52 protein-coding genes (1 of these 52 only partly in view) are annotated in these 56,115 nt (G+C 63.9%); 17 read left to right on the forward strand and 35 right to left on the reverse strand.

The features are described 5' to 3' along the window. Positions 1 to 57 precede the first annotated feature (57 nt). The 3 genes from F6S12_RS03010 to lon all read right to left on the reverse strand — a co-directional run bounded on the left by F6S12_RS03010 (position 58) and on the right by lon (position 3,667). Positions 58 to 693 carry a lysoplasmalogenase gene (locus F6S12_RS03010; RefSeq protein ID WP_011063178.1) on the reverse strand — a complete coding sequence of 212 codons (636 nt, stop codon included), beginning with the start codon at positions 691 to 693 and terminating at the stop codon, positions 58 to 60. Between the two features lies 1 nt (position 694). After that, positions 695 to 1,087: a protease inhibitor I42 family protein gene (locus tag F6S12_RS03015; protein ID WP_011063177.1), complete on the reverse strand. Its 393-nt coding sequence runs from the start codon at positions 1,085 to 1,087 to the stop codon at positions 695 to 697. Between the two features lie 159 nt (positions 1,088 to 1,246). Continuing rightward, positions 1,247 to 3,667 carry an endopeptidase La gene (gene lon, locus F6S12_RS03020; RefSeq protein ID WP_011063176.1) on the reverse strand — a complete coding sequence of 807 codons (2,421 nt, stop codon included), beginning with the start codon at positions 3,665 to 3,667 and terminating at the stop codon, positions 1,247 to 1,249. A gap of 458 nt (positions 3,668 to 4,125) precedes the next feature. On the opposite strand from lon, the gene F6S12_RS03025 reads away from it, so the two are divergent. After that, complete coding sequence (locus tag F6S12_RS03025; protein ID WP_015636861.1) at positions 4,126 to 6,468, forward strand: putative bifunctional diguanylate cyclase/phosphodiesterase; 2,343 nt, start codon at positions 4,126 to 4,128, stop codon at positions 6,466 to 6,468. Positions 6,469 to 6,504: 36 nt separating this feature from the next. Here the strand turns inward: F6S12_RS03025 and F6S12_RS03030 are convergent, their stop codons facing one another. Together F6S12_RS03030 and F6S12_RS03035 are read right to left on the reverse strand one after the other, a co-directional pair. Further along, positions 6,505 to 6,936 (reverse strand): hypothetical protein, encoded by a 432-nt coding sequence (locus F6S12_RS03030; protein WP_011063174.1) that lies wholly within the window; start codon positions 6,934 to 6,936, stop codon positions 6,505 to 6,507. Between the two features lie 202 nt (positions 6,937 to 7,138). Next, the gene (locus tag F6S12_RS03035) at positions 7,139 to 7,756 is read right to left on the reverse strand and encodes a LuxR C-terminal-related transcriptional regulator (RefSeq protein WP_015636859.1); all 618 of its coding nucleotides are present in this window, start codon (positions 7,754 to 7,756) and stop codon (positions 7,139 to 7,141) included. Between the two features lie 145 nt (positions 7,757 to 7,901). On the opposite strand from F6S12_RS03035, the gene F6S12_RS03040 reads away from it, so the two are divergent. Beyond that, positions 7,902 to 9,560, forward strand: a complete 1,659-nt coding sequence (locus tag F6S12_RS03040) for a hybrid sensor histidine kinase/response regulator (RefSeq protein WP_315868704.1) — start codon at positions 7,902 to 7,904, stop codon at positions 9,558 to 9,560. Here the strand turns inward: F6S12_RS03040 and F6S12_RS03045 are convergent. From F6S12_RS03045 to F6S12_RS03070, 6 genes are all read right to left on the reverse strand, one after another. Next, positions 9,538 to 10,185 (reverse strand): carboxypeptidase-like regulatory domain-containing protein, encoded by a 648-nt coding sequence (locus tag F6S12_RS03045; RefSeq protein ID WP_026019976.1) that lies wholly within the window; start codon positions 10,183 to 10,185, stop codon positions 9,538 to 9,540. The two genes, F6S12_RS03040 and F6S12_RS03045, sit on opposite strands and share 23 nt — an antisense overlap. A 105-nt stretch (positions 10,186 to 10,290) precedes the next feature. After that, the gene (locus F6S12_RS03050) at positions 10,291 to 10,584 is read right to left on the reverse strand and encodes a hypothetical protein (RefSeq protein ID WP_015636856.1); all 294 of its coding nucleotides are present in this window, start codon (positions 10,582 to 10,584) and stop codon (positions 10,291 to 10,293) included. A gap of 229 nt (positions 10,585 to 10,813) precedes the next feature. After that, on the reverse strand, positions 10,814 to 11,125 hold the full coding sequence (locus tag F6S12_RS03055; protein ID WP_019093113.1) for a hypothetical protein: 312 nt from the start codon (positions 11,123 to 11,125) through the stop codon (positions 10,814 to 10,816). 348 nt (positions 11,126 to 11,473) lie between these two features. Next, entirely contained in the window at positions 11,474 to 13,894 is a 2,421-nt protein-coding gene (locus F6S12_RS03060) for a glucose/quinate/shikimate family membrane-bound PQQ-dependent dehydrogenase (RefSeq protein ID WP_015636854.1), read from the reverse strand. Positions 13,895 to 14,011: 117 nt separating this feature from the next. Continuing rightward, positions 14,012 to 15,385, reverse strand: coding sequence for a carbohydrate porin (locus tag F6S12_RS03065; RefSeq protein ID WP_011063168.1), 1,374 nt, complete (start codon positions 15,383 to 15,385; stop codon positions 14,012 to 14,014). Positions 15,386 to 15,612: 227 nt separating this feature from the next. Further along, positions 15,613 to 16,815: a benzoate/H(+) symporter BenE family transporter gene (locus F6S12_RS03070; protein WP_053153559.1), complete on the reverse strand. Its 1,203-nt coding sequence runs from the start codon at positions 16,813 to 16,815 to the stop codon at positions 15,613 to 15,615. A 306-nt stretch (positions 16,816 to 17,121) separates the two neighbouring features. On the opposite strand from F6S12_RS03070, the gene F6S12_RS03075 reads away from it, so the two are divergent. Further along, the gene (locus tag F6S12_RS03075; RefSeq protein ID WP_053159944.1) at positions 17,122 to 18,510 is read left to right on the forward strand and encodes a PLP-dependent aminotransferase family protein; all 1,389 of its coding nucleotides are present in this window, start codon (positions 17,122 to 17,124) and stop codon (positions 18,508 to 18,510) included. Between the two features lie 65 nt (positions 18,511 to 18,575). On the opposite strand, the gene F6S12_RS03080 is transcribed toward F6S12_RS03075, so the two are convergent. Further along, positions 18,576 to 20,615, reverse strand: a complete 2,040-nt coding sequence (locus F6S12_RS03080) for a TonB-dependent receptor (RefSeq protein ID WP_072442625.1) — start codon at positions 20,613 to 20,615, stop codon at positions 18,576 to 18,578. A gap of 265 nt (positions 20,616 to 20,880) precedes the next feature. Here F6S12_RS03080 and F6S12_RS03085 point away from each other — a divergent pair, with 265 nt between their 5' ends. Then, a complete protein-coding gene (locus F6S12_RS03085; protein ID WP_019093117.1) occupies positions 20,881 to 21,111 on the forward strand; it encodes a VF530 family DNA-binding protein in 231 nt (76 codons plus the stop codon). An 8-nt stretch (positions 21,112 to 21,119) separates the two neighbouring features. Then, positions 21,120 to 21,788 (forward strand): Pr6Pr family membrane protein, encoded by a 669-nt coding sequence (locus F6S12_RS03090; protein WP_011063163.1) that lies wholly within the window; start codon positions 21,120 to 21,122, stop codon positions 21,786 to 21,788. A 72-nt stretch (positions 21,789 to 21,860) separates the two neighbouring features. Here F6S12_RS03090 and F6S12_RS03095 read toward each other — a convergent pair whose 3' ends face one another. The 3 genes from F6S12_RS03095 to F6S12_RS03105 form a co-directional block, all read right to left on the reverse strand. Further along, positions 21,861 to 22,646 carry a siderophore-interacting protein gene (locus tag F6S12_RS03095; protein WP_011063162.1) on the reverse strand — a complete coding sequence of 262 codons (786 nt, stop codon included), beginning with the start codon at positions 22,644 to 22,646 and terminating at the stop codon, positions 21,861 to 21,863. Next, entirely contained in the window at positions 22,643 to 23,221 is a 579-nt protein-coding gene (locus F6S12_RS03100; protein ID WP_011063161.1) for a PadR family transcriptional regulator, read from the reverse strand. The genes F6S12_RS03095 and F6S12_RS03100 overlap by 4 nt, the downstream gene beginning before the upstream one ends. Before the next feature lie 120 nt (positions 23,222 to 23,341). Further along, positions 23,342 to 26,449, reverse strand: coding sequence for a transglycosylase domain-containing protein (locus F6S12_RS03105; protein WP_315868705.1), 3,108 nt, complete (start codon positions 26,447 to 26,449; stop codon positions 23,342 to 23,344). Between the two features lie 477 nt (positions 26,450 to 26,926). Here F6S12_RS03105 and F6S12_RS03110 point away from each other — a divergent pair, with 477 nt between their 5' ends. Next, entirely contained in the window at positions 26,927 to 28,348 is a 1,422-nt protein-coding gene (locus F6S12_RS03110; RefSeq protein ID WP_015636846.1) for an amino acid permease, read from the forward strand. Positions 28,349 to 28,449: 101 nt separating this feature from the next. On the opposite strand, the gene F6S12_RS03115 is transcribed toward F6S12_RS03110, so the two are convergent. The 7 genes from F6S12_RS03115 to F6S12_RS03145 form a co-directional block, all read right to left on the reverse strand. After that, positions 28,450 to 29,049, reverse strand: coding sequence for a hypothetical protein (locus tag F6S12_RS03115; protein WP_161466610.1), 600 nt, complete (start codon positions 29,047 to 29,049; stop codon positions 28,450 to 28,452). Between the two features lie 8 nt (positions 29,050 to 29,057). Continuing rightward, entirely contained in the window at positions 29,058 to 29,648 is a 591-nt protein-coding gene (locus F6S12_RS03120; RefSeq protein WP_011063158.1) for a papain-like cysteine protease family protein, read from the reverse strand. A 240-nt stretch (positions 29,649 to 29,888) separates the two neighbouring features. Next, positions 29,889 to 30,731 carry an alpha/beta fold hydrolase gene (locus tag F6S12_RS03125; RefSeq protein WP_161466609.1) on the reverse strand — a complete coding sequence of 281 codons (843 nt, stop codon included), beginning with the start codon at positions 30,729 to 30,731 and terminating at the stop codon, positions 29,889 to 29,891. Positions 30,732 to 30,810: 79 nt separating this feature from the next. Then, a complete protein-coding gene (locus F6S12_RS03130; RefSeq protein ID WP_125062130.1) occupies positions 30,811 to 31,107 on the reverse strand; it encodes a cupin domain-containing protein in 297 nt (98 codons plus the stop codon). Positions 31,108 to 31,183: 76 nt separating this feature from the next. Further along, positions 31,184 to 31,468, reverse strand: a complete 285-nt coding sequence (locus F6S12_RS03135; RefSeq protein ID WP_019093120.1) for a putative quinol monooxygenase — start codon at positions 31,466 to 31,468, stop codon at positions 31,184 to 31,186. A 63-nt stretch (positions 31,469 to 31,531) separates the two neighbouring features. Then, entirely contained in the window at positions 31,532 to 33,151 is a 1,620-nt protein-coding gene (locus F6S12_RS03140; protein WP_315868706.1) for an FMN-binding glutamate synthase family protein, read from the reverse strand. A gap of 108 nt (positions 33,152 to 33,259) precedes the next feature. Next, a complete protein-coding gene (locus tag F6S12_RS03145) occupies positions 33,260 to 34,060 on the reverse strand; it encodes a helix-turn-helix transcriptional regulator (protein ID WP_053153547.1) in 801 nt (266 codons plus the stop codon). Positions 34,061 to 34,153: 93 nt separating this feature from the next. On the opposite strand from F6S12_RS03145, the gene F6S12_RS03150 reads away from it, so the two are divergent. From F6S12_RS03150 to F6S12_RS03185, 8 genes are all read left to right on the forward strand, one after another. Continuing rightward, positions 34,154 to 34,975: a carbon-nitrogen hydrolase family protein gene (locus F6S12_RS03150; RefSeq protein WP_015636841.1), complete on the forward strand. Its 822-nt coding sequence runs from the start codon at positions 34,154 to 34,156 to the stop codon at positions 34,973 to 34,975. A gap of 96 nt (positions 34,976 to 35,071) precedes the next feature. Further along, positions 35,072 to 36,397 (forward strand): APC family permease, encoded by a 1,326-nt coding sequence (locus tag F6S12_RS03155; RefSeq protein WP_161466608.1) that lies wholly within the window; start codon positions 35,072 to 35,074, stop codon positions 36,395 to 36,397. 100 nt (positions 36,398 to 36,497) lie between these two features. Then, the gene (locus F6S12_RS03160; protein ID WP_011063150.1) at positions 36,498 to 36,767 is read left to right on the forward strand and encodes a type B 50S ribosomal protein L31; all 270 of its coding nucleotides are present in this window, start codon (positions 36,498 to 36,500) and stop codon (positions 36,765 to 36,767) included. A gap of 196 nt (positions 36,768 to 36,963) precedes the next feature. Next, positions 36,964 to 38,310 (forward strand): HD domain-containing phosphohydrolase, encoded by a 1,347-nt coding sequence (locus F6S12_RS03165; protein ID WP_015636838.1) that lies wholly within the window; start codon positions 36,964 to 36,966, stop codon positions 38,308 to 38,310. 100 nt (positions 38,311 to 38,410) lie between these two features. Next, entirely contained in the window at positions 38,411 to 38,845 is a 435-nt protein-coding gene (locus F6S12_RS03170; protein WP_015636837.1) for an NUDIX hydrolase, read from the forward strand. A 25-nt stretch (positions 38,846 to 38,870) separates the two neighbouring features. Continuing rightward, positions 38,871 to 39,509, forward strand: a complete 639-nt coding sequence (locus tag F6S12_RS03175) for a LysE family translocator (RefSeq protein WP_161466607.1) — start codon at positions 38,871 to 38,873, stop codon at positions 39,507 to 39,509. Positions 39,510 to 39,524: 15 nt separating this feature from the next. Next, positions 39,525 to 39,890 (forward strand): nuclear transport factor 2 family protein, encoded by a 366-nt coding sequence (locus F6S12_RS03180; protein WP_019093123.1) that lies wholly within the window; start codon positions 39,525 to 39,527, stop codon positions 39,888 to 39,890. A 2-nt stretch (positions 39,891 to 39,892) separates the two neighbouring features. Further along, positions 39,893 to 40,402, forward strand: a complete 510-nt coding sequence (locus F6S12_RS03185) for a GNAT family N-acetyltransferase (RefSeq protein ID WP_152686407.1) — start codon at positions 39,893 to 39,895, stop codon at positions 40,400 to 40,402. 45 nt (positions 40,403 to 40,447) lie between these two features. Here the strand turns inward: F6S12_RS03185 and metR are convergent, their stop codons facing one another. Next, positions 40,448 to 41,365 (reverse strand): transcriptional regulator MetR, encoded by a 918-nt coding sequence (metR, locus tag F6S12_RS03190; protein ID WP_011063144.1) that lies wholly within the window; start codon positions 41,363 to 41,365, stop codon positions 40,448 to 40,450. 289 nt (positions 41,366 to 41,654) lie between these two features. On the opposite strand from metR, the gene F6S12_RS03195 reads away from it, so the two are divergent. Continuing rightward, positions 41,655 to 42,689: an alpha/beta fold hydrolase gene (locus F6S12_RS03195; protein WP_015636833.1), complete on the forward strand. Its 1,035-nt coding sequence runs from the start codon at positions 41,655 to 41,657 to the stop codon at positions 42,687 to 42,689. A gap of 71 nt (positions 42,690 to 42,760) precedes the next feature. Here F6S12_RS03195 and F6S12_RS03200 read toward each other — a convergent pair whose 3' ends face one another. The 6 genes from F6S12_RS03200 to F6S12_RS03225 are packed head-to-tail and all read right to left on the reverse strand — an operon-like array spanning position 42,761 to position 50,004. Next, entirely contained in the window at positions 42,761 to 44,158 is a 1,398-nt protein-coding gene (locus tag F6S12_RS03200) for a sigma-54-dependent transcriptional regulator (protein WP_161466606.1), read from the reverse strand. After that, positions 44,148 to 45,920, reverse strand: a complete 1,773-nt coding sequence (locus tag F6S12_RS03205) for a sensor histidine kinase (RefSeq protein ID WP_011063141.1) — start codon at positions 45,918 to 45,920, stop codon at positions 44,148 to 44,150. Before F6S12_RS03205 ends, F6S12_RS03200 begins: the two co-directional genes overlap by 11 nt. Then, positions 45,917 to 47,044, reverse strand: coding sequence for a GNAT family N-acetyltransferase (locus F6S12_RS03210; protein ID WP_236203293.1), 1,128 nt, complete (start codon positions 47,042 to 47,044; stop codon positions 45,917 to 45,919). Before F6S12_RS03210 ends, F6S12_RS03205 begins: the two co-directional genes overlap by 4 nt. 14 nt (positions 47,045 to 47,058) lie before the next feature. Beyond that, complete coding sequence (locus tag F6S12_RS03215) at positions 47,059 to 47,925, reverse strand: alpha/beta hydrolase (protein ID WP_041119697.1); 867 nt, start codon at positions 47,923 to 47,925, stop codon at positions 47,059 to 47,061. Continuing rightward, positions 47,922 to 49,316: an aspartate aminotransferase family protein gene (locus tag F6S12_RS03220; RefSeq protein WP_011063138.1), complete on the reverse strand. Its 1,395-nt coding sequence runs from the start codon at positions 49,314 to 49,316 to the stop codon at positions 47,922 to 47,924. The genes F6S12_RS03215 and F6S12_RS03220 overlap by 4 nt, the downstream gene beginning before the upstream one ends. Next, positions 49,309 to 50,004, reverse strand: a complete 696-nt coding sequence (locus tag F6S12_RS03225) for an HAD-IB family phosphatase (RefSeq protein ID WP_011063137.1) — start codon at positions 50,002 to 50,004, stop codon at positions 49,309 to 49,311. Before F6S12_RS03225 ends, F6S12_RS03220 begins: the two co-directional genes overlap by 8 nt. Positions 50,005 to 50,194: 190 nt before the next feature. On the opposite strand from F6S12_RS03225, the gene F6S12_RS03230 reads away from it, so the two are divergent. Together F6S12_RS03230 and F6S12_RS03235 are read left to right on the forward strand one after the other, a co-directional pair. Beyond that, positions 50,195 to 51,004, forward strand: a complete 810-nt coding sequence (locus F6S12_RS03230; protein ID WP_015636829.1) for a MipA/OmpV family protein — start codon at positions 50,195 to 50,197, stop codon at positions 51,002 to 51,004. 102 nt (positions 51,005 to 51,106) lie between these two features. Beyond that, the gene (locus F6S12_RS03235) at positions 51,107 to 51,973 is read left to right on the forward strand and encodes a fatty acid desaturase family protein (protein ID WP_015636828.1); all 867 of its coding nucleotides are present in this window, start codon (positions 51,107 to 51,109) and stop codon (positions 51,971 to 51,973) included. A gap of 106 nt (positions 51,974 to 52,079) precedes the next feature. Here the strand turns inward: F6S12_RS03235 and F6S12_RS03240 are convergent, their stop codons facing one another. The 6 genes from F6S12_RS03240 to F6S12_RS03265 form a co-directional block, all read right to left on the reverse strand. Continuing rightward, entirely contained in the window at positions 52,080 to 52,481 is a 402-nt protein-coding gene (locus tag F6S12_RS03240; RefSeq protein ID WP_011063134.1) for an EamA family transporter, read from the reverse strand. 31 nt (positions 52,482 to 52,512) lie between these two features. Then, entirely contained in the window at positions 52,513 to 52,887 is a 375-nt protein-coding gene (locus tag F6S12_RS03245; RefSeq protein WP_015636827.1) for a hypothetical protein, read from the reverse strand. Continuing rightward, positions 52,884 to 53,804 (reverse strand): arginase family protein, encoded by a 921-nt coding sequence (locus F6S12_RS03250; protein WP_011063132.1) that lies wholly within the window; start codon positions 53,802 to 53,804, stop codon positions 52,884 to 52,886. Before F6S12_RS03250 ends, F6S12_RS03245 begins: the two co-directional genes overlap by 4 nt. 177 nt (positions 53,805 to 53,981) lie before the next feature. Beyond that, complete coding sequence (locus tag F6S12_RS03255; protein WP_169892259.1) at positions 53,982 to 54,311, reverse strand: GlpM family protein; 330 nt, start codon at positions 54,309 to 54,311, stop codon at positions 53,982 to 53,984. Positions 54,312 to 54,338: 27 nt separating this feature from the next. Further along, positions 54,339 to 55,664 (reverse strand): sigma-54-dependent transcriptional regulator, encoded by a 1,326-nt coding sequence (locus tag F6S12_RS03260; RefSeq protein ID WP_011063130.1) that lies wholly within the window; start codon positions 55,662 to 55,664, stop codon positions 54,339 to 54,341. After that, positions 55,661 to 56,115, reverse strand: the 3' portion of a protein-coding gene (locus F6S12_RS03265; protein WP_065365275.1) for a sensor histidine kinase. Its footprint extends 1,447 nt past the window's final position; the window shows 455 of its 1,902 coding nt (coding positions 1,448-1,902); the start codon falls outside the window, past its right edge — the gene reads right to left on this strand; the stop codon is at positions 55,661 to 55,663. Before F6S12_RS03265 ends, F6S12_RS03260 begins: the two co-directional genes overlap by 4 nt.

Raw genomic sequence — 56,115 nt, forward strand, 5'->3', positions numbered from 1 at the left:
TTCGCCGGCAAGCCGGCTCCTACGGAGAGTAGGGACCGGCCTGCCGGCGCAGGCGGCTCAGCGCGGCTTCTGGCTGAACGCCGAAGCGGCAATGCCCCACTGGCCCAGCCAGTAGAAAATGATGATCAGGTAGGGCGCGGCGTCGAAGGCCAGCACGAAGCGGCTGATGCCGATCAGGCTGTCGGAGAAGGCAAAGCTCAGGGCGCCCAGCGCTGCCAGTACCGCGGACCGCGTGGGCACCGCTGAGCCGAGGCGTGCCAGGGCGCGCCAGAGCATGGCGCTGATGGTCAGGGCGTAGACGATCACCGGCACCAGCAACGGCCCCAGGCCGTGGGAGATCAGGATGCTCAACAGCACCGCGCCAATGGCCAGTGCCACCAGCAAGGGCAGCAGCGCCGGGCGCCGGCAGTCGCTGAGATAAGCCTTGAGGTAGGCCAGGTGCGCCACCAGGAAGGCTCCGAGACCGAACACGAACAGGTCCGTGGGCCAGGCCAGCAGGACATCCCCCAGCACCGAGAACAGCAGGCCGATGATGATCCAGCGCCGGTAGTCCCCGGGCGGTGCATCGTGCAGCCAGCCCAGCAGGGCCAGCACCGGCAGTGGCTTGACCAGCAGGCAGAGCAGGGTGGCATGCACGCTGACGCCGTAGAGGAAGGTCGCGGCGCCCATCAGCGCCAGTATCAGCCAGCCCATGTCAGTTCACCGTGATCGAGCAGTCGAAGGCCTTCACCGGGGCCTCTTCCGGTGCCCAGGGTTGCTGGTAGGTCAGCAGCAGCCGGCCCTGGCCGCTGGCGAAGGCCTGGAAACGCCAGGTCGACTGCCCGCCACTGCCCACCAGACCGGTGTCTTCGGGGTTGCTGTAGACCTCGGGGCTGACCTTGCGCAGGATGCCGCCGGCCGAATCCTGGATCGCCCAGCGATAACCGGTGGTGGGGTTGCTTGGCAGGGTGAGGATCAGGTTCTGCCCATTGTGCAGTTGCAGCGGGCATTCACTCTGGTTTTCAACGGTGACGTTCTGCTTGGGCTGGCTGGCGCAAGCGGTCAGCAGGGCGAGGCTGAGCAGGGCAAGAAGGCGGGGTGTGGGCATGGGTCAGGAAGCTCCGATCATTCATGACGAACGGCGAGCATAACTGAAGATGATGGGCGGTGTGGGGAGGGGAATAAAGGTTGGCGGTTATGGCCTGTTCGCCGGCAAGCCGGCTCCTGCGAGGGGGGCCCTGCAGGAGCCGGCTTGCGGCGAAAGGGGTTAGAACAGCACTTTGGCCACGTCGGCAAAACGCTTGGCAAAATGCACGGTGATGCCTTCCTTGAGGTAGTCCGGCAGTTCTTCGAAATGCCCGCGGTTGGGCTCCGGCAGGATCAGCTCGTGGATCTTCTGGCGCCGCGCGGCGATGACTTTCTCGCGCACCCCGCCAATGGGCAGCACGTGGCCGGTGAGGGTCAGCTCGCCGGTCATGGCCACGCCTTTCTTCGGCGGCTGGTTGCGCGCCAGGGACAGCAGGGCGCTGGCCATGGTCACCCCGGCACTGGGGCCGTCCTTGGGGGTGGCGCCTTCGGGAACGTGCAGGTGGACGAAGGCTTCGTCGAAGAACTTGCTGTCGCCGCCGAATTGCTTGAGGTGCGAGCTGACGTAGCTGTAGGCGATCTCCGCCGATTCCTTCATCACATCCCCCAGTTGCCCGGTGAGCTTGAAGCCGCGGTTGTGGGTGTGAATGCGCGTGGCCTCGATAGGCAGGGTGGCGCCGCCCATGCTGGTCCAGGCCAGGCCGGTGATGACCCCGGTGCCGCTCAGGACCTGCTCGTTACGGAACACCGGCATGCCCAGGGAAGCCTCCAGGTCCTTGGGCGCGATCTTGATCGTGGCGTCCGGCTCGTCCAGCAGCTTGACCACGGCCTTGCGTACCAGCTTGCCCAGTTGTTTCTCCAGCTGGCGCACCCCGGCTTCCCGGGCGTAGCCATCGATCACCGTGCGCAGGGCGCTGTCGCTGATGCTCAGGCTGGTCTTGGCGACACCGGCCTTTTCCAGCTGCTTGGGCCACAGGTGGCGTTTGGCGATGGCCAGTTTTTCTTCGGTGATGTAGCCGGACAGGCGAATCACTTCCATACGGTCCAGCAGCGGGCCGGGAATCGAATCCAGGGTGTTGGCGGTGCACACGAACAGGACCTTGGACAGGTCCATGCGCAGGTCCAGGTAATGATCGAGGAAGTCGACGTTCTGCTCCGGGTCCAGGGTCTCCAGGAGGGCCGAGGCCGGGTCGCCCTGGTAGCTCTGGCCCATCTTGTCGATCTCGTCGAGCATGATCACCGGGTTCATCACCTCCACTTCCTTGAGGGCCTGCACCAGCTTGCCCGGCTGGGCGCCGATGTAGGTGCGGCGGTGGCCCTTGATCTCGGCTTCATCACGCATGCCGCCGACGCTGAAGCGGTAGAACGGCCGCCCCAGGGATTCGGCGATGGATTTGCCGACGCTGGTCTTGCCGACACCGGGTGGGCCTACCAGCAGCACGATGGAGCCGCTGATCTCGCCCTTGTAGGCGCCCACCGCGAGGAATTCGAGGATACGGTTCTTGATGTCGTCGAGCCCGGCGTGGTGCTTGTCCAGCACCTTGCGCGCGTGCTTGAGGTCGAGCTTGTCGTCGCCGAAGACGCCCCAGGGCACGGCGGTGGCCCATTCCAGGTAGTTGCGGGTAACCGCATATTCCGGCGAACCGGTCTCCAGGATCGACAGCTTGTTCATTTCCTCGTCGATGCGTTTCTGCGCCTGGGGCGGCAGCACTTTGCCAGTCAGGCGCTGTTCGAACTGCTCCAGGTCGGCGCTGCGGTCATCCTTGGTCAACCCCAGCTCCTGCTGGATCACCTTGAGCTGCTCCTTGAGGAAGAACTCGCGCTGGTGCTCGCCGATCTTGCGGTTGACCTCGGCGGAAATCTCTTTCTGCAGGCGCGCCACTTCGACTTCCTTGCGCAGCATCGGCAGGACTTTTTCCATGCGCTTGAGCATGGGCACGCAGTCCAGCACTTCCTGCAGTTCGTTGCCGGTGGCGGAGGTCAGGGCGGCGGCGAAGTCGGTCAGGGGCGACGGATCGTTGGGGCTGAAGCGGTTGAGGTAGTTCTTCAGCTCTTCGCTGTACAGCGGGTTGAGCGGCAGCAACTCCTTGATCGCATTGATCAGCGCCATGCCGTAGGCCTTGACCTCGTCGGTGGGCTCGCTGGGCTGATGGGGGTACTCGACCTCCACCAGGTAGGGCGGACGATGGTGCTTGAGCCAGGTGCGGATGCGCACCCGGGTCAGGCCCTGGGCAACGAACTGCAGCTTGCCGTTTTCACGGCTGGCGTGATGGACCTTGACCAGGGTGCCGTACTCCGGCAGCGCGGAGGTATCGAAGTGCCGCGGGTCCTCCTGCGGGGTGTCCATGAAAAACAGGGCAAGGGAGTGATGCTCGGATTTGCTCACCAGTTCCAGGGTTTCGGCCCAGGGCTCTTCATTGACGATGACCGGCAATACTTGCGCAGGAAAGAAGGGACGATTGTGAATCGGGATGATGTAGACCTTGTCCGGCAGATTCTGTCCGGGCAGGGCCAGGCCGGTGCCATGGGCAGCCTGGTGTTCGGTGTTTTCCGGATCGACGTAGTCACGTGGATCTTCGGGAAATTCTTGCTGGTCGCTCATGGAGGCTCCTGCGCGATGGACTATGCAGCTTAGATGGGGCAGGTCGCCGCGGGTTTCAATGGGGGACTGGTTTCAGCGTTTTTCCGAAGCGGTGGGAAATGCCGCTGCATCGCCTCTTGCCCTGGCAGAGAAGCGTTGCATAGCCGCGGTCTAGGCTGTTCTTGCTGCATGCCTGGGGGTTTTTGCGAAGGGATTCAAGCTCACTTGAAGGGGCTGCTTGACATGGGTTGTCAATAAAATGACTGCGATGTCACCTGTTTTATTGCGTGATCTTGTGTAATTTGAGGATTAATCTGATTGCCCGGAATGCCGGAATGAAGCTGGCATTTATTTGACGCGCGCATTCAGCTTCTCAGAGGGATGGGTATGAAGAAGGGATTTTTCAGCTTCCGGCAGGGGTTATCCGCGTCGGCCTTTTCAAGGCCCGCCGGGGACTTGGAGCGACTGAGAGCAGCCTTATGAAGTGGCGCCGAACCTTTCAGGCAAGGATTGTCGGGGTGCTGGCGCTATTGCTGTTGGTATTGATTGCCGCGGTTTATTTCGCGGTCAAGACCGCCACTACCCAAGCGGTGGAGCGCCAGGCGCAATTGCAACTGAAGATCGGCACCCGGGTATTCGAACGGCTGCTGGACTTGCGCGGTCGCAACCTGCAGTACGGTGTCGACTGGCTGGTGGTGGATTCCGAGTTTCGCCGGGCGGTGCTCAGCGGCAAGCCGGTGGATATCCTTGCCGCCCTGGCCCAGCATAGCGGCGGCATCCGTTCCAGCGAGATGTTCGTGCTCAGCCCCGAGGGCCGGGTCATCGCCAGCACCCTGCCGGTGATCGCCCGGGACCAGCACTTTCCCTACGACCAGGCCCTGCGCCGGGCCATGCGGCACAACACCCACATGCTCTTCGTCGCAATCAAGGGCCGGCCCTATCTGCTGGTCCAGGGGGAAGTGCTGGAGTCGCTACCCATCGCCCGGGTAGTGATGGGCTTTCCCATGGATGAGCTGTTTGCCCAGGAACTGCGCTCCATGAGCAACCTGGAAGTGTCGTTTCTGACGGTCGATGGTCAGCATCCCGGCGAGCTGTTCAGCACCCAGCCGGAGTTCTTCTGGTCGCCCATCATCAATGTCCTGGCCGACTCCCTGTGGCAATCCCTGCCGCAGTTGAGCGAGACCCATGGCCAGCGTTTCCTCAACCAGGCCTTGCAACTGGCCAATACCGGGGATGCCGGCGATCCGCGGGTCATGGCCTTGCTGCAAAGCCCCCTGGAGCAGGCGTTGCAGGCCTTTGCCCCGCTGGACCGGGAGTTCATGTGGATCGCCATGGTGGCGCTGGTGGTCTCCCTGGTCTGCGCCCTGCTGATGGCGCGGCGGGTATCGCGGCCCCTGGAAGACCTGGCCCAGGCGGCAAGGCGCATCGGTGCCGGTAACTATCAGGCCCCGGTAACCATCAAGCGCAGCGACGAGTTCGGGGTGCTGGCAGATGCCTTCAACGCCATGCAGAGCGCCATTGCCACCCGCGAACGGCAACTGGCCCACAACGCTCTGCATGATCCGCTGACCGGGCTGCCGAACCGGGCCCTGGCCATCGAACGCCTGACCAAGGCCATTGCCGCCCGGCGCAATGTGGTGCTGCTCTACCTGGGCATCGACAACTATCGGGCGATCAACGAAGGCTTTGGCACAGAAGGCCTGGACCAGATGATGGGCGAGCTCAGCCGGCGCCTGCGAGAAGTATTGTCCCAGGGCGATACGGCGGCCCGGATCACCGCCAGTGAATTCCTCCTGCTGCTGGAGAACACCGAACTGGACGGGGCCATGGCCATGGCTGACCGGCTGCATGACCTGCTCAGCCGGCCGCAACTGATCCAGGGCGATGAGGTGCGCCGGCAGATCTGCATGGGGATGGCGGTGTACCCCGCCGACGGCAAGTCCGCCGAGGAACTGATCAGCCGCGCCGCTATCGCCCGCCATGATGCTTCGCTCAAGCCCGGTTACTTGCAGGTCTACCAGCAGGACCGAGACCTGGCTCACCAGCGGCAGATCAGCCTGATCCGCGACCTGCGCCGGGCGGCCGCCGAAGGTGAGCTGTTCCTGTTGTACCAGCCCAAGCTCGATCTGCGCCGGGACTACCTGCACCAGGCCGAAGCCCTGCTGCGCTGGCAGCACCCGGTGTTCGGCGTGGTCTCGCCGGCGGAATTCATTCCCCTGGCCGAGCGCACCGGCAGCATGCACAGCCTCACCGCCTGGGTCATCGAAGCCTGTATCCGCCAGCTGGCGGAGTGGAACCGCCGGGCCCTGCCCGTACGTCTGTCACTGAACATCTCGGCCAGCGACCTGGAGGACGACGGCCTGGAGGTACGGGTCAGCGATTACCTTGAGGGCTATCAGGTGGCAGCCGAACAGTTGGTGTTCGAGATCACCGAGAGCGCCATCATGCGCGACCCGGAGCAGGCCCTGGCCGTGCTGCAACGCTTGCGCGGCTGCGGCATCAGCCTGTCGGTGGACGATTTCGGTACCGGCTATTCATCCCTGGCGCAGTTGCAGCGCCTGCCGGTGCAGGAACTGAAGATCGACCAGTCGTTCATCCGCAATCTGGATGAAACCAGCGGCGATGCGGTGATCGTGCGTTCCACCATTGAAATGAGCCACAAGCTGGGGCTCAAGGTGGTGGCCGAAGGCGTGGAATATGAGCATTGCCTGAAATTGCTGGAAAGCTGGGGCTGCGACACGGTGCAGGGCTATCTGATCAGCCGACCGTTGCCGACCGAGGCCTTTGAGCGCTGGCTGGTGAACTCCCGGGTGTCGAGCTGAAAGCTGGATGGCCGAGGGGCCATCCAGGGGGCGCGCTCAGGGGGCGGCGGACTCAGCCTTGGTCAACAGGCTTTGCAGCTCCGGTTCTATGCCTTCCTCACTGAGGTTGTCCATGATTTCCAGAATGCAGGGCGCATAGCGGGGCTCGATGGCCGCTTCCGACCAGTCCAGTTCATAGATCGCCATGACCCTCACGTCCAGGTAGGGCGAATCCACCAGCAGGCGTTTCAGCAGCTCGATGGCCGGCGGGCTGCGCAACTCTCCCAGGGACACCGCGCAGCGGTGCTGCCAGTACTCGGGGCGCGACAGCAGGGTTTCGCCGAGGCGTTGCCATTGCGCCGGGGTAAAGGCGTGGAGGACTCCCTTGGCCACCTGCTCGGTGGTGTATTCGTTCCAGTTGGCGGCTTCCGAGTCACCGAACCAGTGGTGTAACCGTTCAAACAACTCATCACGCTTATCCGTACTCATGATGTCTTTCTCCTGCGAGGGCGGTCGCGCCAGCACGCTGTTCCTGGCGTGCCGCCCAATGCCATGGCGTTTATACCGGCGTGCCAGAACCGATGCTGCCTCATTTGCGCAGGGCTTCCCAGCATTAACGGCGCGCGCTGACCAACCGTGTCTTGGCATTCTGGTGCAGGCCGCCCGATAGCGCGGCCCCGATTGTCCCGGTTTACCAGGTGCCGGCGAACTTCACCGCCGCCGCGGCGCGCGACGGCACCTTGAGGGTATGCAGCAGGGAAGACACGTGGATGCGCACGGTGAACGGCGAGATATCCAGCTCTCGGGCGATTTCCTTGTTGGTCTTGCCCTGGGCGATCAGGCGCAGGACTTCCTGTTGCCGGGTGGTCAGCTGGCTCACTTCGGCGCAGGCGTCCAGGGGCAGCAGCAGGCCGGAAGGCGCGTACTTGACCACCACGTCGCCTTCGCGGATGGCCTGAATCGCCTGGCCGATCTCGTCCGGGCTGATGCTCTTACCGATGAAACCGTCGGCCCCGGCGGCCATGACTTCGGCGATCAGGTCCTGGTTGTCGACCATCGACACCACGATGATCGAGGTGCGCGGCAATTGCTGGCGCAGGCCGGCAATCATGCTGACCGAGGTCAGGCCGGGAAAGCGCAGGTCGAGAATCAGCGAGTCCGGCTCCTCGCCGCTCTCGGCCAGGGCCATTACCGCAGCCAGGTCGCCGGCCTCTTCGAGCACGGCATCGGGCAGCAAGCGCTGGATGGTGCGCAGCATGCCTTCGCGAAACAACGGGTGGTCGTCGGCGACGATAATCCGGCATGTCATGTTTGAAACTCCTTGAAACATCCAGTCCTGTGGGCATGCTAACTTGGCGCACGGCGTTGTAACTGCCCGCTGGTCGTGTCCGATGGGCCAGTTTGCCGAACGGCAAAAGACCACGGCAGCGCATATTGCACAAGGAGGTGATTGCATGAAAGTTGAGAAAGACAGTGAACTCGATCAGGCCACCCTGCGGATTATCGTGGCCGGATGCGCCCTGGTCTGGTTTGGCGTGATCGGCTTCCTGCCGGGGCAGGATGTGGATCCCTACGTGCCGGTGATGATCTACATTTCCCTGTTCATGCTGGGTTCGATCGTGCTGCGCATGGCCATTGCCCGTTGGCCCGGGCACTACCCGGCGCGGCGCATCCTGGGCATGGTCTATGACTACACCGGCACCTGTTACGGCCTGGTGGTAGGCGGCGAGGGGGCGCTGCCGATCTATGCGGTGATGGTCTGGGTCAACCTGGGCAATGGCATGCGTTTCGGCTCGCGCTACCTGGCCATCGCCACCGTGCTGGCGCTGTTCGCGCTGTTCATGGTCTACCTGCTGACCCCCTATTGGCAGGCCCAGCCCTACATGGTGCTGATGCTGATGATCACCAGCACGGTGATCCCGGTGTACGCCCACATCCTGCTCAAGCGCACCCGCCTGGCTTCGGAAGAGGCGATTGCCGCCAACCTGGAAAAGTCCCGTTTCCTGGCCCAGGCCAGCCATGACCTGCGCCAGCCGATCCACTCCATCGGCCTGTTCACCGCCTGCCTGCGCGAAGCCAGCCTGGGGGTGGATGAGCGGCGCCTGGTGGACAACATCGATCGTTCGCTGCTCAACGTCTCGCAGTTGTTCCGCTCGATCCTCGACCTCTACACCCTGGACAACGGGCGAGTGCAGCCCAAGTACGAAACCGTCCACCTGGGCGAACTGTTGCGCGACCTGGTACGCCAGAATTCCGAGGCGGCGCGCTGGGCCGGTGTCGAACTGCGGCTGCGGCCCTGCGCCCATTGGGTGCGGGTCGACCCGGGGCTGTTGGCGACCATGGTGCAGAACGTACTGTCCAATTGCTTCAAGTACGCCGCGGAACGGCCGGTGCTGATTGGCGTGCGCCGGCGTGGCCAAGGCCTGGCCATTGTCATCTATGACCAGGGCCGGGGGATTGCCGAGGAGCATCTGCCGAAGATCTTCGATGAGTTCTACCGGGTTCGCCAGGTACGGGACAAGGACGTCGAAGGCGTCGGCCTGGGCCTGTCCATCGTCAAGCGCCTGGGGCAGATGACTGACCTGCAGGTAATGATTCGTTCGCGGGTCGACCACGGCACCACGGTCAGCCTGCACGGCCTGTCACTGGCCGCGCCACAGCGTTTGCACGGTCGTGACGAGGCGTTGCAGAGCGGCTTGCTGACCGGGCTGCGGGTCTGTCTGGTGGAGGATGACCGTAACGTGCTGCTGGCCACTTCGGCGCTGCTGGAGCGCTGGGGCTGCGTGGTCCAGGCCGAATCGAGCGGGGAGAACCTGCTGACCGATTGCGACATTATCGTCGCCGACTATGACCTGGGCACCCGGGCCTCGGGTATCGAATGCATCGACAGCATCCGTCAGCAGCGGGGCTGGGAAGTGCCGGCGCTGATCATCACCGGGCACGACATCGAGAAAATCCACGCCGCCCTGCACGACCGCAACATCGCCATCCTGTCCAAGCCGGTGCGGCCGGTGGAACTGCGCAGCACCTTGCGAGCCCTGCGCGAGGCACCGCTGGTGCCTGCCCACAGGGCTGCGGCGCCAGAGGCAGTTACCAGGTCCGGCACGGGATAAGCAGGGGGTAGTTGGTCATGGTCAGCTTCTTGTTCTCGCCGCTGGCCAGTTCGACGAAGTCATCCAGCATGCCCGAGTACGAAGAGATCGAACTGCGCTCGGTGTAGTAGTGGGTGGTCACCGGCCCGTAGTTGGTGTTGCTCTGGCCGGTGCCCACGTACTCGTTCCAGCGGCTGGTGCCGTACACCATATCGTGGCCCTGGACGAAGTAGCGGCCCGGTTGCAGCCCCGTGAACTGGAAGATGCCGTTGCCGTCGGTGCGGGTCACCCGGTGCACGGCCAGGGCCTCGGGGACCATGCTCACCGGTGCGCCTTCGGGTTGGGACGCGCGCAACTTGTGCCAGGCCTGCAAGTGCGGGGTGGCCGGGTAGAGATAGATCTCGACGTTGCGGCTGTCTTCGATACCGTCATTGCCGACGATACAGAACTTGCCGGTGAGCGTTGCGGTGCCGGGTTGCAGCGCGGCGCGCGCGGCCTGGGTGTCGAAGGGCTCGTCGGGGTACTGCACGGTGGGAATCTTGACTGGCGGGTATTCGTCCAGGGTTCGCCCTTGGCGCGGCGCGCAGGCAATCAGGGTACAGGCGAGCAGGGCCAGGCCTGTCACCATGAAGAGACGGGGTTTCATCAACTCAGGACCTTTTCAGGAGGGAGTGGTGCTCGCCCGACGCTGTCCCGCTGCTACACCGGTGCAGCCCGTCGCGGCGAACCTGGTTGGCCAGGGGCTAGCGGTTTATTGCTTGCTGCACTCGGCCGGCAGCGCTACTGCTCCACCCATGGTGGCGAAGGCGACCATGCCGCCGCTGGGCAGTACGCAATTGTATTCGCCGGCACTGGTGCTGGCGGTGAAGTAGGTCTGGGACGCGTCGCTGCGCACGTTGGAAACCGTGGAAACCGGCTTGCCAAGGGTGATCTGGGCGCGGTTCTTGAGGTCGTCGTTGCTCGGTTTGGCGATGGCGCAACCGCCCAGGGCGAGTGCCAGGAGGCTGAGCAGGGCAACGGGGCGGAGGCTGGACTGGAGTTTCATGATGAATCTTCCTTGGTGTTGTTGTGTTTTCAACGGCGCAGCCGCTCCCGACACCGCAGGCTGGCAACGGTGGAGAGATCAGATGGTTGCCCGGCACTATAGCCCCGGGTTGGGGGAGGGTCGATTAGCACAAATGGGCTAATGTCGCTTTGCAATTACGGGACTGCTGGGCAGGCGAACAGGGCCGCTTGAGAGGGCCGGCGAGGCGCCGCCGGTCCTGGAGCCGGGGTCAGGTCAGCAGTTGTTCCTGCAGGCGTCGGCCCAGTACGTCCAGCAGGTCGCAGCCATCGCGCAGGGGGATGACGCACAGCTGGGCGAAGTCCTGGAGCAGGGCCGGGTTGCTCTGCAGGTTGTCGTGGCTGGCGATGTTCTCCAGCAACTGGGTGGCCGCGCGGATGCGGTGTGCGGCGGCTTCGTGGAGAGCGTCCAGCGGGGCCTGGGTGTCCACCAGCAGGGCGGGGATGTTGTAGTCGTTGCTGGTGAGGGGCATGTATTGCTCCACGGCTTTGTCCAAAGTGCAGGCTACAAACAGGTCAGGCATTTGCTGGTGCTTTGCGCGCCTGACGATATGGGGGGGCTTCCACACCCCTGTCACTGAGTTTTCAATGACCCCCAGACCTTAAGGGCAGAGCCCTTGAGGGGCAAGGTGATGCGATGGGACGTGAGTTGTAGGAATTTTCGGTGACCGTCCTTTGAAGGGCTGCCGGTCGAGCAAGATGGAATGACAAGCCCCTTGTAGGAGCCGGCTTGCCGGCGAAGAGGCCCGCAAGCCATGCAGCGCCCGGGCCCGCGCCTTCGCTGGCAAGCCAGCTCCTACGCAGAGGGCGAACGGCACAAAAAAAGGCGGCTACCAGAAGGTAGCCGCCTTTTTCACGCCTGCCGGTAAAGCTTATTCCGACAGTTTGTAGGCAATGATGTAGTCGCCCATCTTGGTGCCCAGGGAGCCGTGGCCGCCCACGACCACCAGCACGTACTGCTTGCCATCCTTGCCGGTGTAGCTCATCGGCGTGGCCTGGCCACCCGCTGGCAGGCGGGACTTCCACAGCTCCTTGCCGTTCTTCACGTCATAGGCGCGGATGTACTGGTCCAGGGTGCCGCTGAGGAAGCCCACGCCACCACCGGTAACCATGGAGCCGCCCATGCTCGGCACGCCCATCGGCAGGCCGATCGGGATTGGCGAGCTGTCACGGCTGGTGCCGTTCTTGTGCTTCCACACCACCTTGTTGGTGGTCAGGTCGATACCGGCCACGTAGCCCCAGGCCGGAGCCTGGCAAGGTACGCCGAGCGGCGACATGAACGGATGCATGATCACCGCGTAAGGCGCGCCGGTGTTGGGTTGCACGCCCGAGGTCTCGCTTTCGCGCTTGCTCCCGGCGGCCACTTCGGCACGCGGCACCAGCTTGGAAACGAAGGCCATGTAGTTCGGGCTGGTGAACAGCAATTGACGGACCGGGTCCAGCGAGACGCTGCCCCAGTTGAACACGCCGACGTTGCCCGGGTAGATCAGGCTGCCCTGCACCGATGGCGGGGTGTACTGACCTTCATAGCGCAGTTCCTTGAACTGGATGCGGCACAGCATCTGGTCGAACGGCGTGGCACCCCACATGGCTTTCTCGTCCAGTGGCGGCGGCAGCAGGTTCAGGTCCGAACGGGCCTGGGTCGGTGCGGTGTGGTCGCCTTCGACTGCGCCGGTCGGGGCCGGTACTTCACGGATCGGCACGATCGGGGTGCCGTCGCGACGGTCCAGTACGTACAGGCTGCCTTGCTTGGTCGGCTGGATCAGCGCCGGCTTGACGCCGTCCGCGGTCTTCATGTCCAGCAGAGTCGGCTGGCTGCCCACGTCCATGTCCCACAGGTCGTGGTGGGTGAACTGGTAGTTCCAGCGCAGCTTGCCGGTGTCGATGTCCAGGGCCACGGTGCCGGCGCTGAATTTCTCGGCGCCTGCGGTGCGGTTGCCGCCCCACTGGTCAGGCATCTGGTTGCCCAGTGGCAGGTAGACCATGCCCAGTTTCTCGTCGACGCTGGCCAGGGACCACATGTTCGGCGAGTTGCGGGTATAGGTCTTGCCTTCCGGCAGCGGAGTGGTCTCGTCCGGGTTGCCCGAGTCCCAGTTCCACACCAGGTGGCCGTCGTGCACGTCGAAGGCGCGGATCACGCCGGACGGCTCGTTGGTCGACTCGTTGTCGGTCACGTGGCCGCCAATGATCACCAGGTTACGGGTGATGGCCGCCGGGGAGGTGGAGTAGTAGCCGCCCGGGGTGAATGGGCCGATACCGGCCTTCAGGTCCACGGCGCCCTTGGTGCCGAAGTCTTCACAGACCTTGCCGGTGTCGGCGTTGATGGCGATCAGGCGCGCATCGGCGGTAGGCAGGAACAGGCGACGCGGGCAGCTGGTGGCGATGGCCTGGCCCGCGGGGGACAGGGTGGCCGGCTGGCTGATGGCGTCGGCGTTCTTGAAGTTGGCTTCGTCGTAGTACGACACGCCACGGCAGGTCATGTGTGCCCAGCCACGGAAGTCGTCGCCGTTGGGGCCCTGGATCTGCGGATCGAAGCGCCAGATTTCCTTGCCGGTATCCGGGTCCAGGGCCAGCACCTTGCTGTGGGCGGTGCAGGCATAGAGCTTGCCGTTGACCTTCAGCGGGGTGTTCTGGTTGGTGATTTCCACCGGGTCCTTGTCGGTCGGCATGTCGCCGGTGCGGATGCGCCAGGCTTCCTGCAGCTTGCCGATGTTGGCCGGGGTGATCTGCTTCAGCGGCGAGTAGCGATCGCCGAACTCGGTGCGGCCGTAGGCCTGCCATTCACCGTCGGGGATGGCCGGCGCGGTGCTGGTCATGTCCGCGGTGTCGCGGCCCAGGTCACCGGAGATTTCCCCAGGGTTAGTGAACTGGCTGCCAATGGCGGCGCCACCGGCCAGGACCACGGCCACGCTCAGGGCAGCGGTGCCCAGCGGGGCCGGGCCATCGCGCAGCAGCGGGCGACGGAACCAGGGCAGCAGCAGGACCACGCCGAGGGCGAACCACAGCGACAGGCGTGGCACCAGTTGCCACCAGTCCAGGCCGATTTCCCATAGCGACCAGACGGTACTGGCGAACAGTACCAGGGCGTACAGGCCCAGCGCCGCGCGTTTACCGGCCAGCAGCAAGAGGCCGGTCAACGTCAGGCCGATACCGGCCAAAACGTAGTACAGCGAGCCGCCGAGCATGCTCAGCTTGATCCCCCCGGCCAGCAAGGCCAGGCCCATTAGCAGCAGCAAGATCCCGAGCAGGCTTGGCAGCAAGCGGCTCGGACTTGAAGCACCCTCAGTGCTCATAGTGTGGTTCTCCGTGACGTTTAGAGTGTTCCCGCGCATGTTCACTGTAGATGACGATCAGGCGCGGGCTTGGTTCAGCTGAAAACTGTGAATGGCGTCGTTGTGTGCCTGTCGGCCTTAGAACGAACTCTGGATCTTGATCCCGCCGATCAGGGCGTCGTCCACCCGGCTTACGCCGCCGGGGTGGCGGATGTATTGCAGGTTGGGGCGCACGGTCAGCCAGTTGGCCAGGTGCACGCCGTAGTACAGCTCGGCGCTGTATTCGGTGTCCTGGGGCGGCAGGTAGCTCGGGTTGTCGTAGTCGTAGAGCGCCCGGGCCTGGTTGCTGGCCTGGGCGTTCTTGCGGTACGCCGGGTTGACATGGACCCGGGCCAGGGCAAAGCCGATGTCATCCTTGGCCCGGGCATCGAACAGCCCCTTGTAGACCAGGCCCGCCTGGACATAGTTGTCGATGGCGTTGGTCTTCTTGTCGTGGGCGGTGACGTTGGCGAACAGGCTCAGGCCGCGGGAGTGGTCGCTGGCCTGGCTGGTGACCTGCTGTTGCGCGCCCAGCCACAGGCCGTGCTTGCTGGAGCTGCTGCGGTAGGCCTCGCCGGTCAGGGCTGCAGGCTGGCCATTGCCATCCTTGTAGACGTCGCTGGCCTTGGCGCTGCTGTAGTAATAGCCGGCGCGGTACTCACCGGCCAGGCCGTTGAGTTTGGGTGTCCACACCAGTTCCACTGGCAACAGTGTGCCCTGGGTGCCGCTGCCGCTGAGCTTGAAGCCGTTGTCGCGATCGAGGTTCGAGGGGTTCTGCTCATAGGCACCGATCTGCGCGTAGAGCTCGGCGTTCAGGTGGTATTTGACCCGCAGGGCCCACTGGCTGACCGGCCAGTTGTACCAGACGCTGCCGGCCCAGTTACCCACCTGGGAGCCGCAGAACGCCAGGTTCTGGAAGTCGCAGGGAAAGCTGTTGAAGTCTTCGCCCTGGCCGAAGCGGCCGGCCTTGATGTCGAGCTTCTGGTCGAAGAATTTCTGCTGGTACCACATTTGCGTCAGGCGCCAGGTCTGGCCGCGGCCCCAGACTTCCTGGGCCGAGGTGAAGCCGCCGACCCGCGGGTCGTTGATCCGGTCGTTGCTGATGTTGTCGCCGTCGCGCTTGGTCACCGTCAGTTGGAATTCGGCGTCGTCCCAGCCGAGGATCTTCTGCAGGTCCAGGTGGCTGCCGAAGGCAAACTGGTCGCTGTAGCGCGCGGTGCGGTCGTGGTCGTAGCCACCGTGCAGGTTGGCGCCCATCTCGCCGACGTAGTCGATCTTGAAGTCGTAGCCTTTGTTGGCCAGTTCCGTGCGGGTGCCATTCCAGTCGCCGAGCATCCACGGTGAGTCACTGTCGAAGGCCGGTGCGGCCTGGGCGCAGGCGGCAAATCCAAGGGCGCCGAGTAGGCTCAGGCTCTTGGGCAGGGCGACGGAAGTCAGGACAGCGCTGTCTTTTAAACGCTGAAAAGTGGGCATAGGCATTCGGATAAGGTCTTTTTCTAGGAATAGGCAGAAGCAAGGGCATGGCGCGTAGCATCGATGCAGGTTGATCGAGAACGGCAGGCCACTGATTTCAAAGGGAAAGATGAAACGGTTCAGCTTTATTAGGGGGCTAAGGATAAAGCGCCGTCTCCGGGAGAGAAAGCGCTTTTATTGACATGAACAGTTTCGCAATCGGTAACAGTTCCCGGCCCGGGCTCTGCTCAGCGTGGGGCGCTGGCCTGGGCGAGGCTGGGTTTGTGCCGGGTGTGGCTCAGAGCAAAGTGCGCCACCAGGCCGAAGATCAACCCCCAGAACGCGGCGGCCAGGCCCAGGAAGCTCATGCCCGATGCCGTGACCAGGAAGGTGATCAGCGCCGCTTCACGCTGTTTTTCGTCGGCCATGGCGCCGCTCAACCCGGCGCTGATGGCGCCGAACAGGGCCAGGCCGGCCAGTGCCGCAATCAGTTCCTTGGGTAGGGCGGCGAACACCGAGGCCAGGGTCGCGCCGAAAATCCCCATGAGGATGTAGAACAGGCCGCAGGCGATCCCGGCGATGTAGCGCTTGTCCTTGTCTTCATGGGCTTCGCGGCCGGTGCAGATGGCAGCGGTGATGGCCGCCAGGTTGATCCCGTGGGAGCCGAACGGCGCCAGCAGTGCCGAGGTGATGGCTGTCCAGGAAATGATCGAGCGGGCCGGGGTGTTGTAGCCGGCGCTGCGCATCACCGCCATGCCCGGCACGTATTGCCCGGTCAGGGTGACCAGGGCCAGGGGCAGGCCGATGTTGATGATGGCGTGCCAGCTCCACTCGGGAGCGATGAAGATCGGCTGGGCCACCGCCAGGGTGATGGCACCGCCATTGAGTTCGCCCAGGCCTGCGGCCATCGCGCAGCCCACCAGCAGCACCGCGAGGATCGCGTAGCGGGGTGACAGGCGCTTGCCCAGCAGGTAGGCGGCGATCATCGCCAGCACCAGGGCCGGTTGCAGGCTGACCGAAGTGAACAGGCCGGCGCCGAAGCGGAACAGGATGCCCGCCAGCATGGCGGCGGCAATCGCCTTGGGCAGGCGGCTCATGAGCTTGTCGAAGGCCCCGGAAAGCCCGACCAGCGCGATGAGCAATGAGGCCACGATGTAGGCGCCGATGGCCTGGGGCAGCGACACCGTGGGCAGCATCGACACCAGCAGCGCCGCGCCGGGGGTGGACCAGGCGGTGATCACTGGCACTTTCAGGCGCCAGCTCAGCAGCAGGCCGGTGAGGCCGCTGCCGATGGAGATGGCCCAGATCCACGATGACACCTGGTCGCTGGGCAGATGGGCTTCGCGGGCGGCCTGGAACACGATGATCAAGGGGCCGGCGTAGGAAATGATCACGGCGATCAGGCCGGCGATCACGGCGGAGAGGGACAGGTCCTTGCTGAGACTGTGCATGGCATCTCGACTGGGCATGGGTGGGAGGGATTGAGTCGATTGGGTTGGTGTTGGTTGAGTGTATTTCAATGAATTGAATCGATTCAATTGTTTCTCGGGATGGCTCTACCGAAGCTGGCTATGTTTTGTTGGTAAGTTAATGATTTATAAGAATTTATAGATAATATAAAAACTTTTTAGCGGTTTTGAGTCGCCAGTTTGGCTTGAAGATCGAATCAATTTTCCAAATGAGTCGATGTTAAGAGGCGATCCATGGCTGTGATATGCTCCGGTCCACCTCAACGCAGCCGATGGTCATCAGCCTCCATGTGGGTTCCCCAGTTAAGCGAGTTCAATCAACCGGTCTACCTGTCCATCGCCGACGCCCTGGCGCGGGATATCGGCAGCGGTTTGTTGAATGATGGTGACCGCTTGCCGACCCTGCGCGAGCTGGCGGTAACCCTGAATGTCACCCCTGGCACCATCAGCCGCGCCTACAGCGAAGCTCAGCGGCGTGGGTTGGTGCAGGGCGAAGTCGGCCGCGGCACTTACGTGCTGGCGCAGCCGCCGCTGGTGTTGCCCGAAGGTTCCAGCGCTCCGTCCCTGTCCCTGGGGCAGGCCGAAGCCCTGGACCTGTCGATCATCAAGCCCTACAGCGAAACCCTGGAGTACTGGTTGCGTGGCGCCCTGGTGGGCATGGCCCGCAGCAGTGACTTCGGCCGGGCGCTGGACTACGCCCCCGATGGAGGCCACCCGGCTCATCGCGAGGCCGGGGCGCAGTGGTTGCGGCATTCCTTGCCCGAGGCCAACTGGCAGCAGGTGGTCATTACCTCCGGTGCCCAGCACGGGCTGATGGTGGCCATCAGCGCCCTGAGCAACGCCGGCGACCTGGTGCTTTGCGAGTCGCTCTGCTATCCGGGCATCATCTCCGTGGCCCACGGCCTGGAGCGGCGCCTGCGGGGCGTGGCCATGGATGAAGAGGGAATACTCCCCGAGGCCCTGCGCGAGCAGTGCCTGCGGGAAAAACCGGCGCTGCTGGTGTGCGTCGCCAGTTGCCAGAACCCCACCACGGCGATCATGTCGCCAAGGCGTCGGGCGCAAATTGCGGCAATCGCCGAAGAGTTCGACTTCCTGATCATCGACGACGATATCTACGGCTTTCTCGCCACCGATCCGTCGATCAAGCCGCTGTCGAGCTATGCGCCGCAGCGTTCGGTGTACCTCACCAGCCTGTCCAAGGCGATCATGCCGGCGTTGCGCGTGGGTTACCTCTACAGCCCGCCAAAGCTGCTGTCGCGGCTGAGTTCCATGGTCCGTAGCAGCGTGTGGATGCCGTCGCCGCTGACCGCGCAATTGGCCAGCAATGTGATTGTCGAAGGCTTGGACCGCAAGCTGGTACAGACCCAGCGCAATGAAGCGGCAGCGCGCCAGGCGATTGCCCGGGACGTGTTTGCCGGCCTGGAGATCCGGACCCAGCCCCACAGCTATCACCTGTGGCTGACCTTGCCGGAGCCCTGGACGGGCGATGAGTTCGCCACCCTGGCCCGAGCCAATGGCGTGCTGGTGATGAGCGGCAGCCAGTTCCAGGTGGAACGCGGTGCCAGCTCCCGTTGTGTGCGGGTGGTATTGATGTCGCCCACCACCCAGGACGAGTTGCGCTTTGCCCTGACCCAGCTGGCCAGCCTGATCGAGGCTGACCCGCGGCGTTACCGCTAAACCCTTGGCCGGCAAGCCGGCTCCTACGGGGCCGTGTAGGAGCCGGCTTGCCGGCGAACAGGGCCCTAAAAGGTAGTACGCAACCCCACTTCCACACTGCGCCCGGCGGCCGGCGCGATATCCCGCAGGATCGAGCTGGCATAGCGCACGGTCTGGTTGGTCAGGTTCTCGCCCTTGACGAAGGCCAGCCACTGGCTATGTCCGATATCGAAGCGATAACCGGCACTGGCGCCAAAGGTGGTGTAGCCATCGGTGCCGCTTTCGTTGTCCGGCACCCGGCCCTGGCTGGCGGCATGTTGTACATCCAGGCGTGCCTGCCAGCGGTCCAGTTCCCACAGCAGGCCACTGTTCAGGCGCAATGGAGCGATGCGGGGCAGGTCCTGGCCGTTATCCAGGTTCTTGGCCCGGGTGTAGTCGCCGGACAGTTCCAGGGCGAACTTGCCGTAGGCGTTTTCCCCCAGGGTCCAGCGATCCTGGGCCTCGATCCCACTGAAGCGTGCCCGCACTCCGCTGTAGGCGTATTCCGGGATGCCTGTCGCATCTTCTTCGCCTTCATCGTTGAGGGTGCGCCCCGTGCCCAGCAGGCCGATGTAGTTGGAGAAGTGGCTGTAGAACACGCCGACGCTGCCTTTGTGGATGCCGTTGTCGAAGCGTAGGGCCAGGTCGCTGGACACGGCTTTTTCCTTCGATAGCTTGGCGCTGCCCACTTCATAGGTGCCGGTGGCGACGTGGGCGCCGTTGGCATACAGCTCGTAGAAGGTCGGGGCGCGCTCGGTGTAGCCCAGGGTCGCGGCCAGGGACCAGACCGGGGTCAGGGTGTAGACCGCCCCCGAGGACAGGCTGCCGGCGGTGAAGCTGCTGGACTTGTCGGCCTGGGCGAAGCGTGCGTTGCCCTTGCTGTCCGGGTCCACGGTGGTGTGTTCCAGGCGCCCGCCGAGGCTGAGCCGCAGGCGTTCGGTGGCTTGCAGTTCTTCGAGGATGAACAGCGCGCCGCTGTTGGTATCGGTCTGTGGCACGAAGGCTTCTTCGCCCAGGGCGGAGAATTCGTTGCGGTTGACCTGTGCACCGATCACCCCTTCGAGCGGGCCCAGCGGCTGGTGCCGGGCCTCGACACGGGCCTCGTAGCCCTTGTTCTTGAAGGTGGTGCCGGTTTCACCGCCCTCGATCTCGCGGTGTTCGTAGTCGGTGTAGCCGGCGTTGAACTTGAGCGAGCTGAACGGGCCCTGGAGGTTGCGCAGTTCCGAAGCGAAGGCGTAGTGGTCCTGCTTCATGCGGATGCGCACGTCTTCTTCGGCGGGGGAGCCGTAGTTGGAGTCGTAGTTGCTGTAGGACAGGCCGGCATAGCCGTCGTCCCAGGTGTAGGAACCGCCGATGGCACCGCCGTCCTGGCGACCGTCGCTGTTGCCCAGGCGGCCTTTCTTGCCATCCCCGTCTTCACTGGCCGCAGCGTGACGGCTGCGGGCGTAGCCGGGAATCTTCAGGTCATTGAACTGCCGCGAGTTGGCATCCAGGTGCAGGGCAAAGGTGCCATCGCCGGCTTCCAGCTTGCCGGCGCTGCTGCGGGTGGTGTCGGCGCCGCCGTAGCGCAACTCGCCCGCCCCGTGGATGCCCTCGATGGCCTCGGTGGGAATCCGATTGTCGAAGCTGTTGACCACCCCGCCAATGGCGTTACCGCCGTACAGCAGGGCCGCCGGGCCGCGGACGATCTCGATGCGCTCGACGTTAACCGGGTCCAGGGGCACCGCATGGTCGTAGGACAGCGACGAGGCGTCGAGGGCCCCGACGCCGTTCTGCAGAATGCGAATCCGGTCGCCATCCAGGCCGCGAATGATCGGCCGGCTGGCCCCCGGCCCGAAGTAGGATGAAGACACGCCCGGCTGTTTGTTCAGGGTTTCACCGAGGCTGCCTTTTTGTTCCAGGGTCAGTTGGTCGCCTTCCAGCACAGTGCTTGGGGCGGCCAGTTCGGTGCTGCCCAGGGGGTTGGCGGTGATGACCTGCTGGGGCAATTCCACGGCATGGGCCTGGGAGGCGATCAGCAGCGCGGCGGACAGTGGCGACAGGCGCCAGAGCAGGGAGCGAGAAGGGCGGGGAGTTGAGCGGGACATCGGTCATTCCTTGGCGAACAGAGCGCTAGGCGCTTTGAGTCAGTGAGCAGGCGGGACACGGGGGTGCCCAAAATACGGGTGAGTTGTTATTGATTGATACAATATAACATCTCTTTTATTTCGAAAAGCCAGGAACTTTTCGCCGTTCATGCCCGATCGCCTCGGTGGCGGGCTGCGACTACAGTTACTCAAGCGTGCTGGCGCGGGGCCAAGCCCTCGGCTAAGGTGCGCGGCTTTCCTCATTTTCTTCCCGCAAAGGCCTGGCATGACCGACACCCACACCGACCCGCTGCATGGCGTGACCCTGGAACAGATCCTCAAGGCGCTGGTGGAACACTACGAGTGGTCGGGGCTGGCTGAACGCATTGATATCCGCTGCTTCAAGAGCGACCCGAGCATCAAGTCGAGCCTGACCTTCCTGCGCAAGACGCCCTGGGCGAGGGAGAAGGTCGAGAAACTCTATGTGAAGTTGCAACGCACCAAGCGCCCGCTTTAAGGAGCCCTATGGCTGGCTTCTCGCTGCCGGGGCTGTGCACTCGGCGTGGCCTGATTGCCGTGGCGGCGATCCTTGGCTGGTTCGGGCTGACCGTCCAGCTGTACCTGATCCTGCTGTTGCGCTGGGACAGTGGCGCCAGCCTGCTGGGCGGGCTGGTGAACTTCTTCAGTTTCTTCACCGTGCTCAGCAATACCCTGGTGGCCAGCGTGCTGACCTGCGCCCTCAACCTGCGGGTTTCCAAGGGGCAGGCGTTCATGCTCCAGCCCTGGGTCAGCGGCGCCGTGGCGGCGAGCATTCTGCTGGTGGGGCTGGCCTACAGCCTGCTGTTGCGCCACCTCTGGCATCCCCAGGGTTGGCAATGGCTGGCGGACGAGTTGCTGCATGACGTGATGCCGCTGCTGTTCCTGGTCTATTGGTGGTGTTGCGTGCCCAAGGGCGGGCTGCGGATGAGGCACATCGGGTGGTGGACGCTCTACCCGATTGTGTATTTCGCCTACCTGTTGCTGCGCGGGCACTTGCTTGGGCTGTACCCCTATCCCTTCATCTCCGTGGACAGGCTGGGCTACCCCCGGGTGCTGCTCAATGCCCTCGGGATATTGGCGGGGTTCGTCCTGGTATCCCTGCTGTTGCTGGGGCTGGACCGCTGGCTGGGTAAACTCCGGTCCCGGGCCCCGTAGGAGCCGGCTTGCCAGCGAGGGGGCCCTTGGGACCGCCTTCGCTGGCAAGCCAGTTCCTACCCTGATGCGCGATTATTCTTCTTCGCTGCTGTCCAGGCGCCAGTAACCGGCGGCCTTGACGAATTCGTCGTTGAGCTGGTGCTCATCCAGCAGCACTCGACGCACCTGGCGCGACACCTTGCTCTCGGTGGCTACCCAGGCATACAGCTTGCCTTTCGGCACCTGCAACTGGCGCACCGTGCTGATCAGGTCCTGCCCGCCTGCGTCCCGTTCAACCCAGATCACCTGCACCTGGGCGGCGCTGTCCAGAGCCTGGCGTTCGGCGGCGTTCTGCACCTCGATCACCGCCAGCACCTGGCGCCCGGCCGGCAGTTCTTCCAGGCGACGGGCAATGGCCGGCAGCGCGGTTTCATCGCCGATCAGCAGGTAGCTGTCGAAGATATCCGGCACCACCATCGAGCCCCGTGGCCCGCCAATGTGCAGGAACTGGCCCGGTGCGGCCTGTTCGGCCCAGGTGGAGGCGGGGCCGTCGCCGTGGAGCACGAAGTCGATGTCCAGCTCGCCCAACTCCAGGTCGTAGCGGCGCGGGGTGTAGTCGCGCATGGCGGGCATCGGGCCGCTGTCCTTGCCCGGGCCCAGTACCAGGGTTTCCAGGGCGGCTTGCTGTTCGGCGTTCTGCGGGAACAGCAGCTTCACATGGTCGTCGCTGCCCAGGCTGATGAACCCGGCCAGCTCAGGGCCGCCCAGGGTGATGCGGCGCATGCGCGGGGTCAGGTCGACCACGCGCAGCACCTCCAGGCGGCGGCGCTTGATCTCGTGCATGACCCGATGGATGGACAGTTCTGGGCTGGCAGTCATTGGCTTTTCTCCGGGGCGGGGTGGCTCACAGGACCATCGACAATGGCCTTGGCGGTGTTGTTCAGCAGGTCGCGCACCCGAAGGATTTCTTCCGGGCTCCAGCGGCCATGGTGCATTTGCAGGGCGTGGCGCAGGTTGTGCACCGCCTCGTGGATTTCAGCGGGGCGATCATGTCCGCGCAGGGAACGCTTGCTGACTTCGATACGCATGCGCACGCCGTCCAGGGCGATGGCTTGCTCCTGCAGGGACAGACGTCCGGCGTCGGTCACGCTGTAGCGCTTTTTGCCGCCTTCGGCATCGCCCTGGATCATTTCGCTTTCTTCGAGAAAGGTCAGGGTCGGGTAGATCACCCCGGGGCTGGGGCTGTAGGCGCCGTCGAACATGCTTTCGATCTGGCGGATCAGGTCGTAGCCGTGGCAGGGCTGCTCGGCGATCAGCGCCAACAGCAGCAGTTTCAGGTCGCCGGGGGCGAATACCCGGGGCCCGCGGCCACCGCGTTCGCGGCCCGGGCGGCGTTCGAAGATCTCATGGCTGTCCCCGTGCTCGCGATGGGGAGGGTGGTGGTGCTCTCTCATTTTCTCTTTCTCCGTTTCGATTTAGACATAACTTAAGATATATCTTAAGGGCGACGCAAGCACTTCTGCCTGCGGCAAAGCTGCCGTTTGTCGGAGAGAGAGGGGGCTGCCTGTCGTGATTCAGCGTTGTGCCACGCTGCCCAGGCATTGGGTGCCACTGCCCGGTTGCAGGTAGGGCATGAGGATCGGCGCCATGCCCTTGAGCACCTGCACCGGCAAGGCCGAGGTGAATCTGAAGGCCTGGGCCGAGGCCCCCGGCACGTAGGCGGTAAGGGTGCCGAAATGGTGGTCACCGATGTAGAACACGAAGGTTGCGGTGCGGTTGATGGATTTGGAGCTCAACACCCGCCCGCCGGCGCCAATGGCTTCGATGCGGTTGTCGCCGGTACCGGTCTTGCCGCCCATGGCCAATGGCGTGCCATCGGCCAGCTTGAAGCTGCCGGACACCCGTTTCGCGGTGCCGGCATCCACCACCTGCGACAAGGCCCCGCGCAGCGCCGTGGCCACCTCCGAGGGCATCACCCGCTTGCCCTTGTCCGGGTCGTTGAGCAGGCGGGTTTCATAGGGCGTGCCGGCGGCGAAGTGCAGGCTGTCGATGCGCAAGGTTGGCAGGCGCACGCCGTCGTTGAGGATGGTGCCCACCAGTTCCGCCAACGCCGCGGGGCGGTCGCCGGAGCTGCCGATAGCAGTGGCCAGGGACGGTACCAGGTGGTCGAACGGATAGCCGACGCTCTGCCAGCGCTGGTGGATATCGAGGAAGGCCTCGATCTCCAGCATGGTGCGGATACGGCTGTCGCGGGCACTGCGATGGCGGCTCTTGAACAGCCAGCTGTAGACCTCCTGGCGCTCGAACTCGCTGGCCTTGACGATCTGGGTGAAGTTCGCCTCCGGGTTGTTCATCAGGTAGCCCAGCAGCCAGAGGTCCAGGGGGTGGACCTTGGCGATGTAGCCCTGGTCCGGCAGGTCATAGGCGCCGGGGCCGTAGCTGGCGTAGAGCTTGTCCAGGCGCTCGTCGGTGAGCTTCTCGCTGACCTTGGCGCTCTTCATGTGGGCCCGGACGAAGCGGTTGAAGCTCTCCTGGCTGGCGTCCGGCAGCAGGTAGCGGTGCACGGCGGCGAGGCGGATTGCCGTGGGGTGCATGCTGTCGAGGAAGGTTTCCAGGCGCGACTGGGTGTCCTTGTTGCGGTACTTCTTCCAGAAACGCAGCAGGAACGAGGTGCCCTCACGGTCGGCAAAGCGTGCCAGGTACTCCTGGCGCCGCGGGTTCTGGTCGTCCTTGAGCAATTCGGCGCTGCTGCTGTCGCCGCCATAAGTGCTGTAGCGCACCAGGTCGCGCATCAGGCGGATGAACGGCAGGTTGATGGATTCGCGCAGGGCATCGCGCAGGGTCGGGCTGCGGCCGTTGTCTTCGTTGCGAAAGTTGTGGAAGTGATGCACCCCGCCACCGGTGAAGAAGGCCTCGCCGGGGCTGGCGGAGTAGGTGCGGTCCAGGGCGGCGTCGAGCATCTTCGGCAGGCTGCGGTCGCTGTTCTGCATCAGGTAGTCGAGGGCCCAGCGGCTCAGGCGGTCCTGCTCGTTCACCGGGATCTTTTTCAACTGCGCGGGTGTTTGCGTGGCGTACTTGTCGTGCAGCTCGGAAATGATCTGCAGGTAGGTGGTCAGCACCCGCAGCTTGGCGGTGGAGCCCAGTTCCAGCTTGCTGCCTTCGTTGATGTCGAAAGGCTGGTCGGTGCTGTCGGTCTGCACCCGCACCCGCGAGCCGTCGGGGGTCAGTTCGAACAGGGTGAAGCTGTAGCGCACCTGGGTGGTGCTGGTGGGGGTCAGCAGGCGTTCGCCTAGCACACCAATCTGCGCGGCGAAGGCCGGGTCCGCAAGGTGCTTGAGGTATTCGGTGGCCTGGCGCTGCAGGTCGCTCTGCAAGGTGCTGGTGGCCGAGAGGTCGAGGCGGTCCAGGTCATACAGTGGCCGGTTGAGCAGGGCGGCGAGGCGGCTGCGGGCGACGCTGATGCCCTTGTTGGTCTCGATCGGCTGAATGGTCGGCTGCTGCTGCCAGTCCCGGTAGGTCACCTGGCTGGCCAGGGCGGCGCTGCTCAGCGCCGGGTCGATGACGTTGTTCTGTGCCAGCAGGCGGATATGGCTGTCCGTCAGATCCGCCAGTTCTGCGCGCCCCTTGGCCAGGTAATGGGAGGGACGGCGCTGGGCAATCATCAGTGACAGCACCTGGCGCAGGGCCAGCCCTCGTGCGGCGAGGCTTTTCGAGTCCATGGCGGTGCTGCCGAGCACCTGGTTGACCTTGTCGAAGTCAGCGCCATACCAGACCCGCAGCCCCTCGGCCATGCCGTGTACTTCGCCGTGGCCGGGCACTGCGGACAGCGGCACGCTGTTGAGGTAGTCGCGCACGATGCGTTTGCGGGCCTCCAGGGTCTGTGGGCCGTCCTGATAGGCCCGCACGCTGGCGGAAACCATCTGCCGGATCTTCTCGCCCCCGGATACCGTCAGGCCATCCGGCGAATGGCGGTATTTTTCCAACTGGGTGGCCAGGGTGCTACCCCCGGCGCTCTGCCCCGGCAGGTGCAAGAGCCGGGCGATCTGCGACCAGGCGGCCTTGGCAAAGCGCGGCCAGTCCACCGCCGGGTTGGCCTCGGCCGGCTTGGGGGCCAGCAGATCGCGGTTCTCGATGAACAGCAGGCTGTGCACCACCAGCGGCGGAATGCTGGCAAAGCTCTCATACAGCTGTTGCGGGTAATTGAACTGGTACAGGGGCGCGGCGCGGCAGTCGGTAATGGACAGGCCAGCCTGGATCTTTTCGGTGTAGGGCACGAAAAATCCGCTTTTGCTGTAGTCCATCAGTGCCGGGGAGAAACGCGTCTGGGCGTCGATCAGGTAACCGCGCTTGAGCAAGCGTGGCAGGAACTCCCCCAGGGCGCTGTAGCCCAGGCGCCGGTCGAACGGCCCGGCACCGGGATAGAGCACGGCATCACTGGGGCCGGGCTCCAGGGAGTAGCTCAGGTCAGCGGCCAGCCGGCTGAATTCCCGGGCCTGGAGTTTCGAGGTGCGCATCTCCCGGGCAGCCGCAAAGCCAAGGGCAATCAGGGCGATCAGCAGCAACAGCCAGAACAGGCGCCAGGCATAACGGCGGGGTTTGCGGCGTTTCGGTAAAGGCGTTTCGTCCTCGCTGTGGCTTGGCACTGCGTTCTTATGCGAATCGGTCTGCCACAGAGCGCCCATAGTCGATTGATCCATTCACGCAGATTGATCGGACTTGCCTGAAGCTTAGTCGGTGGTGGGCGTCGGTGAAGAAAATGTGAAAACGACCCGGCCCCGCTTCTGTGGCAAGGGAGCAAGCTCCCTCGCCACAGGGTAGAGCCTTTTCCCAGGTAAATACGCCCTAGGTAGGGGCATGACGATGCACCAGGCCTGTGCAATACTCCCGGCCCTTTCCGAGTGAGGTTTCAGGGCAAAAAGCAGGTAATGCTTCTCCGTGAAAGCGGTATTTGCCGAGATTTCTCTCTGAATATTGCAACTTATAGAGTGAAAAGCCCTGTCGGGAGCTTTTTATACTGCGCACCCCGCTGATCTGGCAGGTCTTGTCCTACCAGACGCTCCGTCCCACAAGGCCGGTGCGGTCGAGCAAGCTTCGGCTATCCGCTGGCGCTTCGAAGGCTCGGTGGTTCATATCCAATAACAAAATGAGGTTGTATCTCTATGCCAGTTGGCAACCAACTGCCCCACGGCGAGACCGCTCAGGGCGGCCCGCTGAAACGCGAACTCGGCGAACGGCATATTCGCTTGATGGCCCTCGGCGCCTGTATCGGTGTCGGCCTGTTCCTCGGCTCGGCCAAGGCCATCGAAATGGCCGGCCCGGCCATCATGCTGTCCTACATCATTGGCGGCCTGGCGATCCTGGTGATCATGCGCGCCCTCGGCGAGATGGCGGTGCATAACCCGGTCGCCGGTTCCTTCAGCCGTTACGCACAAGACTACCTGGGCCCGCTGGCGGGCTTTCTCACCGGCTGGAACTACTGGTTCCTGTGGCTGGTGACCTGTGTTGCGGAAATCACCGCAGTGGCGGTGTACATGGGGATCTGGTTCCCCGATGTGCCGCGCTGGATCTGGGCCCTGGCGGCCCTGGTGAGCATGGGCTCGATCAACCTGATCGCGGTCAAGGCCTTCGGTGAGTTCGAGTTCTGGTTCGCCCTGATCAAGATCGTCACCATCATCGCCATGGTGGTCGGCGGCATCGGTATCATCGCCTTCGGTTTCGGCAATGACGGCGTGGCCCTGGGCATCTCCAACCTGTGGACCCACGGCGGCTTCATGCCCAATGGCGTGACCGGCGTGCTGATGTCCCTGCAGATGGTGATGTTCGCCTACCTGGGCGTAGAGATGATCGGCCTCACCGCCGGTGAAGCGCGCAACCCGCAAAAGACCATTCCCAACGCCATCGGCTCGGTGTTCTGGCGCATCCTGCTGTTCTACGTGGGCGCGCTGTTCGTGATCCTGTCGATCTACCCGTGGAACGAGATTGGCACCCAGGGCAGCCCCTTCGTGATGACCTTCGAGCGCCTGGGTATCAAGACCGCCGCCGGCATCATCAACTTCGTGGTGATCACCGCCGCGCTGTCCTCCTGCAACGGCGGCATCTTCAGCACCGGGCGCATGCTCTACAGCCTGGCGCAGAACGGCCAGGCTCCGGCCGGCTTCGCCAAGACCTCGAACAACGGCGTGCCGCGTCGCGCGTTGCTGCTGTCGATCTTCGCCCTGCTGCTGGGCGTGCTGCTGAACTATTTGGTGCCGGAAAAAGTGTTCGTCTGGGTGACCTCCATCGCCACCTTCGGTGCGATCTGGACCTGGGTGATGATCCTTCTGGCCCAGCTCAAGTTCCGCAAGGGCCTGAGCCCGGCAGAACGTGCCGGCCTGAAGTACCGCATGTGGCTGTACCCGATCAGTTCCTACCTGGCCCTGGCCTTCCTGGTACTGGTGGTGGGGCTGATGGCCTACTTCCCGGATACCCGTGTGGCGCTGTATGTCGGCCCGGCGTTCCTGGTGCTGCTGACGGTGCTGTTCTATCTGTTCAAGCTGCAACCGACCAATGTCCAGCAAGGTTCGGCGCGGTCGGCGTCCTGACCTGCGCTTGGGTGATGCGGCTGGCTTGAGCATCCCGGACTGAAACGCTGAGACCAGAAATCCGGCGACCTGCAAAGGCCGCCGGATTTTTTTTGCCCGGATCAACCGCCCAGGGTGCCGCGGGTATCGGCGTCGAAGATAGCCTTGGCCTGCAGCGCCGCCGGCGCCAGCAGGGCGAGCAACGCCGTTTCGCTGTGGAGCTGATGGGCGGCCAGGGTCTTGGGTGTCGGCTCGATGGGAATCAGCACCTCTTCGCCGGGCCCATGCAGCCAGATCGCCGTGACCTGCAGCGCCGAGATGAACAGCAGGCGCAGTTCATAGCTTTTTCCCTGCAGTTGCGGCGCCTGTTCCGCCAGGTCCAGGGCGTTGACGGCGGACGCCGCCAGGCTGCCATGGTTCAGCGCAGAGAAGCCGGCCTTGCCGGCCACCTCGGTCAACTGCGCATCGGCAATCGACACTCCGGCATCGAACACCAGGTAATGCCAGTCACCGGCCTTGGCCTCGGCCAGCCCCTTGCCCTGGGCCAGGTCCTCCAGGCTCAGGGCGTAGCCGCGAAAGGCCTGGGACAGATTCAGGTTACGGGCACTGGCCTTGGCAAACCCGCGGTTGATACCGAAACCCTGGGTCTGCAGGGCCGCCTGAAGGGCCGAGCGCAGGTGCTGGACGCCATCGACAGGCGCCTTGGGGTAAGTCAGTTGCATGTCGCCTCCTAGTTTTTTCGGGTGAAGTAGGTGTGGGTCCAGTTGCCGCCACCGTTGTAGGAACCGGGGAAACTGTTCAGGGCGCGGGTCGAGTAACCGTAGATCGAATCCGCCACCAGGATGTAGCCGCCATCGCTGCCGTAGATCGTCAGGAAATGCGCACCGCCGCCGTACCAGGCACAGCGCAGGCCCACGGGGCGGCCCATGCCGAGCTGGTTGTCGATGGCCGGCATCTGCATCCGGTCCTCACGCATGCCGCCGTAGCAGCGGGTGGTGCGCAGGGCCGAATCCAGGTAGCCGTAGACGTTGCACGGCCCGGGCTGGCTGCAGCAGGAGTTGCGGCCCAGTTCGGCGTTGGCCACTCCGCACTGGGTCCAGGAACCGGTGCCGTAGTAGTTGCCCACCGATGCGGACAATGCTGCCCAGCACCAGTTGCTCTGGGTTTGCTGCTGCACGCTGAAGTTGAGCCGGGCAGCGGCCTGGGGCGCAGCTTCGGTGTGTGGATCGACTTCGCTCAGTTGCGGGTCGAGCAGGCTGCCGGCCAGGCACTGGGGCAGGGCCTGGGGAGCGTCGCCTGGGGTCAGGTTGCTACTTAACATGTTCATCCTCCATGAATGAAATCCAGCCTCCGGCTGGTGTCGTCGTTGCGTGTCGGGCTACTGCGCGTAGCCGGACCCGGGACATGACGCTGCGCTGGGCCAGCCTCGATGGCCTGCGTTGACCGGGTCTGCAAACAACCTTAGAGGATTGATGCGTCAATGCAATTAAAATATGCGTTTATGCATATCGCCTGCCGTGGACGTCCCTGGAAAGAGGGGCATCCATGGCGATGGCCGGGGCTATTTTTCGTCGAGGAAATGTTCCAGGGCTGCATTGAACAGGCCCGGGTCCTGGAGGAAGGCGAAGTGGCTGACGTTGGGCAGGATCAGCAGCCCGGCGCCGGGAATCGCCTGGGCCATGTATTCGGTGTGCTCGCGCTTGATGGCTTCATCGTGGTCGCCATCGACGATCAGTACCGGCGTCTTGATCTTCGCCAGGTCGGCGTCGCTCCAGTTCGGCTGGCTGGCCCACATGTGGCCGATCTGCTCGACAAAGGCCGGGTACTCCTTGGGCGTGGGGGACAGGCGGGTGTACTCCTGGCCGGCGCGCTCGATGTAGGCGGCGAAGGTCGGGTTGTTCTCCGCGCCTTCCTTGACCCCTGAGGTCTGGGTGTTGGCGGCGTAGGCGAAGACCTTGCCGACCCGCTGCGGGTAACGCATGGCCAGGTCCAGGCCGAGGATCGCGCCGTCGCTCCAGCCGACGAAATCGGCGCGGGGGATCTTCAGCTGGTCCAGCAGGGCGATCACGTCGTCGGCCATCAGGTCGTAGCCGTAGGGCCGGGCGTCCCGGGTGCTGCGCCCGTGGCCGCGGCTGTCGACGCTGATCACCGTGTGCCGGGCGGCCAGGGCCTTGGCCTGGAGCCCCCAATAGTCGGCATTACCCAGGCCGCCATGCAGCAGCACCACCGGTGAGCCGTGGCCGAGCTTGCTGTAATACAGGCGGATGCCGTTGACTTCGGCATAACCGGCTTGCGCCCCGGCCACCGGGGCCGGTGTGGGCGGCAGGCTCTGCCAGCGTTCGCCGGCAAAGGCACTGTTGAAGGACATCAGTAAAGCGATCACTGCAAACAGACGACGAGGCATGGGCTTCTCCGTGCATGGGCCCTCTGGTCGGACCGACCTTGGGCAGGTGGTTACCGCGATTGAGTCGATGCGAGACAGGCTAGACGTCGATGATCACCAGGGTGCCGTGGCTGCCGGGCAGCACGCTATGGGCCTGGCCGGCCTCCACCAGGTACATCTGGCCCGTCGCCACTTCCACCACGGTCTGGCCAATGCCCAGGTGCAGGCAGCCCTGGGTCACCAGCAGGCCTTCGTTGAAGTCGTGGGTTTCTTCCGGGTAGGGCTGGCCGTCCATGCGCAGCACCTTGATGCGGGCCGGGCCGACCTGGCCCACCAGCGTGGATTGCCAGGGCGCTGGCAGTTGGCGGGACAGTTGTTCGAATGACAGCAAGGGCATGGCGGGCCTCCGAAAGGTCAGTGGGGTTCGGGTCTGCTTTCGGTGGTCCGGTCAAGCAAGGTCTGGGTCGGGTTTTCTAGAACTCGTTCATCAACAGCACGCGGCATTCGCGGCGCTGAAAAGCATTGATCTGCGGCACCAGGCGGGTGAAGTGCTCGGTCTGGCAGTGGGTGTCGAGGGCCGCTTGGTCCGGCCACTGTTCGACGAAGATGAAGTGCCCGGGGTCTTTCTGATCGACGAACAGATCGTAGGCGATGCACAGCGGTTCCTGGCGGGTTTTTTCCACCAGTTCGGCGTACCACGGGCGCACGGTGTCCAGGTGTTCGGGCTGGATGAAATCTTCAGCGATGACCTTGAGCATTGCAATCTTCCTTGGGTGATGCCCCGCGCTCCCCGGCAACCGGGGAGCACTGGGCAATGGGGCTTAAGCGGCGGCTTCGGTGTTGGGTTCGAAGCTGTCGGCCCGGGCCAGTTGCCACATGCGCGAGTAGAACTCGCCGTTGACCTCGCCGGTGAGCAGCTCGCCGGGCTTGAGGAACACGTGCAACTGGGAGAACAGCTTGATCTCGGTGGCCGACATGCGTCGCACCAGGTGCTTGGCTTCCAGTTGCGAAGGGTGTTGCAGGCCGGCGGCAGCGAGCATTTCCGCCAGGGCCTTGAGGGTGTTGCGGTGGAAGCTGAATACCCGCTGGGCCTTGTCCGGCACCACCAGGGCGCGCTGGCGCAGGTTGTCCTGGGTGGCGACGCCGGTGGGGCACTTGTTGGTATGGCAGCTCTGGGACTGGATGCAGCCGATGGCGAACATGAAGCCCCGGGCCGAGTTGGCCCAGTCGGCACCGATGGCCAGCACGCTGGCGATGTCGAAGGCGCTGACGATCTTGCCACTGGCGCCGAGCTTGATCTTGTCCCGCATGTTCAGGCCCACCAGGGTGTTGTGGACGAACAGCAGGCCCTCGCGCATCGGTGCGCCGATGTGGTCGGTGAACTCCACGGGGGCCGCGCCGGTGCCGCCTTCCTTGCCGTCCACCACGATGAAGTCCGGCAGGATGCCGGTTTCCAGCATGGCCTTGGCGATGCCCATGAACTCCCAGGGGTGGCCCAGGCAGAACTTGAAGCCCACCGGCTTGCCGCCGGACAGCTCACGCAGTTGCTGGATGAAATGCATCATCTCGATCGGGGTGGAAAAGGCGCTGTGGCTCGACGGTGAAATGCAGTCCTCGCCCATGCGGATGCCCCGGGTGTCGGCGATTTCCTGGGTCACCTTGTGCTTGGGCAGGATGCCGCCGTGGCCAGGCTTGGCGCCCTGGCTCATCTTGATCTCGATCATCCGAACCTGGGGGTTCTGCGCCTGCACGGCGAAGCGCTCCGGGTCGAAACGGCCGTCGCTGGTGCGGCAGCCGAAGTAGCCGCTGCCCAGTTCCCAGGTCAGGTCGCCGCCGTGTTCGCGGTGGTAGGGGCTGATGCTGCCTTCACCGGTGTCGTGGGCGAAGTTGCCGAGCTTGGCACCCTGGTTCAGGGCGCGGATGGCGTTGGCGCTGAGGGAGCCGAAGCTCATGGCCGAGATGTTGAACACCGAGGCCGAGTAGGGCTGGGTGCATTGCGGGCCGCCGACGGTCACGCGAAAGCTGTTGGGATCACTCAGGGGCGCCGGGCGCATGGAGTGGCCGATGAATTCGAAGCCCGACTGGTAGACATCGATCAGGGTGCCGAAGGGTTTGTCGGCGCTTTCGTTCTTGGCCCGGGAGTACACCAGGGAGCGTTGGGCGCGGGAAAAGGGCAGGGCGTCGCTGTCGGATTCCAGCAGGTACTGGCGGATCTCCGGGCGGATGCCTTCCACCAGGTAGCGGATATTGCCCAGGATCGGGTAATTGCGCCGCACCGCGTGCGGGCTTTGCAGCAGGTCGAAGATCCCCAGCAGGCTCAGCAGGCCGGTGACCAGGGCGAATGGCCAGAGCCAGTCGTGTTCGAGAAAGGGCAGGCTGGCGAGGGTGAAAATCACACAGGCGGCAAAGAAGGCGTAGCGGCTCAGAAGGGACAGGCTCATACGGTTTCCTTGGTTCGGACTCATTAAGGTCGTTTATCAGTACTCATTCTTATGGGTGCACAAGATCTTATTGTTGTGTGGGGCTGCCGGGGCGGCCCTGAAGGGGTATCAGGCGCTTTGCGCCTGGAGAAAAATCGAAAACAGCTCGGACTGGGATTTGATGCCCAGCTTGCTGTAGATGTGCTTTTTATGAACTTTCACGGTTTCGGCGGAGATTTCCAGCTTACGAGCGATCTCCTTGTTGGAGCAACCGCTGAGCATCAGGCGCCCCACATCCAGCTCCCGGGCGGTGAGTTGTGCGCCCCGCAGTTGTTGCATGGAGTGGTCCAGCTGGCTGCGCCAATCGGGCATTGGATGCAATTGCGCTGGGTTGTCTTGCTCAATGCTTTCGTGGGGCAGGCGCTGGCGCAGCAAGGCCACCACCCAGGGCTCGATCAGTGACAGCAGGGCGATCTGGGGTGGGGCGAAGCGTTGTCGCGAACCCAGGGACAGGCACAGGGTGCGGTCGTCCGCCAGCTGGCAATTGAACTGGATCTCATCGGCCACCACATTCAGACGAAAGTAGCGTTGGTAGTACTCGGTCAGCTGGAAGTGTTCCGGGGCCACTTCCGCCAGGCGCAGCAGGCCGCTGCGCGATTGTTCGCGGCTGGCAACGTAGAAGGGGTCGAGCAGGTACAGGCCGTTGAGGTAGTCCTGGAACAACTGGTCGGGGCTGCCGTCCTCCCCCGGGCATTCGGCGAACACCAGGGGTTTGCGCTCACTGCAAAACAGCAGCGCCACCCAGCTGTCGAAACTCACGTACTGCTCCAGCAGGCGTACCAGCTGGGGCCAGAAACTGGCCTGGTCCAGGGCTTCGATCATCTGCCCCACCGAGCGGTGCCAGGCGATGTCATCCAGCGACAATGTCATGCATCTACCCCTATCGGGTTACCCCGGCTGCGTGATTTGCGGGCCGGTTGCTGCTGCGCATACTGCGGCACAGCCAAAGAACAAGGAATACCCATGAAGGTTGAACTGGCCCAGTTGGCGGGCCGTGATAACGCCACAGCTTACAACCTGGAACGGGCCCTGGCGGCCATTGCCGCCTGCGCCGCCGATACCCGGTTGATCGTGTTTCCAGAAACCCACCTGATGGGTTTCCCCAGCGCCGAGACCGTGGCCGCCGTGGCCGAGCCGCTGGATGGCCCCACCGTGCAGGCCGTGATCCAGGCCGCCCGGGCGCGCAATATCGCGGTGGTGATCGGCATGGCCGAAAACGACGACGGCCGATTCTATAACACCACTTTGCTGATTACCCCCGAGGGCATCGCCCTGCGTTATCGCAAGACCCACCTATGGGCGTCCGACCGCGGTGTGTTCACCCCCGGTGACCGCTACGCCACCTGCCTGTGGAACGGTGTGCGGGTCGGCCTGCTGATCTGCTACGACATCGAGTTCCCCGAAAGCGCCCGGGCCCTGGCGCAACTGGGCGCCGAACTGCTGATCGTGACCAACGGCAACATGGACCCCTACGGGCCCACCCACCGTACCGCGATCATGGCCCGGGCCCAGGAAAACCAGGCGTTCGCGCTAATGGTCAACCGAGTGGAAGAAGGCGATGGCGGCCTGCTGTTCGCCGGCGGCAGCGCCCTGGTGGACCCCCTGGGTAGCCTGCTGTTCGAAGCCGGGCGCGAGGAAGGTCAGTTCAAGGTCGAGCTGGATCTCAAGCAACTGCAGGTGGCGCGCCAGGACTACCGCTACCTCGAAGACCAGCGCCTGAAGCTTGCGGGCGAAGTGCTCGAACACGGCGATGGCGTGCGTGAACTGCTGATTCCGATCCGCTGAAAGGGCCGTCCGCGGACGGCCAATCCCATAAGAAAGACCCCCTGCTTCACTCATTTCAGTCCTGCCATAAATCTAATAATTGCGGAGTACTCGCTCATGGCTCGCTTGCAACGCACCCTTTCATTGGGCGCGGTGGTGCTGTTCGGTATCGCTTACATGACGCCGATCATTGTCCTCGGCACCTTTGGCATCCTCGCCCAAACCACCGCTGGCATGGTGCCGGCAGCCTATCTGGCGGCGCTGGTGGCGATGTTCTTCACCGCCATGAGCTACGGGCGCATGGCCGCGGCGTTTCCCGTGGCCGGCTCGGCCTACAGCTATGTGCGCAAGGCCATCAGCCCCAAGCTGGGTTTCATCGCCGGCTGGGCGGTGCTGCTGGATTACCTGTTCCTGCCCATGGCCATCTGGCTGATCGGCGCCGCTTACCTGCATTCGGCGTTTCCCGGTGTACCGCAGTGGGTCTGGGTGCTGGCTTTCATCGGGGTGACCAGCGCGATCAATATCGTTGGCCTGAAACTGGCCAACGGCATCAACGGCCTGCTGATGCTGGTGCAGTTCCTGGTGCTGATCGCCTTTGTCGGCCTGTGCATCCACTACCTTGGTGGCGAGGCCGGGCGGCCGCTGTTCACCCTGGCGCCGTTCTTCAACGGGCAGATGCACCTGCCGCTGATCATGAGCGGGGCGGCAATCGCCTGTTATTCGTTCCTGGGCTTTGACGCGGTCAGCACCCTGACCGAGGAAACCCGCGACCCACGGCGGACCATTCCCCGGGCGATCATGCTGATTACCCTGGTGGGCGGGCTGATCTTTGTCGCGGTGTCCTACTTCGTCCAGGTTGCCCATCCGTCCTTCGAGTTCGCCGATGTGGATTCGGCGGCCTACGAGATTGCGCGCAATATCGGCGGCGACCTGTTCGTCTCGATCTTCCTGATCGGGCTGATTGTCGGTCAGTTCGCCTCGGGGCTTTCGGCCCAGGCCAGCGGCTCGCGACTGCTGTTCGCCATGGGCCGCGACGGGGTCTTGCCCAAGCGCTTTTTCGGCAGCCTGCACGAGCGCTTCGGTACCCCGGTCAACAGCATCCTGCTGTGCGCCGTGGTGGCGTTGCTGGCATTGAAGCTGGATGTCACCACCTCGACGTCCTTCATCAACTTCGGCGCCTTCCTGGCCTTCAGCCTGGTCAACCTGTCGGTGATCTTTCATTACTGGGTGGGGGCCCGGCAGCGTGGCCTGCGGGAGCTGATCCTGTTCCTGATCTTTCCCCTCATCGGTCTGGCGGCCGATCTGTGGCTGATGTCCAGCCTCGATCACCTGGCGATCTACCTGGGGGCAAGCTGGCTGGTTATTGGCCTGGTGTACCTGGGTTTCCTCACTCGCGGTTTCTCCCGCCAGCCTCCGGAAATGGATTTTCAGGAAGCGGCATAGAACTGTCGGCAGTTTCCTTATTGCAATCGGTTCTCGTTTGGGTGATTTGGATATGTTATTGTATAACGCATCCAGCTCACCCAGATGCCCAGGAGGCCTCATGAAACCCGGTATCCATCCTGACTACCGCACCGTGCTTTTCCACGATACCGCTGCCGACGTGTACTTCCTCATCGGCTCCACCGTCGATACCGATCGCAGCCACACCTACAGCGACGGCAAGACTTACCCCTATGTGGCGCTGGACGTTTCCAGCGCCTCGCACCCGGTGTACACCGGCCAGCAGCGCAAGACCCAGTCCGAAGGCCGCATCGCCGGCTTCAACAAGCGTTTCGCTTCCTTCGGTTCCGGCGCCAAAGCCGCCCAGTGACGGCGTGCACGGCGAGTGTTGCGACTGCGCAACACTCGCTGAAGGTGGTTGGCGGCGCAGCCGCAGCGGACCGATGGTATTAAAAAGCCACTATCTCGATTGGAAATTCTTCTAGTCTTCAATCAGGCAACAGGGATTACCGTTGCCAGCTCTAACAATGAAGGACACGTGCATCGACGTTGACCCGAGGTGTCTCATGGGTGAGCTAAACGTTGCCACTGTCACACGCCGACCCGAGATTCTGCTGGTCGATAGCCAGGAAGTGATCCTGCAACGCCTGCAGCAGTTGCTCAGCCCGCTTCCCTACACGCTGCATTTCGCCCGCGATGCCACCCAGGCCCTGCAGCTCCTGGCCAGCCGGGAGGTGGACCTGGTGATCAGCGCCGCCCATCTGCCGCAGATGGATGGCCCGACCCTGCTGGCGCGTATCCATCAGCAGTACCCGAGCACCACCCGCATCCTGCTGACCGGCGACCCGGACCTGAAATTGATTGCCAAGGCCATCAACGAAGGGGAGATCTACCGTTACCTGAGCAAGCCCTGGGATGACCAGGAATTGCTGCTGGCCCTGCGCCAGGCCCTTGAGCATCAGCACTCCGAGCGTGAGCGCCTGCGCCTGCAGGATCTGGCCCAGCAGCAGAATGCCGAGCTCAAGGCGCTCAACACGCTGCTGGAAAAACGCGTGGCGGCACGCACCTCGGAGCTGCAGCAGACCGCCGACATGCTCGACCTGGCCTATGAGGAGCTCAAGCACAGCTACGCCACTGGCGCCGAGCTGTTTTCCCTGCTGGTCAACCAGCGCCTGCCCGCGGACAAGCAGACCAACCGGCGGATCATCGAGCTGGTGCGGGCCTACTGCAAAGTCCAGGGCATCGACCCTGGCGCCCAGCGTGACCTGGCCATGGCCGCGGCGTTGCACAACATCGGCAAGCTGAGCTGGAGCGACAGCATGATGACCAGCCCGGCGGATTTGCTGCATCACCATCAGCGCGAGCGTTATCGGGCCTATCCGGCGCAGAGCGAATCGTTGCTGATGACCCTGGAACCGGTGCAGGACGCCGCGCGGCTGATCCGCCATCATCAGGAACACTGGGACGGCAGCGGTTTTCCCGACCACCTCAAGGGCGACGCGATTCCCCTGGGCTCGCGGCTGCTCAAGCTGGCGGTGGACTTCATCGAGTTGCAGTGCGGGCTGATCCTGGAACGGCACATGAACAGCGACGAGGCCCTGGTGTTCATCCGCAAGTACGCCGGCCGCTTGTACGACCCGGACCTGGTGGAAGGTTTCATCCAGGTGTGTGCGGTCTACCTCAGCGACGTGACCCTGGGCGACCCTTCGGTGAAGGTTCTGAGTACCCGGGAGCTGGCGGCGGGGATGATCCTGGCGCGCAACCTGAATGCCGATAACGGCATGCTGCTGCTCAACGCCGGCAAGGTGCTCAACCTGCCGCTGGTGGACAAGCTGATCGCTTTTGAAACCATGGAGGGCGCCCGCTACAGCGTGTTCGTCAAGTTGCCCCAGGAACAGCAGGCAAGGGCCTGAAGCCGGGTGGCGGTCACATCGAAAAATGCCGGCGGCGGATGACGAGCCGCCGCCGCGCATGTGATCCTTGCGCCCTCATTCTCAAGGCTCCCGGATTCCCATGTCGCTGTCGTCCGTTGCTGCACCCTCCATCATTCGTATCGCCGCTGCCCTGCTGATCGGTGCCGACGGCCAGACCCTCCTGGTGCGCAAGCGCGGCACCCAGGCCTTCATGCAGCCCGGTGGCAAGATCGAAGCCGGTGAACAACCGGTGCACGCCCTGGCCCGTGAGCTGGAAGAAGAACTGGGATTGCGCATCGACCCGGCCCAGGCCCGTTACCTGCAACAGTTCTCGGCACCGGCGGCCAACGAGCCGGGGCATGTGGTGGAAGCCGAGGTGTTCCTGGTCCATATCCATGGCCCGGTGACCCCGGCGGCAGAGATCGAGGAAGTACGCTGGATCGACCCGGCCGGCGATGGAGATTTGTTCCTTGCGCCGTTGACACGCGATCTGATCTTGCCGTTTTATCGCAAGGCCCGAGCGGGCCACGCCTGACCCCCTCCCATTGCCAAGGATTGCCATGATTCCACTCCACGACTACCTGATCTTCGCCGCTGCTTCCCTGCTGATGGTGCTGACCCCGGGGCCGAACATGATCTACCTGATTTCCCGTTCGATCTGCCAGGGGCGCAAGGCTGGGGTGACGTCGTTATTGGGGGTGGTGGCGGGGTTCTTTGTCCACCTGTTCGCCGCCGCGCTGGGCCTGACCGCTGTGTTCATGGCGGTGCCCATGGCCTATGAGGTGCTCAAGTGGGCCGGCGCCCTGTACCTGCTGTGGCTGGCCTGGCAGGCGCTCAAGCCTGGCGCGCGCTCGCCCTTCGAAGCCCAGCAGCTGCCGGCGGATTCGCCGCGCAAGCTGGTGACCATGGGCTTTCTGACCAGCGCCCTGAACCCCAAGATCGCGGTGTTCTACCTGTCGATCTTTCCGCAGTTCATCCACCCCGAGCACGGTTCGGTGTTCTCCCAGAGCATCATCCTGGGCCTGACCCAGATCAGCGTGAGTTTCTCGGTGAACCTGATGATCGCCCTGTTTGCCGCCGGTATCGCCTCCTGGTTTGCCAGCAACCCCACCTGGCTCTCGGTGCAGCGTTATTTCATGGGCTTTGTGCTGGCGGGGCTGGCCGTGCGCCTGATGTTCGAACAGCGTCGCGTCAACTGATCGAGGAGCGCCAGCATGAGTGATTTTCCAAGCCCGCAAGCGGTGGTCGAAGCACAACTGCAGGCCTACAACCGCAAGGATCTGGAGGCCTGGCTGGCGACTTATGCCGTAGATGCCCGGCAATACGAACATCCGGCCACCTTGCTGGCCAGGGGGCACGAGGAAATACGAGCTCGGGCCGTGGTGCGTTTCCAGGAACCCAACCTGCATGCCCGGCTGATCCAGCGTACGGTCATGGGCAACGTGGTGGTCGATCACGAACTGATCAGCCGCACCTTCGCCGACGGCAGCGGCACCCTGGAAACCGTGGCCATTTATGAAGTGCAGGGCGGCAAGATAAAATGCGCTTCATTCATTACCGGACACAAGACCCTCGACTGAGCATGCAGATCCAGCGCCTGACCCCTGACGATGTGGAGCAATACCGGGCCTTGATGCTCGAGGCCTATGAGCGCCATCCCCAGGCCTTCACCTCCAGCGTCAAAGAGCGGGAAAAACTGCCTCTGGCCTGGTGGGCCGCACGCCTGGACGGCGAGCTCGACCTGTTGCTGGGGGCGTTTTCCGAAGGGCGGTTGCTGGGGATCGTCGGCCTGGCCTTCGAGCTGCGGGAGAAGGCCCGGCACAAGGCGACCCTGTTCGGCCTCTATGTCACCGGCACGCAGCGCAACAGCGGGCTGGGCTACCGCCTGGTCCAGGGGCTGCTGGCCGAAGCGGCTGAATACGAAGGGCTGCGCCTGATCCAGTTGACCGTGACGGCCGGCAATGAAGCGGCGCTGGCCCTGTACCAGCGCTGCGGCTTCGTCCAGTTCGGCCTGGAACCCCAGGCAGTGCGGGTGGGCGAGGACTATTTCGACAAGATCCACATGTGGCGCCCATTGCCGGTCGAAGGTTGACCCCGGTTCGCTGGCAAGCCGGCTCCTGGGCAAGCCAGCTTGGGGTCAGCGTACGGCGCTGACGCCGTCCAGGGTCGAGAACGAGGTGTCCTTGGCCGTGAGCAAAAAGTCGCGCATGTAGGGCGCATCCAGCATGTCGGCGCGAATCGCCGCGTACAGGGTGGCGAACAGGCCCTTTTCCCCGAGCCGCTTGGCCTTCACATAACCCCGTGAGCTGTACTCGTGCAGGGCCCAGTGAGGCATCCCGCACACGCCCCGGCCGCTGGCCACCAGTTGCATCATCATCACCGTCAGTTCCGAAGTCCGTACCTGGGCCGGTTCGATGTCCGCCGGTTCCAGGAAGCGGGTGAAGATGTCCAGGCGGTCGCGTTCCACCGGGTAGGTGATCAGGGTTTCGCTCAGCAGGTCTTCCGGGACTACGTATGGCTTGCTTGCCAGCGGGTGCTGGTTGGCGACCGCGAGCATGGCTTCGTAGGTGAACAGCGGCACGTAGGTGATACCCGCCAGCTCCAGGGGGTCGGAGGTCACCACCAGGTCCAGGTCGCCCCGGGCCAGGGCCGGCAACGGAGCGAACGAGAAGCCGGAGGCCAGGTCCAGCTCCACTTCCGGCCAGGCGTCGCGGAACTGATCGATGGTCGGCATCAGCCACTGGAAGCAGCTGTGGCATTCGATGGCCATGTGCAGGCGCCCGGCAGTGCCGCCGGCCAGTCGCGAAATGTCGCGTTCGGCGCCGCGCAGCAGGGGCAGGGTCGCATCCGCCAGTTGCAGCAGGCGCAGGCCGGCGCTGGTGAAACGCACCGGCTTGGTCTTGCGCACGAACAGCGGCATGCCCAGGCGCTCTTCCAGCTCCTTGAACTGATGGGACAAGGCGGACTGGGTCAGGTGCAGGCGTTCAGCGGCTTCCACCAGGCTGTCGGCTTCGCGCAAGGCGTGCAGGGTCTTCAGGTGACGGATTTCGAGCACCAGGATCTCCATGAGTAAATTTTGTGGTTAAAGCGAAAAGGTTGAGTTTGTCTCATGTTGACGGGCCTGTCGACCATCCCGCGTTCATCGATTCGCGGGCATCTTTGCCGATACGGGCGACAGCGCCTGTGTGTTGTGCACCGGGTGCCGGGGGCAAGCGCCGACCCTTGCCGCGGAAAAAGTACCGCTGGGGCAATCTTCATCAAATTGTCACGCAACTGTGGCAGCGCGAATCATCCAGGTTCATCAGACTCGCGCTCCACTGGGGTTCTGCGTTTCGGTGTTTTTCATGCGGGTACGATTTCTTTCGACTGTTCTACTCTTGGCCGGGCTGTTGCTCGGCCCGCTGTGTTTTGCGGCCGCGCGCTGCGATGTCAATGTCCCGACCCAACGGGTCGACCTGCCGCAGGTGAGCCTGGCCTACCAGAGCATTGGGCGCACCTCCGACCCGGCGTTGCTTCTGGTCATGGGCCTGGGCGGGCAACTGATCCACTGGCCGGATGAGGTGGTGGTGGCCCTGTGTCAGCAAGGGTTTCGGGTGATCCGCTACGACAATCGCGATGTCGGCCTGTCCACTTGGCGCCAGGCCCCGGCCAGCGCCAACCTGACCTTCGAAGTGCTGCGCTACAAGCTCGGCCTGCCGGTGGCGGCGCCCTACACCCTGACCGACATGGCCGATGACGCCCTGGGCCTGATGGACGCCCTGCATATCGAGCAATTCCACGTGCTGGGGGCGAGCATGGGCGGGATGATCGCCCAGCACCTGGCAGCCATGGAGCCGCGGCGGGTCGAGAGCCTGACGCTGATCATGACCAGTTCCGGGGCCGAAGGTTTGCCGGCGCCGAACGCGGCGCTGGTGCAACTGCTTTCGCGGCGCAACGCACCGAGCCGGGAAGCGGCGCTGGAGCAGCAGGCCGACCTGCTGGCGGCCCTGGGCAGCCCGAAGGTCAGCGATGACCGCCAGGTCCTGTTGCAACAGGCGGCGGTGGCCTATGACCGGGCGTTCAACCCGGAAGGGGTCAAGCGCCAGATCATGGCGATTCTTGCCGAGCCGAGCCGGGTGGCATTGCTCAAGCAACTGCGGGTGCCGACCCTGGTGGTGCATGGCACCGCCGACCCGTTGCTGCCGGTGATGCACGGCGTGCACCTGGCGGCGCAGATCCAGGGCAGTCAGTTGAAGTTGATTCCGGGGCTGGCCCACCGGTTCCAGGAAGCCTTCAAGGCGCCGCTGCTGGCGGCGGTACTGCCATACCTGCAAACCCACCGGGAAGACACTTCCCACTGGGCGCAGATCGAGCCGCTCGATAGCAGCAACATCCTCTAGGGCAGCGCGGCAAGCCGGCTCTTGCGGTTGGGTGCAGGAGCCGGCTTGCCGGCGAATGAAGCGCCGCGGTTTCAGCGAACGATCTTGTCCACCTGGATGCCGAGTTTCTTCAGCCGGTACCAGAAGCTGCGCTCGGAAATACCGATCAACTGCGCCGCTGCCGCCTGGACACCGTTGCTCTGCTGCAGGGCGGCGAGAATGTAGGCCTTTTCCACTTCCGCCAGGGCCGCTTCCAGGTCGCTGGGCACTTGCGGGCCGACACTGATGGCTGCGCTGCTCTCTGTGCCCTGCGCCTGGGGGCCGAACAGATACCCTGGCAGGTCCTTTTCTTCGATGACCTGGCCGCTGGCGACGATGGTGGCCCGCTCCACGCAGTTCTGCAGTTCGCGGATATTCCCCGGCCAGGCGTAGCTGGCCATGGCCTGCAGGGCTTCGGGGCTGAAGCCGCTGATGCGCTTGCCGGCGGTGGCACCCAGGCTGTGGGCAAAGTGCCGGGCCAGCAGGGCGATGTCCTCGACCCGTTCGCGCAGTGCCGGCAAGGGGATCGGGAATACATTCAGGCGGTAGTACAGGTCTTCGCGAAATTCCTTGTTGGCCACCGCTTCCAGCAGGTTCTTGTTGGTGGCGGCGATCACCCGCACATCCACCTTGCGCTCCCGTGGATCGCCCACCGGCTCGATCACCCGCTCCTGCAGGGCACGCAGGATCTTGGCCTGCAGGGCCAGGGGCATGTCGCCGACTTCGTCGAGGAACAGGGTGCCCTTGTCGGCTTGCTGGAAACGTCCGACCCGGTCCGCCACGGCGCCGGTGAAGGCGCCCTTGCGGTGGCCGAACATCTCGCTTTCCAGCAGGCCCTCGGGAATGGCCGCACAATTGACCGCGACAAAGGGCTTGTCGGCCCGGTTGCCGTGCTTGTGGATGGCCCGGGCGACCATTTCCTTGCCGGTGCCGCTTTCCCCGGTCAGGAGGATGGTGGCGTTGCTTTCGCGCACCGAATCCACGGCTTGCAGCACCCGACGGAAGGCCGGGCTGTCGCCCACCAGGCTGTCGATCTGCTGATGCTCTGCGAGCTCGGCGCGCATGCGCTGGTTGTCTTTGAGGATGTCGCGAAACTGCAGGGCCTTGCTGACGGTGATGTCCAGTTCGTCGATGTCGAAGGGTTTGGCGATGTAGTCGTAGGCGCCGTTGCGCATGGACTGCACGGCATTCTTCACCGTGCTGTAGGCGGTCATCACGATCACCGGCAACTGCGGGTAGCGCTGCTTGATTTCCCCCAGCAACTGCGGCCCGTCCATGCCGGGCATGCGCCAGTCGCTGATCACCAGGTCGATGTCTTCCTGCTCCAGCACCTTGAGCGCGTGCAGGCCGTTGTCTGCGGTGAATACCTGGATGCCGTTCTGGCTCAGGGCCGAGGACAGCAGGTCGCAGAGTTTCGGCTCGTCATCGACCACCAGCAGGTTATGCGTCATCACTGTCCTCGTCGTCTTCTTCACCGTTGGCCGGAATGTACAGGCTGAAGGTGGCGCCAGCATCTTTTTCGCTGGTGCACTCGATATGGCCGTCATGGCTTTCCATGATCGAGAAGACTTTAGCCAATCCCAGGCCGGTGCCCGAGGCCTTGGTGGTGACGAATGGGGTGAAGATGCGTTCCAGCATGTCCGGCTCGATGCCCTGGCCGGTGTCGCTGACGCTGATGATGGTTTCGTCGTCGCGCTGGGAAATGCCCAGGGTCAGGCGGCCGCCGTCGGGCATGGCGTCGATGGCGTTGAGAATCAGGTTGAGGCAGGCCTGCTTGAGTTGCCGGGCATCGGCGTGGAGGGTCGCGCCGGGGGCCTGGTCGTCGATCCGCGCGTCGATGTTGTGGGTGGCCAGTTCCGGGGTGCAGAAGCCCAGCAATTCCTCCACCAGCGGGCGGGCCAGCTGGGTGGCGCGTATCGGCGCGCTGGGCTTGGCGAAATCGAGGAATTCGGTGATCAGGTCGTTGATCCGGCTGACCTCGCTGATCACGTATTCCAGGTGGCGCTTGTCGTTTTCCGGCAGGTTGGCCCGGCGGTGCAGCAACTGCGTGGCGGTCTTGATGATGCCCAGCGGGTTGCGGATCTCGTGGGCCAGGCCCATGGCCACTTCGCCCAGGGCATGCAGGCGGTCGCGGCGGCGCAACTGGGCTTCCAGATGCTGCAGTTCCCCCAGGCGCTCGGTCATGTGGTTGAAGGTGCTGCTCAGCTCCGCCAGTTCGTCGCCGCCGATCACCGGCACCCGTTGGCGGTAATCGCCGGCGATCACCGCCTGCACGCCCTTGGACAGGCCCCGCAGCGGTCGGGTCAGGCGCTGGGAAACCAGCCAGCCGACACACAGCGAGGCTGCCGAGCTGAGCAGGAAGATCAGGATGAACAGGTTGCTCTGGTTGACCAGGCCCACCAGGCTGCTATGGCGCAGCAGGCCGCTGAAGATCACCCCCACCAGGTCGCCGCTGTCGTTGAAGATCGGCCGGTACAGGCCGCTGTAGCGGCTGGTGAACTGCTCGGTGGGCTGGCGGGTGGCGCGCAGGATGTCTTCGATCTTGTGCGGCACCTGGGGCGGGTGGTCCTCGAAGCGCTGGGTGGCGAAGATTTCCGAGAAGTCATCGGCCTTGGCCAGGTACAGGCGCAGGTCCAGGGAATGCACGTCGGCCACGCTGGTGAGGAAGCTGGCGTCCAGGTAGGTGGCGATCAGCAACTGGTAGTCGACCCCGTCGAGCTGGGTCTGGAACGTCGAGACCACCGCCCCGGTGGCCACGCCGCCGACCTGGATGGTCTGCAGCACGGCATTGGAGGCGGTACTGATCTGCCCCACCACGTCATCGGCGGCAGTGGTGAACACCACCTTGTGATCGTTCTTGCGGATCAGCGCCACCACGTCGATGCCCATGGAATCGGCGATGTCGGCGGTGAGCTTGTCATGCTTGGCCGCATTGCGGTCCGTGGGCGGGCGCGTATAGCGCAGGAACAGCTGGGCGATCCGCGCGTTGTCATGGAGGATTTCGGTGATCTCGTCCTCGACGATCTTGGTGGACTCCTGCAGCCAGATCCGCACGTTGCTGTCGAAGATTTCCGACAGGGTAGTGGCCGCCAGTTCCGCGGCGATCATGGTGGGAATCACACTGACCAGCCAGAACGCCAGCACCAGCTTGCGTTGCAGGCTCCAGCGGGAAATGGCGAAGGGGCGAGGAGGGCGACGATCTTTTCTGGTCATGTACTTTCGCTTATTGCAGCAGCCATGGCGGGGTCGGAGCGATCCGGGCGGACAAAGCGTTTTATCAGTTTGAGCAGGGCATTGAGCAAGGGATTGCGATGCCGGAAAAACAACATGTTACCGGTGAACTGGCAACCCAGGCGCAACTTGCTGGCATAACCGGCCTGGCCGCACTCGTACAGGGGAATGCGTTGCTGAATACAGTAGTCGACGTTGGCCAGCCAACTGCGGAAATACAGATTGTGCTCACGGGTGACACTGAGGTCGTGGGCAAAGAACTTGTCGATCAGCCGATGCTGGTCGATGAGCACCAGGTTGAAGGCCACCAGTTGCTCGTCGACCCAGTACAGGACACAGGCCGCGCGTTCCCCCAACTGCTCGAGGATGCCGGTGAAGTAGCCTGCCGGCAGGCGTTCGAACTGCAGGTCGCTACGATTCAGGGTGGCCTCGTAGAGGCGCATGATGTCCGGCAGCACGTCGTCGATCTGGCGTCGCCATTCTATGCGTGGCGCCGGTGTCCGGAGTTTGCGGCGCAGGTCCTTGCGGGTGGATTTGCCCAGGGTGCCCAGGTAGGCGTCGATCGAGGCAAAGGGTACCGGCAGCAGCGCCGTGGGCAGGCTCGGCATGGCTTGCAGGCCCGCGGCCAGGCAACTGGCAGCCCATTGCCGGTCGTTGCTCGGCGCATCCTTGACCGCCATCAGGCCGATGCCGAAGCTGTCGGCATCGCGTCGCGCCAGTTGCAGCAACTGCTCCAGCAGCTCCTGGCGGCGTTGCGCAGGCACATGGCTGGCGGTGCCGGCATTGCACTGTTCGGCCACAGGCGAGCCTATGGCGTACAGGCGCAGCTCCAGGGCCCCAGGCCACTGGCGTGCCAGGCGTTCGGTTAAGCGCTTGGCCAGCCCGGAGACCGTAGTATCAAGCCGGTACTGGGTGGTGAAGGCCGGCGCCACTGCCACCAGGGTCGAACCCTCGTAGAGCGCCAGGTAGCGCCAGCGAAAATCGGCGATCGCGGCTTTTTCCACGGCCAGGTAATAGTCCCAATCCTCCAGGGCCCCTGGGAAACAGTCATTCCAGGCGCTGCGATCGATGGCCTGGATGGTTGAAAAGGCTTGGGCGGTTATCACGTCTCTTCCTTAAGTCACGCCAGCTGTCGGTAGTCTTCGCGCACCGCAGGTGCCACCACTCGCTGCTGGATGAAATCTGCGCTCAGCTCGATCACCCGCTGGTACTGCAGGTCCACGGTGATCATGTGATAGCAGTTGTCGAGGAGGATCTTGGTCACCGGGCCGCCGAGCTTGCGCTCCACGTAGTCGGCGTTCCAGGTACTGGTGATGTCGTCTTCGCTGGAGTGCAGCACCAGGGCCGGGGTCAGGATCGACGGCATGCGTTTCTTGACCACGGCGTTCATCCGGTGCAATTCGCGCACCGTCACGCCCTCCATGGTCAGGAGCCCGGCATTGCTGCTTTCACCGGCTTTCATCTGCTTCTCGACGATGGCCCGCAGGCGTTCGTTCTTGATGCCGTAGGGTGGCTTTTCCTCGAAGCGGCAGATGTGCACGCCAAAGGGGATCTTCATCAGCAACGGGGTGAGGAAGGCCAGTTTGTTGATGCTCCAGCCGTCGTACTTCAGGGTGGTGGAGTACATCAGCAGGCCGCTGATCCGTCCTGGATGCTCGGAGGCCAGGTACATGGACATCACCGCACCCATGGACAGGCCACCCACGAACACCTGCTCGTGGCGCTGCTGTACATCGGCGAAGGTCTTGCGCACGCCCTCGTACCAGTCCTGCCAGCCGGTGGCCTGCAGGTCGCTGTTGTCCCCGCAGTGCCCGGGCAGGGTCGGTACGTACACCGTGCACGTACCGTCCTTGGCCAGGCCCTGGGCCACCCGACGGAGTTCCGTCGGGGTGCCGGTCAGGCCGTGGATCAACAAGACCCCGACCGGACCCGTGCCGAGAACGAAGCCGGCGCTGCCTTCGCCCAGATCGATCTCAGCCTTGCTCATCGCTTCATGGCCCGATCCAGCAGGCGATCCAGCAGTGCGATGCCCAGGTCGATTTCCGCGTAGCTGATTTCCAGCGACGGGGCCAGGGTGATGACGTTCTTGTAGTAGCCGCCCACATCGAGGATCAGGCCCAGGCGCTGGCCGTTGATTTCGATGTCGCCCTTCATGCCTTCCTCGACCATGTAGTCCAGGGTCGCCTTGTCCGGGGTGAAGCCGTCGGTGGTGCAGATCTCGCAGCGCAGGGCCAGGCCCAGGCCGTCGACGTCGCCGATGATCGGGTAGCGCTTCTGCAGGTCCTGCAGGCCGGCCAGGAAGTACTTGCCTTTCTCCATGACCATCGCGCCGTAGTCGATCTCGCTGGTCATCTTGAACATTTCCAGGCCCACGGCGGTGCCCAGCGGGTTGGAGGCGAAGGTGGAGTGGGTCGAACCTGGCGGGAACACGCCCGGGTTGATCAGCTCTTCACGGGCCCAGATGCCGCCCAGCGGGTTGAGGCCGTTGGTCAGCGCCTTGCCGAACACGATCACGTCCGGCTTGACGTCGAAGTGCTCGATCGACCACAGCTTGCCGGTGCGGTAGAAGCCCATCTGGATCTCGTCGACCACCATCAGGATGCCGTGCTGGTCGAGCACGTGCTTGAGCTCGCTGTAGAAGTTCATCGGCGGGATCACGTAGCCGCCGGTGCCCTGGATCGGCTCGACATAGAAGGCGGCATATTCGCTCTGGCCGACCTTCGGGTCCCAGACGCCGTTGTATTCGGTTTCGAACAGGCGGGCGAACTGCTGCACGCAGTGGCTGCCGTACTCTTCCTTGGTCATGCCTTTGGGGCCGCGGAAGTGGTACGGGAATGGAATGAACTGCGCACGCTCGCCGAAGTGGCCGTAGCGGCGGCGGTAGCGGTAGCTGGAGGTGATCGACGAAGCGCCCAGGGTACGGCCGTGGTAGCCGCCTTCGAAGGCGAACATCAGGCTCTTGCCGTTGGTGGCGTTACGCACCACTTTCAGCGAGTCCTCCACCGACTGCGAACCGCCGACGTTGAAGTGCACGCGGCCGTCGAGGCCGAACTTCTTCTTGGCGTCGACCGCGATCATTTCCGACAGCTCGATCTTGCCTTTGTGCAGGTATTGGCTGGCGATCTGCGGCAGGGTGTCGATCTGTTGCTTGAGGGCGTTGTTCAGGCGTGGGTTGGCGTAGCCGAAGTTCACCGCCGAGTACCACATCTGCAGGTCGAGGTAGGCCTGGTCGCTGGTGTCCCAGACGTAGGAGCCTTCGCAGCGGCTGAAGATGCGCGGTGGTTCGATGTAGTGAACGGTATCGCCGTAGGAGCAGTACTTGGCTTCTTTTTCCAGAAGGATCTGGTCTTCTGCGGTAGCGATGCGGATATCAGACATGGTGGAAGAGTTCCTGGGTTTCAAGAGAGAAGTTGGTCGCGTTGGCGGCGTTATTCGGCAGCTTGGCCAGCAGCGCTGGCAGTTCGGCGAAGGAGTCGAACCGCGCATGGGGAATCTTGTTGCGTTCGCAGTAGTCGGCCAGGCGATCCTTGGCGAACACGAAGTCGGCGGTGGAAGCCACGCACATGTCCGACTGGCCGTCGCCGATCACCAGCACGCGCTTGCCCCGCGGGGTGGATTTGCACTTGCAGTTGCCGGAAGCGGCGCGGCAGGCGTCGCTGGCGTAGGGGAAGTCGATGCGCCAGCTGTTGTGGTCGACCTGGCGCAGGCGGTTGGCGAGGATCGGCAGCAGGGTCACGTAGTTGCGTGCCAGGATGCGGGCGATGCCCTGCTCGATGCCGTCGCTGACCACTTCGATGGAAGCGCCCAGGCCGATCACGTGATCGACGAAGTCGGGGAAGTCGGGGTCGATTTCGACACTGTCGAAGTAGCCCAGCAGTTCGGCGGGCGAAGCCTTGACCAGGGCCAGTTGGCGGCTGAGGCATTCTCGGGAGCCGATGTGACCGTCCAGCCATTCCTGCTCTATGCCTTCCCAGCTGGGGTCGGCGAAGCGTTGGAGAACGTTATCGATCACGTCGGCGCGGGAGATGGTCCCGTCGAAGTCACATACGATATGCCAGTGCATCATCTGCTGTTACCTGTTGAATAAGAGCGCTCTTTGCGCTTGTGGCAGGGGTAGAGCAGGGACTGTGCCAAGTGGCGAAAACCCAGCGGGGCTGGGGCCTTGGCGAGGAAGGAGGGGGATTTGTAGAGTTCTGGCTACAATTTTTGTAGGTCCCTACAAAGAACATCAGTGCTTGCGCCCAAGGGCCGCTCTGATGATTGATGCGCGCATGTTCAGACAAGGAAACTCATTCATGCCCAGGCTTTCATCCCCCGCCTTACTGGCCGGCCTGCTCTCCCTGACCCTCGCCAGTGGCGCCATGGCCGACTCCGGCATCACCGGTGAACTGGGCCTGGGCCTGGGCTACCAACCCCATGACCCCACAGGCAGCAGCTACGACACCGTGCCGCTGCCGTACATGGACCTGGATTGGGGAGATGTCAGCCTGAACGGTGACGATGGCCTGACCTGGGATGCCTTCAAGAGCAATGGCTTGAGTATCGGCCCCTACATCAATTACCTGCAGGGGCGTAATTCCGACGGTGCGCTGCGCGGCCTGCGGGATGTTCGCGACATGGCCGATATCGGCGCCTTCATCGAGTACGCCCCCGAGGACTTCTGGCGGCTGTTCGCCGCCGTGGGCCAGGCGGTGGGCGGTGCCGGGGGCCAGGGCGGGGTGCTGGGCAAGGTCGGGGGTGAAATCGGCTACCCGCTGGGCCTGGGCATCATTGGCAGCAACAACCTGACCCTGCACTTCGCCGATGGCCGCCAGAGCCAGACCTTCTTCGGCGTCGACGCCAAGGAGTCCCTCGCTTCCGGCATTGGCCAGTACAACGCCAGCGGTGGCATGCAGAACTTCACCCTGAGCCAGAATTTCCACTTCCCCCTGGGGGACAACTGGGCGCTGGTGGCCAGTGCCAGCTGGACGCGCCTGGTCAATTCCGCCGCCGACAGCACCATCGTCCGCGACAAGGGCGAGGTCAACCAGGGGCAGGTGCAGACCGCCATCAGCTACAAGTTCTGAGGGGCGCCGCCCAGGCCTGAGCACGGCCTGGGGCGGCAACAGCAAAAACTGGTCTGGCCTTTGCAATGGTCGCCATGAATTCAATTTCTCAGGAAGTTCTTCATGGCTCGACCTGCCTATCGTCTACTCGCCTATTCCCTCTGGGACCTGATCCCGATTGCCATGGCACTGGTACATTTCGCCTTTGTACTGTGGTTGGTACTGGATTTCCACGCCCTGTCCTGGTGGGTCATCGTCCCGGCAGCGCTGCTGTATTCAGTCAGCCTGTCGTGGAGCATCAACAGCATTTCCCATAACCAGATCCACAACGCCTATTTCACCCCCGGGTGGATGAACCGCGGCTTCGACCTGCTGCTCTCGGTGACCATAGGTTTTTCCCAGACCCTGTACCGCGACATCCACAACCGCCACCACCGGGGCAACTCCGACCTGCCGGACGCCAATGGCAAGACCGTCGACCCGCTCTCCATCTACCTGCATGGCAAGGATGGCCAGCCGGACAACCCCTGGGCCTACACCTTCCTGAGCTTTTTCCGCGACGACCCCAAGGAGATCTACCAGGAAATGCAGCGCAAACGGCCTGACGATGCACGTTGGGTAAAAGTGGAGATCGGCGTCACAGTGGCGTTCTATCTGGCCCTGGCGCTGTATGACTGGCATGCGGTGCTGGTGCTGCTGCCGTTCTGGTACCTGGGGCAGTCGCTGTCGTCGCTCAATGGCTACTACGAGCACCTGGGGGGCAACCCGGACCTGCCGATCGCCTGGGGCGTGAGCTCCTACAGCCCGCTGTACAACCTGATCTGGATGAACAACGGCTACCACGCCGAGCATCACTACCGGCCGAAGATGCACTGGACCAAGGTCAAGGCTTTCCACCGCGAGATCCGCGAGCAGCAACGGGCTGCCGGGGTGAAAGTGATTCCGGTGTCCCACGGCCTGGGTTTCCTGGTGTCCCACCGCAAGACCTAAACCCCGTGGCTGTAGGAGCTGGCTTGCCAGCGAAGGGGCCGGCAAGATCGCCTTCGCCAGCAAGCCGGCTCCTGCACAACATCCCTTCGCTGTAGCAAAGAGGCCCTCAGGCCTCTTCACCCTCCGCCAAGAGGGCAATCCCGCCGATGATCACAAAGACCCCGACCCAGTGCAGCAGGCTGATCTGCTCGCCCAGGCCCAGCCACGAGCCCAGCAGCACCACCACGAATACCAGGGAGCTCAAGGGGAAGGCCAGGGACAGGCTGCTGCGCCGCAGGATCAGCATCCACACGAAAAACGCGCCGATATAGCAGGCAATCGCCATCAGCACCCCGGGGTTGACCGCGACCGCCGCCAGCCACTGCAGGTTGAAATCCATCTGGCCCAGCTGGTCGCCGCCAACCTTGGTGGCGATCTGCCCGGCGCTTTCGAAACCGATCAGCAAGGCCCAGAGCACGATGGTGCCCAGGCGCTCGTGCAGCCAGCCGTGGGAGGTATTGGAACTCATGAAACGTCTCCTTCTATTCGTTGAATAAGGCTCAGGTACTGGCCACGCACACCAGCATCACCCCGGCGGTGATCACCAGCGTGCCCATCCAGCGCCGACGGCTGACGGTCTCGCCCAGCACCACCTTGCCCGCCAGTACCACGCCGCAATAGGCCAGGGCCGCCGCGGGGAACAGCAGGCTCAGGGGCGCCCGGGACAGGGCTTCGAGCCAGACGAAGAACTCGATGGCGTAGGCGCCGATGCCGCACCACAGCAAGGGCGCGTTGAACACCTGGCCCCAGAAAGCGTTCAGGCGAAAACCGCCTTCCAGCTCTGGCAGGCGGTCCAGGCCGAGCTTGAAACAGAGTTGGCCGACCACGTCCAGGACAATGGAAAAGGCCACCAGCAGAACAACGGTCAGGGTCACGGGAACAGCTCCTCGAACAGCGAGATCAGGGCTTCATTGGTCACTGAGTTGCGCAGCAGGTCGTCCTGGCTCCAGCGCTCGGCCGGAGGCTGGTCGGACTTGGCTTCCCAGCGTTTGAAGGCGTTGCTGAAGGCCGGCTGGGCGAACTCGCCGCAGACGTCGATGCCCAGGATCCGCTTGCGCGCGGCCAGGGTGCGCAGGGCCTGCAGCAGGTGGGTCAGGCGCATGCCGCCCTGGTCCCAGTTGGTGGCGGCGTCTTCGCTGGCCAGCACATCCTTGTCGATGGTGATCCAGATCGCCTCGGTGGGCAGGCTGTCGATCATCTGTTCGAGAAAGGCCTGCCAGTCCAGTTCCGCCAGGTTGCGCCAATGCAGGTGGTTTTCCTGCTGCTGGTGCCCGGCGCCGTCGCCGACCCGCCCCCAGACCTTGGACGGCGCGTGCTGCCAGGGGAACAGCTGCAGCTTGCCGTGCTTGAGGGCGGCGACATTACCGCCGCGCAGTTGTGGGTTGTGCAGGTCTTCGCTGCAGGGGCCAAGGGTGACGATGCGCTGGATGTGCGGCAGTTTCAGCGCCCGGTTGACCCAGGAGCCGCAATGCCGGCGCGGAGCCAGGCGTACCCAGTCCGGGTGGTTGTCGAAGTGGATCAGGCTCACCGGCTCTTGCAGGTCGCCGAGAAAGGCCGGGGTCAGGTGGTGATAGTCACCGGAGCCGACAAAGAAGATTTCCGGCTGCGGGCCGCTGTGGCGGGGCCGCTGGCGCAGGCGTTCGGTGAAGTGACGGTAGGTGCGCTCGGTGGACCACAGGCGCAGCTTGGGCCCCAGGTCCAGCAGGTCGAGACGCCGCGCCTGGCCGCTGTTCAGGCGTCGGATGATCGGCTCCTGGGCGGTCAGGCTGTGGTCGAGATCTAAGATGTTCAAGGTGTTTTTTACCCATGGCAGCGCCCTCCAGAAAACTGCGTGATCAGGCTGAAACGCAGGCTGGGCGGGCTTTGCCGGGTAAATGCAAGGGTCGGGCCAGGGTCGTTGCCGGGTTGCCGACGAAAGACCGCGGCGCAGGCTTCGCGAGCAAGCTCGCTCCTACGGGAATGGCAGGGCTCAGGCGTGCAGGCGCACCCAGACGCTGACCAGGATCGTCGCGGCGATCAGCCAGGCCACGGCGGCTACCGCCAGGGAAGCTTCCAGGCGCAGGCGATCGACCATCACATACAGGGTCGCCAGGTAGACGAAGTAGGGAATGATCGACCACATGCCGAACAGGATGGTGGTCTTCAGGTCATCGAGGGAGCGGCCCTTGCCGACGATGTAGTGGGCGATCAGGGCAAAGGTCGGGAACAGCGGCACCAGGCCGGCGATGTAGTAGTTCCGGGTCTTGGCCAGGGCCGCCAGAATCACCACCACCGCCGCGCCCAGGGCGGCCTTCAACAATAGATCCATGGTTACTCGCGCCTTGGGTTAGTGGCTCAGGCCGTACTTCTTGACCTTGTCGAACAGGGTGGTCTTGGCCATGCCCAGCTCCTGGCTGGCCTGGGTCAGGTTGCCGCCGCTGCGCTGCAAGGCATCGTTGAGCAGGTTGCGCTCGAAGGCTTCCACCGCCTCGGCAAAGCCCAGCCCCTGGGCGACACTGCTGCCGGGCTTCTTGAAGGCCGGCAGGCCGAGGGCAAAGCGTTCGGCGACGTTGCGCAACTCGCGCACGTTGCCCGGCCAGTCGTGGCTCATGAGGGTCGACAGGGTCTGGTTGTCCAGCTCCGGCACCGCGCGGTCAAAGCGCAGGGACGACTGCTGCAGGAAATGCTCGAACAACTGCAGGATGTCTTCGCGGCGTTCGCGCAGGGGCGGCAGTTCCAGGGTCACCACGTTGAGGCGGTAGTACAGGTCGCTGCGAAACTCCTTGGCCCGGCTCATTTCGTCCAGGTCCGATTTGGTGGCGGCGATCACCCGGCAATCCACGGCCACGCTCTGGTTGGAACCGAGGCGCTCCAGGGTACGCTCCTGCAACACGCGCAAGAGCTTGATCTGCAGGTTGATCGGCATGCTTTCCACTTCGTCGAGGAACAGCGTGCCCTGGTGGGCGTGCTCGATCTTGCCGATGCGCCGTTTGCCGGCGCCGGTGAAGGCGTTGGCCTCGTGGCCGAAGATCTCGCTTTCGAAGAGGTTCTCGGGCAGGCCGCCGCAGTTCAGGGCGACGAACTGCTGCTGGTGGCGCCGGCTGAAGTCGTGCAGGCAACGGGCGACCAGTTCCTTGCCGGTGCCGGTCTCGCCTTCGATCAGCACGTTGGCCGAGGTATCGGCAACGTTGGCGATCAGCTCCCGCAGGTTCTGCATGGCCGGCGAGCGGCCGATGATCCGCCCTTCCAGGGAACTGCGTTCGGCCAGCTGGCGGCGCAGCGAAGTTACTTCCCGGGCCAGGCCCCGTTGCTCCAGGGCGCGGCGGGCCACATCCACCAGGCGCTCGGGGGAGAAGGGTTTTTCCATGAAGTCGTAGGCGCCTTTCTGCATGGCGCCCACGGCCATGGAAATATCGCCGTGGCCAGTGATCAGCACCACCGGCAGGCTGCGGTCCCGGGCCTTGAGGCGGTTCAGCAGTTCCAGGCCATCGATGCCCGGCAGGCGAATATCGCTGACCACGATGCCGGGAAAGTTTTCACCGACCTGGGCCAGGGCTTCTTCGGCGCTGCCCACACCGATGCAGGGAATGTCTTCCAGGGCCAGGGCCTGTTGGCAACCCAGCAGGACATGGGGGTCGTCTTCGACGATCAGCACGGTCAGCTCGTTGTTCATATCGGCTCGGCTCGAGTGGGGCTTGCCAGGGGCAAGCTGAGGACAAAGGCGGTGCCGCCGCTTGCCGGGTGTTCCACCCCCAGGCTGCCGCCGGTGGCGGCGGCGAGGCTGGCGGACAGGGTCAGGCCGAGGCCCAGGCCCTGCTCGCCGGGTTTGGTGGTGAAGAAGGGTTCGAACAGGTGCTTGCGCGCTTCAAGATCGATGCCGTGGCCGTTGTCGCGCACCCGCAGGCGGTACTTGCCCTCGCTGAATTCGCCCTCCAGCCACAGTTGCGGCTCCGGTTGGGCCTGCATGGCATCCAGGGCATTGCCGATCAGGTTGACCAGGATCTGCTCCAGGCGGGTCTGGTCGATCTGCAGGGTCTGCTCGGTGAAGTCGCGGTGCAGTTGCAGGGGCAGGGGTTCGAGGCGCGCATTGAGCACTTGCAGGGCTGCGTCAACGGCCTTGTCCA

This window comes from Pseudomonas sp. JV245A, assembly GCF_032424515.1.
GTDB lineage: Bacteria > Pseudomonadota > Gammaproteobacteria > Pseudomonadales > Pseudomonadaceae > Aquipseudomonas > Aquipseudomonas protegens.

Coding starts and splice junctions, on each gene's coding strand:
- F6S12_RS03010 (WP_011063178.1), bottom strand. CDS start 693: ATGGGCTGGCTGATACTGGCGCTGATGGGCGCCGCGACCTTCCTCTAC.
- F6S12_RS03015 (WP_011063177.1), bottom strand. CDS start 1,087: ATGCCCACACCCCGCCTTCTTGCCCTGCTCAGCCTCGCCCTGCTGACC.
- lon (WP_011063176.1), bottom strand. CDS start 3,667: ATGAGCGACCAGCAAGAATTTCCCGAAGATCCACGTGACTACGTCGAT.
- F6S12_RS03025 (WP_015636861.1), top strand. CDS start 4,126: ATGAAGTGGCGCCGAACCTTTCAGGCAAGGATTGTCGGGGTGCTGGCG.
- F6S12_RS03030 (WP_011063174.1), bottom strand. CDS start 6,936: ATGAGTACGGATAAGCGTGATGAGTTGTTTGAACGGTTACACCACTGG.
- F6S12_RS03035 (WP_015636859.1), bottom strand. CDS start 7,756: ATGACATGCCGGATTATCGTCGCCGACGACCACCCGTTGTTTCGCGAA.
- F6S12_RS03040 (WP_315868704.1), top strand. CDS start 7,902: ATGAAAGTTGAGAAAGACAGTGAACTCGATCAGGCCACCCTGCGGATT.
- F6S12_RS03045 (WP_026019976.1), bottom strand. CDS start 10,185: ATGAAACCCCGTCTCTTCATGGTGACAGGCCTGGCCCTGCTCGCCTGT.
- F6S12_RS03050 (WP_015636856.1), bottom strand. CDS start 10,584: ATGAAACTCCAGTCCAGCCTCCGCCCCGTTGCCCTGCTCAGCCTCCTG.
- F6S12_RS03055 (WP_019093113.1), bottom strand. CDS start 11,125: ATGCCTGACCTGTTTGTAGCCTGCACTTTGGACAAAGCCGTGGAGCAA.
- F6S12_RS03060 (WP_015636854.1), bottom strand. CDS start 13,894: ATGAGCACTGAGGGTGCTTCAAGTCCGAGCCGCTTGCTGCCAAGCCTG.
- F6S12_RS03065 (WP_011063168.1), bottom strand. CDS start 15,385: ATGCCCACTTTTCAGCGTTTAAAAGACAGCGCTGTCCTGACTTCCGTC.
- F6S12_RS03070 (WP_053153559.1), bottom strand. CDS start 16,815: ATGCACAGTCTCAGCAAGGACCTGTCCCTCTCCGCCGTGATCGCCGGC.
- F6S12_RS03075 (WP_053159944.1), top strand. CDS start 17,122: ATGTGGGTTCCCCAGTTAAGCGAGTTCAATCAACCGGTCTACCTGTCC.
- F6S12_RS03080 (WP_072442625.1), bottom strand. CDS start 20,615: ATGTCCCGCTCAACTCCCCGCCCTTCTCGCTCCCTGCTCTGGCGCCTG.
- F6S12_RS03085 (WP_019093117.1), top strand. CDS start 20,881: ATGACCGACACCCACACCGACCCGCTGCATGGCGTGACCCTGGAACAG.
- F6S12_RS03090 (WP_011063163.1), top strand. CDS start 21,120: ATGGCTGGCTTCTCGCTGCCGGGGCTGTGCACTCGGCGTGGCCTGATT.
- F6S12_RS03095 (WP_011063162.1), bottom strand. CDS start 22,646: ATGACTGCCAGCCCAGAACTGTCCATCCATCGGGTCATGCACGAGATC.
- F6S12_RS03100 (WP_011063161.1), bottom strand. CDS start 23,221: ATGAGAGAGCACCACCACCCTCCCCATCGCGAGCACGGGGACAGCCAT.
- F6S12_RS03105 (WP_315868705.1), bottom strand. CDS start 26,449: ATGGGCGCTCTGTGGCAGACCGATTCGCATAAGAACGCAGTGCCAAGC.
- F6S12_RS03110 (WP_015636846.1), top strand. CDS start 26,927: ATGCCAGTTGGCAACCAACTGCCCCACGGCGAGACCGCTCAGGGCGGC.
- F6S12_RS03115 (WP_161466610.1), bottom strand. CDS start 29,049: ATGCAACTGACTTACCCCAAGGCGCCTGTCGATGGCGTCCAGCACCTG.
- F6S12_RS03120 (WP_011063158.1), bottom strand. CDS start 29,648: ATGTTAAGTAGCAACCTGACCCCAGGCGACGCTCCCCAGGCCCTGCCC.
- F6S12_RS03125 (WP_161466609.1), bottom strand. CDS start 30,731: ATGCCTCGTCGTCTGTTTGCAGTGATCGCTTTACTGATGTCCTTCAAC.
- F6S12_RS03130 (WP_125062130.1), bottom strand. CDS start 31,107: ATGCCCTTGCTGTCATTCGAACAACTGTCCCGCCAACTGCCAGCGCCC.
- F6S12_RS03135 (WP_019093120.1), bottom strand. CDS start 31,468: ATGCTCAAGGTCATCGCTGAAGATTTCATCCAGCCCGAACACCTGGAC.
- F6S12_RS03140 (WP_315868706.1), bottom strand. CDS start 33,151: ATGAGCCTGTCCCTTCTGAGCCGCTACGCCTTCTTTGCCGCCTGTGTG.
- F6S12_RS03145 (WP_053153547.1), bottom strand. CDS start 34,060: ATGACATTGTCGCTGGATGACATCGCCTGGCACCGCTCGGTGGGGCAG.
- F6S12_RS03150 (WP_015636841.1), top strand. CDS start 34,154: ATGAAGGTTGAACTGGCCCAGTTGGCGGGCCGTGATAACGCCACAGCT.
- F6S12_RS03155 (WP_161466608.1), top strand. CDS start 35,072: ATGGCTCGCTTGCAACGCACCCTTTCATTGGGCGCGGTGGTGCTGTTC.
- F6S12_RS03160 (WP_011063150.1), top strand. CDS start 36,498: ATGAAACCCGGTATCCATCCTGACTACCGCACCGTGCTTTTCCACGAT.
- F6S12_RS03165 (WP_015636838.1), top strand. CDS start 36,964: ATGGGTGAGCTAAACGTTGCCACTGTCACACGCCGACCCGAGATTCTG.
- F6S12_RS03170 (WP_015636837.1), top strand. CDS start 38,411: ATGTCGCTGTCGTCCGTTGCTGCACCCTCCATCATTCGTATCGCCGCT.
- F6S12_RS03175 (WP_161466607.1), top strand. CDS start 38,871: ATGATTCCACTCCACGACTACCTGATCTTCGCCGCTGCTTCCCTGCTG.
- F6S12_RS03180 (WP_019093123.1), top strand. CDS start 39,525: ATGAGTGATTTTCCAAGCCCGCAAGCGGTGGTCGAAGCACAACTGCAG.
- F6S12_RS03185 (WP_152686407.1), top strand. CDS start 39,893: ATGCAGATCCAGCGCCTGACCCCTGACGATGTGGAGCAATACCGGGCC.
- F6S12_RS03195 (WP_015636833.1), top strand. CDS start 41,655: ATGCGGGTACGATTTCTTTCGACTGTTCTACTCTTGGCCGGGCTGTTG.
- F6S12_RS03200 (WP_161466606.1), bottom strand. CDS start 44,158: ATGACGCATAACCTGCTGGTGGTCGATGACGAGCCGAAACTCTGCGAC.
- F6S12_RS03205 (WP_011063141.1), bottom strand. CDS start 45,920: ATGACCAGAAAAGATCGTCGCCCTCCTCGCCCCTTCGCCATTTCCCGC.
- F6S12_RS03215 (WP_041119697.1), bottom strand. CDS start 47,925: ATGAGCAAGGCTGAGATCGATCTGGGCGAAGGCAGCGCCGGCTTCGTT.
- F6S12_RS03220 (WP_011063138.1), bottom strand. CDS start 49,316: ATGTCTGATATCCGCATCGCTACCGCAGAAGACCAGATCCTTCTGGAA.
- F6S12_RS03225 (WP_011063137.1), bottom strand. CDS start 50,004: ATGATGCACTGGCATATCGTATGTGACTTCGACGGGACCATCTCCCGC.
- F6S12_RS03230 (WP_015636829.1), top strand. CDS start 50,195: ATGATTGATGCGCGCATGTTCAGACAAGGAAACTCATTCATGCCCAGG.
- F6S12_RS03235 (WP_015636828.1), top strand. CDS start 51,107: ATGGCTCGACCTGCCTATCGTCTACTCGCCTATTCCCTCTGGGACCTG.
- F6S12_RS03240 (WP_011063134.1), bottom strand. CDS start 52,481: ATGAGTTCCAATACCTCCCACGGCTGGCTGCACGAGCGCCTGGGCACC.
- F6S12_RS03260 (WP_011063130.1), bottom strand. CDS start 55,664: ATGAACAACGAGCTGACCGTGCTGATCGTCGAAGACGACCCCCATGTC.